This is a genomic window from Pontibacter sp. H249, assembly GCF_037892465.1.
In the GTDB taxonomy this organism is placed as follows: domain Bacteria; phylum Bacteroidota; class Bacteroidia; order Cytophagales; family Hymenobacteraceae; genus Pontibacter.
Window position 1 is genome coordinate 53,300 of record NZ_JBBKTR010000011.1, and the last position, 57,671, is coordinate 110,970.

Consider the following 57,671-nt stretch of genomic DNA (forward strand, 5'->3'; position numbering starts at 1 on the left):
TCTGTTATGAGACCTACCTTATTTATTTTCTGTTTACACTCTACCTCTAACCTGGCCGGCTTGGTATCCGAAGATAGTCTCCAGTCAGAGCGCCTATCGGTGTCATTTACTACATAAGTATAGCTGTCGGAGTTCGATTTTATACTTGGCAGTTCTTTTGCTTTTTGCGCATAGCAGGCTGATGCAACTGTAGCCAACATCAGCGTCAGTGCATACTTTTGTAAATTTTTCATAGTTTTATTCTGAATTTCAGGTCTTATTTAGCAGCTAGTTTTTGTCCTTTCAAATGCTTTAGAGCACGTTCCAGCACAGGGTCTTTTTTCTGGATATAGTCCTGCAGCGTCATTTTCACTTCTATGTCGGGCTTCACACCGTAGCCTACAAACTCACGGCCATCGGGGTAAGTATCTTTTTTGGTGCAGATGCGGGCACCGCCACCGCCAGGGAGGTCGAACATGAAAGGTTGGCCGGTGCTGCCATTCGTATTCTCGCCTATCTTAATCATGTGCTTCTGGTTGTCAGCGTAGATTAGGAAATCTTCGGCGGCAGAGGCTGTTTTATGACCGATAAGTATAGCGGTTGGTACAATTACCTTCTCACTCGGCTTTACCTTATTTTGGGCTGGGTTATAATCGAACTCATACATCAGCCTGTCCTGGTAAGCATTCAGCGATCTGGCTGCAAACTCACTCCCAACCGTATCTTTTGGCTCTGTAAATACACCCCAGGCTTTAAAGCTGGCTAGGTGCTGGCGGGTAGAGTTTTTAGAACCATACAGCAGCGTATCAGGGCTCAGGTAATTTAGTATTTCACGCCCTATAGTTGTAGAGCCGCCACCATTGTAACGCAGGTCAACTATGATTGCTTTGGCTTTGCGCAACTCCGGCAATTTCTGCATAAACATCTCATTTATCTTAGGATCATGAAAGGCATTCAGCGCCAGGTAAGCTGTTCCGTTCGGGTACCACTTCAGGTCCAGCAGTTCACGCTTCTCTAGTGCCGGGTATACTTCCTGCTCTGCGGTTTTAGCATGGGTCAGCGTCAGGCTCTTTACCTTACCTTTTGGTGTTCTATACTTGATGTCATACTTCTCTCCTACCAGGCCTCTCAGCATGTTCTCAATGGCCCAGTCCATCAGCACGTAATCCGTAGACGATGCAATGTAGGGCAGTACATGTTGTTTCAGATATTCAGAAGTTGGCTGTCCGTTTACTTCGATAATCTCGCTCCCTATCGGCAACTCATCTTTTGCGCTCAGGTTGGTTCTGGTGATAATAGCTTTGTTATCAATGTTGCTCAGAAAAATCTTATACTTACCAAACAAACTTTTATAAACCAGTGAGTCTATACTTTTGGGAAAGTAGATGTTCGTATGTCCATCATTTAGCGTAGCACAAAGCTTCTGTAACTCGCGGTAATATTCGTAGTCGTTTTTAGTATTCTGCACTTTCGTGATTGCATCACGATAATCGTTTTCCCATTTGGTGCGGTCCACTTTATCCAGGTACACAAAATTGTAGTTTACCTCCTGCCAGAATTTAGACAAGCCATATACTTTATCGGCAGGGCTAAGTGTGTTTGGCACCTGTGCCTTCGTTGCAAGTGCTACCAGGATCAGGAAAAGGGGAAGAAGCTTTTTCATAGTCTTATTTTATACTTTTAATTATTCGGTTCTAAGAGAAGTAACTGGATTAGAGACTGCCGTTTTAATAGCATGGAAGCTTAGCGTAATTATTGAGATGATTATGGTTGCTGCAAGCGCCAGGGCAAAAATCCACCAGCTCAGTTCTGTTCGGTAGGCATAGTCATCTAACCACCTATTCATGAGGTACCAACCTAGTGGCAGTGCAATTACATTAGCCAGAAGCACTAACTTTAAAAAGTCTTTGCTAAGCATAACCACAATGCCAGCCACCGATGCACCTAATACTTTCCGGATACCGATTTCCTTTTTGCGCTGCTCCGCTGTAAACAAAGCCAATCCGAACAGCCCCAGGCAGGAAATGAAGATAGCAATGCCGGCGAAATAGTTGGTAAGTTCTGCAATAACGGCTTCACTCTTATACATCTGTTCAAAGTCATCGTCCAGAAAATGATAATCGAACGGGAAAGCGGGATTGTGCTTCTGCAAAACAGCTTCCATAGAGGCTAAGGCTTCTTTCGTCTTGCCTTGCTCTGTTTTCACAAACAATCGGTTCACGTTTTCAGGATCCAGGCGGATAATAAGCGGCCTGATACCTCCACACATGTTCCTGGACTGGAAATCCTTCACTACACCAACAATGTTTCCTCTTGAGCCCCACATTTCTATCCATGCCCCTATAGATTCCTGAAGCTGCATTACTCTTACAGCCTCTTCGTTTACAAGGTAGTGTGCTGTATCAGTAGCAAAGCTTCTGGAAAAATCACGGCCTTCTTTTATCTTGATTCCTAATGTCTGGAGCAACCCGAACTCTACGTTCATCACATCTATAGACACTTCTTCTCCGGGCTCTTTGCCATCCCAGTTTACATCACTCGTGTTGTTTCCGATACGCAGCGGACTCTGGTTAGCCGCTGACACAGAAGCGATACCCGGCATAGAAGACAACTCCTGTTTTACAGTTTCATACCGCTCTGCCAGGGCTCCCTCTATTGGCACATAAACCACCTGCTCACGCTGTAACCCAATATCTTTGTTTCTGAGATAGTGTAATTGCAGGTATACTGCTAAGGTGCTCACAATAAGCAGCCCTGAAAGTATAAACTGAAACACTACTAACCCTTTGCGCAGATAGGCAGCTTTGTAATTTAGCTTTACAGCACCTTTTAGCACTACCGCCGGATCAAAGGATGACAGAAAGAAAGCCGGATAGCTACCTGAAACAATTCCTGTAAATAGCGCCACTCCCAGCAGCATAACAACCAGCGTCGGATCTGATAAATCGAACTGCACCGCTTTTTCTGTTAGATTGTTAAAAGCGGGAAGCAACAAGCCCGTTAAGTTCATCGCCACGAAAAGTGCCAGAAGAGCTATTAAAACTGACTCCAGCATAAACTGCCCAACCAGCATAGATTTGTCAGCACCGATGACTTTACGAACCCCGACTTCCTTTGCGCGTTTTACTGAGCGGGCCGTGGCCAAATTCATAAAGTTGATACAGGCGATAAGCAGGATAAATACAGCTACAACCGAGAACAGGCGCACATAAATAATCAGGCCACTTTCAGTCTTGCCTTTTCTGAAATCGGAGTAAAGGCGCTGATTGCTATAGGCATGCAGGAAAAGCTCATCTGTACTCTCGCTTTGTTTATATAGAAAGTGCTTTATCTTTCCATTAAGAGCATTCACATCAGCTCCTGCTTTAGCCTGCACAAAAGTTAAAATACCATTGCTACCCCAATTTTTTAACCACTGGTTTTTAAGTTCATATCTTTCAAAGGGCATCACAAAGTCAAACTGGAGCGATGAGTTTTTAGGTACTTTCTGCATGATGCCAGTTACCTTATAACTCTCACTGTTATTTAGCTTTATCACTTTCCCCAGCACATCCGTAGCTCCAAAGATTTTTAACGCAATGCTATCGCTTATAACAATTGATTTTGGATTCTGGAGTACCTGTGCCGCATCTCCGTAAGCCAGCGGAAATGTAAAAACTTTAAAAAACTCTGGATCAACGTACTGCCCCGTCACTTTTATACTTTTGTCTCCGTAACTAAACAACTCCTCTTCCGTGAAACTCACGCGAACAGCTTGCTCTACCTCAGGCAACTGCTCCTCAAGGGCAGAAGCCAACGGACCCGTCTGTGCAGCTATGGTCAGGTTATCGGCGCCCGGGTAAATTTCAGTTCTGTATACAATGTGCAGTTCATCTATATTCTCATGAAACCGGTCGTAACTCAGTTCATCCTGCACCCACAGCAGAATAAGTATGCTACAGGTCATGCCTAAGGCCAAGCCAAGAATATTAATCAGCGAGAAAAGCTTGTGCCGCATCAGGTTACGGTAAGCCATTTTGAGGTAGTTCTTTAACATAGCTTTAGAATTTTATCGGCTCAGGTAAAAGATCTTTGTTTTGAACAGTAGCAAGTATAGCCCTGCTCTCTGCCGTACAGCTAAGAAATTAAAGTGCCAGTTTTTAAAAAAGCTGATTTTAAGCCATTTAAGCAACAACCCGCATTTAAGACTGTACGCTTCCGATACACATTTTAAGAGGACACCTGTACGGTAGCGTTACAACTTTTTGAAGTCAAAAATAAGACAAATTGCACTAAGCTGATTTTAAGGTAGGCATCGCGATATGAAAGTACAACCTGGCAGAACACACAAGTATAAAACTCCGGATAAAATGCTTAAATTCGGTATCTGAATCAGAAATTCTTGCATAATGGCCACAGGAAAAATAGGTAGCGTTTTAGTAGTAGACGATGAGACGGACGTGCTCTTCGCCATGAAAATGCTGCTGAAAACAGAGGTAAAAGAAGTTGTTACCGAGAAGAATCCTGACAACCTGCTAAGTATACTTTCGAAGGAAAAATTTGATGTCATTTTCCTGGACATGAACTTCAAAAGCGCGCTAAACACCGGCAACGAAGGGCTTTTCTGGCTGCGGCAGATATTAGACAAAGATAAAGACGCCACGGTTATACTTATCACAGCCTATGGCGATGTGGAGTTGGCGGTAAAGTCTCTGAAACAAGGTGCTTTTGATTTTATAGTGAAGCCCTGGCACAACGACAAACTACTGGAAACACTGCACAACGCTCTAAAGGCCAAGGGGCAAAAGAAGACTGATAAATCTACTGCTAGCGCAGGCTACACAACTATACTCGGCGAATCAGAAGCGATACAGGACATACTCTACAAGATAGAAAAAATTGCCCCCACTGAGGCCAACGTGCTTATACTTGGCGAGAACGGGACAGGCAAAGAACTGGTAGCGCGCGCCCTGCACGAGAAATCTTTTAGAGCCAGTAAGCCATTTGTAAGTGTTGATGTAGCCGCCCTAACAGAATCGTTGTTTGAGAGCGAGTTATTCGGTTTTAAAAAAGGTGCTTTTACGGATGCAAAAGAAGACCGCAAAGGCAGGTTTGAAGCAGCCAATGGAGGAACTTTGTTTCTGGATGAGATCGGTAACATATCTCCTGCCATGCAGGCCAAGCTGCTCACAGTGCTGCAAAACAGGCAGGTAACGCCACTCGGCTCTAACACGCCTGTGCCTGTCGATATCAGGTTGATATCTGCTACCAACGAACCTATTTATGATTTGGCAGCCAAAAACCTGTTTCGGAAAGATCTGATCTATCGCATCAATACTGTAGAAATAACGCTGCCGCCATTGCGTGCCCGGGACAACGATGCGGAGCTGCTGGCAAGGCATTTTGCTGGAATCTATGCTACTAAAAACCACAAACCTGAACCCGAATTTGCTCCTGCCACCTTGCACAAATTAAAACAGCATAGCTGGCCAGGCAATGTGCGCGAGCTGCAACATGCTGTAGAGCGTGCCATTATACTTGCCGAGAGTAACGTATTGCAGCCTCAGGACTTCAGTTTCTCTGCTATGGAGATGGCACCTGCTGCTCCCTCTCCTGCCTTTGCCGCAGACACAAGCATGCCGCTGCACGAGTTAGAACGCGAAACCATACGCCGCGTGATTGATAAAAACAAAGGCAACATCTCCAAAGCTGCCAAAGAACTAGGCCTTACCCGTACTGCACTTTACCGCCGCCTGAACAAGTATGATATCTAAACGATTGGAGCTTGGGCTGTTAGTCCGGTTTATACTTTTGTTAGCCATGATGTTCGTCACGGTGCAATACCTGACACAGTATACCTGGCTACAGGTTACATCAGGTGTATTAATTATGATGGCGCAGGTATGGGAAATAGCACGTTACGTCACCCGCAGCAACAACGAACTGGCCAGGTTCCTGGAGGCCGTAAAACAACGCGACTTTTCACAGCGGTTTAACGAACAATCCAACACCTCGCTACAACAGTTGCACAAAGCCTTTAACCTGATCAACAACACATTTAAGCAGCTGCACATTGAGCGCGAAGCGCAGTTCCAGTATATGCAAACCATCTTACAGTTAGTGGATACCGGCATTATGGCGGTGGATCAGGAAACCGGCGAAGTAGAGTGGGTAAACGATGCTTTCAAACAAATGCTAGGTCTGCCTTATCTGAAAAATATAGACAACCTTGATAGGCGTTATCCTGCCCTGCACGACTCGCTGCAAAGTATAAAATCCAGTGAAAGTATACTTGTAAAGCTGAAGTTACCCACAGGGCAGTCGCAGGTGCTTATTTCTGCTACAGCCTTTACCATGCAGCACCGCGGCCTGTTGCTTGTTGCCCTAAAAAACGTGAGCGCCACTGTAGATGCCACTGAGACGGAGGCCTGGCAAAAGTTGCTCCGCGTCATGACGCACGAGATCATGAACTCGGTGGCTCCTATCGCTTCGCTGGCTGACTCGCTTGGCAAACACCTGCATTTGGAACGTGAACGTTATACTTCTGAACCTGATGCACCTGTAGATGTAGAACTACTGGAAGACACCGAAGAAGGCATTGGCATTATTAAAAAGCGCAGCGAAGGTTTGTTACGCTTCACACAGCTTTACCGTAACCTGAACAAATCGCAACAGCTTAACCTGACTACTATTTACGTGCAGGAGCTATTTAAAAGTATAGATGCCCTGATGCGGCCGCGCCTGGAGGAAGAAGGTATAGCCTATACCTGCAAAGTGTCTGCCCCGGACCTGACCATTACCGGCGACGTGAACCTGCTGGAACAGGTGCTGATCAATCTTATCACAAATGCCCAGCGTGCTGTACAAGAACAGGAAAACCCACAGATCATACTTGTAGCGAGGCAGCAGGACGGGAAAACAACCATCGAAGTACACGATAACGGCACCGGCATACCGGAAGAACTGCTTGAAAATATCTTTATCCCTTTCTTTACTTCATACAAAGAGGGCTCGGGCATTGGGCTCAGCCTATCAAAGCATATCATGCTCCTGCACAGGGGAACTATACAGGTAGAGAGCGAAGGAGGCGTGGGCAGTACGTTTAAGCTGGTGTTTAATTCCTAGTTGAAACCTATGGCTCTGACCAGCGTGCAGCTCAAAATATAGATGTCATCTAATATTATACCTACTAAAGGAGCAATAATTTGAAGGAATAGTTATTTTTGCGCTCATTCCGCCAAAATAACTATGAAAAAACATTACCGCTCCGAAAACAATTGCCTGAATTGCGAGGCTATCATACCAGATAAGTTCTGCCCAAGCTGCGGCCAGGAGAACCTCGATCTGCATGAAAATTTTATACACCTGGTACTACACAGCGTCGGCCACTACTTCCACCTGGAGTCGAAGTTTTTCAAAAGTATGGTTCCGCTTTTAACCAAACCGGGCTTGCTAACGAAGGAGTATTTTGCTGGCAAACGGGCCTCGCATCTCAACCCGATCAGCATGTATATCTTCATCAGCATCCTGTTCTTTTTTCTTTTTACGGCCAACACCAACATCAACGAGAAGGGCATACTAAAAGAGAATACTGCTGAAAAAACTACATCACCGCAGGCAAAAGCTCAAAATGCAGAAGCAGTTGCAGGAAAGGCAGCTAAAGACATAGGTAATTATATTAAGCCAGCTCTTACTAATGCACAGGTAGTGAACGACACCGCCAGCAACCGAAATTTAATAAAGGAAGCAGCGACAAAGGAGAAGGCATCTTTTGGTGAATTTAACATACCACTCCACTCATTCAACGAAAAATTCAGGAAGGTAAAGAATGACGAATTGCAGTTTGAACTTTTCAAGAACAAACTCATAAGTCACTTGCCGAAAATCATGTTTATCCTGCTGCCGTTGTTTGCCCTTATCCTGAAGTTGGTAAGTATCAGGTCGAAGAAGTTTTATACAGAGCACCTGATCTACTCGATACACGTGCATTCGTTTCTCTTTTTGTTCGGTTCTATACTTATCATACTAAAGTGGCTTTTGCCTTTCGTTTCCGGCTGGATTCAGTTTTTGGGCATTCTCGTAATGCTCTGGTACATTTACCGGTCTATGCGGAACATCTACAGGAGCACGCGCTGGCGTACTATTACTAAATGCTTACTGCTGGCATTTGCTTATACTTTCCTGCTGTTTCTAAGTGGTCTTACAGTAGTGGTTGCCACACTTTATACAATGTAATAGAATGCGCTTGCAAAGAATTAGGCTGCCAGGATTATAGGATTTGAAAGAGCAAACAAACAGAGTTCACAAATCTGGAGCCTGTAATGCCTTACTTCTGCCCAATTGTAATGTGTAAAGTATAGGCACTGATGAGATTAATTTTTCTAATCTGGAGAGGCTACCTATTCTAACATAAAGCGGGTAGATGTTATTTCGTTATCTGTGATAAGCCGGGCAATGTATCCGCCTGCCGCAAATTTGCCTTTCTTAAACTGGTAAACCTGCATTTCACCTGCCAGTCCGTTGCCTTCAGCGAGCACAGTAACTACTGTACCCTGCATGTTTAAGATCTCCAATTTATACTTTCCATTCTGTTTCAGCATAAAGCTAAGATCTGTTTTAGAGCTAAATACCTTCGGAGATGCTTTAAGTTGCAGCCTCTCGGCACCTGTTGAGTTGCTCATAGAAGATGATTGGTTTAAGGCATTATTCGGCTGCCAATTCCAGGTATCCTGTTCTGCGGAAACAAAGTGATGTTGTGTGTCAAAGGTTTTAGCTGCACGCCCTGCTCCTGAGTCACCGCTCAACTTTAAGTTATCACTCAGCTTTGGCTGCACCGCTGCTCCTACTGTACCTGTTGCGCTTGCCTTTTGCGTAAGTTCATAATTTGCCTGCCCGAAAACAAACTCAAGCCTGGAAAGGAAAGCAAGTAACAGCATAAGCTTTAGCAGGGGGCCAAGGTGTCTTTTCATAACATCTTTTTTTGTGAAGTATCTTTTGATTTCAGTACCTAAATATACTTTCACTAATAACCCGTGTACAGGAATAAAAACAGAGACAGGTAACTTCCTCTCCTAATCCTTAATACTCTTTAATCCTATTAATATTTTGCCAGCAACTTTTTATACTACAAACCTAAACAAGGAATGATACAATTACACTTTTCAATAAACTCCTAAAATTTAGTTTAAAGTAACATTTAGTCATATATTTATAAGCAGCAAAACCACATTAATCCTAAAACCAACAAGTACAACTGCTGCAATTCTGTGCAATTTTAATATCCACCATCCGTTCAGCTACATCTTATTATAATATAAAAGAAGCCTGGCTGCTGTGAATTCACAGCAGCCAGGCTTCTTAGTGGTAACTTAAAACCTATACTTACTTAATTAAAAGCATTGTGCCGGAGCGTGTAGAATTACCGTTTACTAGCCTGTAAATATACACACCACTTTCTCTGCCAGTTGCCTTAAAGTTATAGTTATAGGCAGTACCTTTTTCAGCAGCTCCTTCAAAAAGGGTTTCTACCTCGCGGCCTGTTACGTCATATACTTTAAGAACTGTATAGCCAGACTCTTTTGCTTTAAAGCTGATCGTAGCATTCTCAGAGAATGGGTTCGGGTAGCTTAACACCATGTCGTCGGTTTTGCTTACTTCTGATACCGCAAGTGCAGGATTTTCTGAAGAACTGTTAATAACAGCCATTGCCGGAGGCATGTCAAAGGCTTCAAATTGATCGTATCTGTAGTAGCTTAGGCCTTGGCTGGCACTATATCCAACACCTCTCTTAGCAAACGCTCTCCAGATAAGCTCCTTGTTGGCTCCGCCGTTGTTAAGCTCATCTGCTAAAAGTATGGCATTGCGGCCATCAACAAAACCAGGATAACATGGCTGCAGCTTTAAACCATCAATAACCAATTGCATGGCTATGTTATTGCCACCGTTTCCATTGTACAGATCTTCATCAAAGCCATACTTATCAATCAGGTTCCAGGTCATTTCCCAAAGTATGGTAGACCAAACAAAGCCAATACCATGAGGTGCAGAGAGCGAAGGGTTGTTTGTAGCACCATAGGTGTAGTTATTTATACTTAGGCTAGTTGAGTAGGGAGCTGGCCTGATGCCATTTCCGTCTATTGCCTCACCGGATGCGTATGTACCCATTCCTCTGATTTTCTCAGGCGTATCGCCTTTTTTCATCGTCATCATCAGGGCAAACCAATCGCTCCAGCCCTCACCCATTTGCTCTGTTGTGAGTACTTGGCCGCCAGCTAAAACCTGTGTTGGAAGGCAAGATGTAGTATTTGGTCCGCCTGTTAACCTGTTCGAGATACCATGACCGTATTCGTGCACAATAATACCATTGTCAAAATCTCCGTCAATTTCAGGTCCGGAACCATCATCTTTTAAAGCAACAGTTACTTCCTGGCCTGCATCCAGTGCAGCTCTAATACTGGCACCAGCCACATCCGTTGTCATCACAGAAGAGATCGTGATAAGATTTGGATTAGTAGCGCCAGCGCCCATAGCGGTCGGTGTGCCTGGTGCACTATTGATTACTACAACAGCTATGGCACCTGCATTCTGAGCGTTAAGCACTTTAACACCGAACTCGCAGTTTCCTCTGTACACTACAGCTATGTTACCTGCTATTGCAGCCGCATTAGGTATAGCACCACAAGCATAGAGCTCATCGGCTAACACTAATTTGCCTGTAACTGGAGTTGAGTTTAGTCTTGGGCCAAAGGTTGCCTGCACTGCCTGATAGCTGCCGGCAATAGAGGATGGAGAGGTTACTCTGAACAAATCCTGATCCGGGATGCCGCTCCAGAGGTACATCTGCATTCTTGGGCGTCTGCCATCTACAGGAGTTGCAAAATTGGCGTTGTTACGAACAGTAGAAATGTTTCTGCCATCCTGTGCCTCAGCCATTACATAGTCGTTGCCTATGCCGGGTCTGCCAAAGTTATTAGACTGGAAGTTTCCGCTTTCCTCATCAAAACCATAGTTGTACCAGACATCATGTATAATATTGTTCCAGTAAAAAAGGTTGGTAATCGCAGCGTCTCTGTAAGCCTCCGGCTGATTTGAGAAATCTAAAGGATATTTAAACACCCGTTGCGTTCCGCCATTCGGGCTGTAGCCGTACACTACATCTGCGCCGTTATCATTGTTACTGGCTATAAAACCTGTATTGTTAGGGTCTTCGTAAGCGTACACGTTATTACCTCTGGTAATGGTATAACTGCTATTACCTGCTGTATGCCAGCCAGCTGGTGAGGCAGTTCTGTCTGCCACTGCGGCTGCGTTCATGGGTTTGCGTTTGCCATGGCTTGGGCTCTCTACTGGCATGGGGTATACTTCGTACAGGCTTGGGGCTTTGCCATTATTTACAGGGCCAGCCATAGGCGCGTAAGGTGTCATGTCTAGTTCTTCTTCAAGAGCCATTGAGGCAGTGTGGCTATGTGTATCGTGCAGGTACTTGCCGCCGGGGCCATTGTTTTCAAACACACAGTGCACTACCATGTTGTCTTTTTCTAGAAACTCACCGGTCCTGGCATCTACTCTAATATTCCACCAGTTTTGCGCATCCAGCTCATAAATAGACACTTCCCAGGCAAGTCTTAAATTTCCCTCCCCCATTGGCTGGTAAACAAGCTTTGCAGGTATGGTTTCCAACGAAATTCCACCTTTCGAGAGCACCACCTCCCTGTTTTTATTATTCGTCTTCTCCAGCACAGTTAATGGCTCCGAAATAGAAACACCCAGATGCTGTGCCGCTGCCGCCACTGCCCCTTCTGCATCTAGCACAGGTTGAGTACTGTTTACTTTTTTTTCAATATCTTCATGGAAACGATTACCAACATTCACAACCTCTCCACTTTTAGAGACACTCATGTTTGTTATAGCACCATGAATCTCAATACCATTGTACTGCTGCTTGATGTAGTAGTGCTTTACACCACTTTTCTTGCTTTCAGACTCACTGCTTAACTCCAGGTCTGCTATATCCTTATCTTTTACCTTAAGCTTCTGCTTATTCTTGTTGATATGGTCTTTAGCTACCTGTGGAATCTGTTTTTTACCCTGAGGTCTGTTTCCTTGCGCATAGGCAAGAGTGGTTCCAAACAGCAAAGCTACTATAACAGCCAGCTGGATGTACATGCGTAATTGTTTGCCCATAATGAATTTGATTAAAGTTAGACAATAGAAATAATTCAATTAATTACGACTATACTTATAATATGTTTATAGAAATACCCTGTTCTTTTATATTGATTATCAATTATTAAACTCCTATCTTACAATCACCAAACAAACATCTATATGTTTTAATATTCAGATAATTAGCTTATAAGTAGCGTCGAGCTAAAACTCTAATAATAGTCCCTGCACGGTTATGGCGCTATACTTTAAAGGAGACATATAGAAATAAAAACCTATAAATTTAATCCAATTTTATACTTATAGAATTAGAGCTCTAAAGTAGGACAACAACATTCTTTAAAGTATTTCTGAATAGGCCTCTTAACTGGCTTTACATTTCGGTTTCTACCATAGCGTGCGAGCAGCCCCTAAAGCCAAAGCAGACACTTTTTGATTTACCTGCCCACCTTACGCCATAACATCCAATAAAAAGTCACTTTAAAGCTTATTTAATAGCCTCTGTTTGTTAAGGTAGCAGAGCAAACCATTTACATACATGTGGTGTTATAATAACAATCAAAAGTGGATAACTCTCTGGAAAACTACTGGATAAAAGCACTCCCAACTGATCTTCAGATTGATTATCTTTGTAGTAATGGAAAATTTCGTAGTATCAGCGCGTAAGTACCGCCCGAGCACGTTTGATAGCGTGGTGGGGCAACACCATATAACCAATACCCTTAAAAACGCCATCAGCAGCAAGCATTTGGCGCAGGCATTCCTTTTCTGCGGACCACGCGGTGTAGGCAAAACTACTTGTGCCCGTATTTTGGCAAAAACCATTAACTGCCAAAACATCACACCGGAGACAGAGGCCTGTAATGAGTGCGAATCGTGCCGAAGCTTTAACAGCAACAGCTCATTCAATATTCACGAACTCGATGCTGCCTCTAACAACTCTGTAGAAGACATTCGAAACCTGGTGGAGCAGGTGCGTTATGCACCACAAACCGGAAAGTATAAAATCTACATCATAGATGAGGTGCACATGCTCTCGAACCAGGCTTTCAACGCTTTTCTGAAGACGCTGGAAGAGCCGCCATCGTACGCTATTTTCATACTTGCCACCACAGAGCGCCACAAAATTATCCCTACCATACTTTCGCGTTGCCAGATTTTCGATTTTAACCGAATCCGGATTGAGGATATGGTGCGCCACCTGGGTAGTATTGCCACAAAAGAAAGTATACAGGCCGAGCAAGATGCACTGCACCTGATCTCGCAGAAAGCCGATGGTGCCCTGCGCGATGCACTTTCCATCTTCGACCAGATGGTGACGTTTTCGGGCAGCAATGTAACGTACAAGGCTACCGTAGAAAACCTGCATATACTCGATTATGATTACTACTTCCGATTAACAGACCACCTGCTGGAGCAAAACCTGCCGGGCTCGCTGTTGCTGTTCGACGAGATCCTGAAAAACGGGTTTGATGCACATAATTTCCTGATTGGTATTGCAGAGCACTTCCGTAGCTTACTGGTGTGCAAAGACCCACAGACGATACAGTTGCTGGAGGTATCAGATAACATTAAAGCAAAGTATGCAGAGCAGTCTGCTAAGTCTACTGTATCGTTTTTGCTATCGGGCCTGAACCTGGTAAGCACCTGCGATACCAACTATAAGAGCAGTAAAAACCAGCGCCTGCACGTGGAGCTATGCCTGATGAAGCTGGCGCACCTAAATGCGGCCCTGAGCTTTGCACAAAACGGGACAGACGTAAAAAAAGCTAAGGTAGCGGACCAGGCACCAGCCTCTACCGGAAATACAGGTGCCATACCTTCTGCTACTATGCAGCCTGCCCATACTTCGGGCACGGTACCATCGCAGCAGATGCAGCAGTCTACACCGGGCAGTGTACCATCGGAGCGAATGCAGCAACCGCATACGCCAAACCAAATACCGTCCGAGGGCTTGCAGCAGCCACCAAAACACCAGGACGTAACACCTGATGCGCATCTTAGTCCACCAAAGGCACAGGCCGCGCCGGAGCAGCCACGTTCTAAAGTACAGCTGCCGCCGCCTAAAAAACTGAGCAAACTGCCTAGTTTAAAAGATTTGAGCAATGCCCAGGCTGCCGTGGCAGATGTTGCTGTAGCCGTAGAAGAGGATGACTCGAACTATGGTGCTACTGTACCCATAGACGAAGCCAAGCTGAAGACAGTATGGCATGCTATACTTCGCCGTAAAAAGGCTGAGAATATGATGGAGTTTACGCTCCTGAATCGCCAGTACCACATTGGGCCGGAGAATGAAGTTATACTTCACCTAGAAAACCACGTGATGATGGACCAGTTCACGGCCATTCGCCCTGATATACTTCGAGAGCTAAAGGCACAGACCGGCAACCGAAGTATAAAACTAAGAGCAGAGGTGGTTGAGGTACAGGATGAGGGACGGAAGCTTTATACTTCACAGGACAAGTTTAACTATCTGGCCGAGAAATTTCCGGTTATTGTAGATTTAAAGCAACGATTTGGCTTAGATACTGATTTTTAAATCAGTAATACTTTATCTTCGTATAGTCACACCATCACTAACAACTTAACTATGACAATCAAGAAGGGATTATCTCTGTTTTTGGTTGCGTCTGCTTTTACGTTTACCCAATGTAAAAACGAAGCTTACCAGACACAATCAACAAACCAAACCACTGCACCTGCGGCTACAACCGAGAAAGAGTATACCTATGAAACGGTTCCTAATGATCCGTTGAATGCCCGCATTTATACTTTAGACAATGGCCTTAAAGTATACTTATCAGACTATGAGGAGGCGCCGCGTATCCAGACTTTTATAGCAGTGCGTGCCGGCTCTAAAAACGACCCTGCCGATGCCACTGGCCTGGCCCACTACCTGGAACACATGGTGTTTAAAGGCACTACGGAACTAGGCACCCAAAACTGGGAAAAAGAGAAAGTCGAGCTGGATAAGATCGAAACCCTTTACGAAAAGTATAGAGCTACCAAAGACGAAGCTGCACGCAAAAAGATTTATGCACAGATCGACTCTGTTTCTGGTGTAGCCGCTACGTATGCCGTTGCCAACGAGTATGACAAGATTCTGAGCGCCATCGGTGCAAAGGGCACAAACGCTTATACTTGGGTAGACCAGACAGTTTACACCAACGACATCCCGAGCAACCAGCTGGAGCGTTGGATAGAACTGGAAGCTGACCGCTTCGGCGACATGGTGCCACGTATTTTCCATACGGAGCTGGAGGCGGTATACGAAGAGAAAAACCGCACCCTGGACAGCGACGGCCGTAAAGTTGCCGAGGTAATAAACACAGCGCTTTTCCCGACACACCAGTATGGCACGCAGTCTACCATTGGTACCATCGAGCACCTGAAAAATCCTTCTATCACCGAAATTAAAAAGTACTATAACAAGTACTACATCCCGAACAACATGGCTATTGCCATGAGTGGCGACATTGATTTTGAACAGACCATCCGCCTGATAGATAAGTATTGGGGCAAAATGGAGAAGCAGCCAGAGCCAGCCTTTAATGTGGCGCAAGAGCAGCCAATTCAGCAGCCGATTGTAAAGGAGGTATTGGGTCCAGATGCTGAAAACGTGTCTATCGCCTATCGTACACCTGGCATTAACACCAAAGATGCCTTAGCAATTCAGATGATCAGTAACCTGCTTTACAATGGTCAGGCCGGCCTAATTGACCTGAACCTGAACCAACAGCAGAAAGTGCTGCAGGCATACGCCTATGACACCCCAATGAAAGATTACGGCACGTTCCGGATGACAGGCATGCCACGCCAGGGCCAGACACTGGACCAGGTGCGCGACTTGTTGCTGCAGCAGTTAGATATGATCAAAAAAGGGAACTTCGATGAGTCTTTGATACAAGCAGTGGTGAACAACGACAAGATCAACACCATGAAGGCGTATGAGGAGAACAGCAACCGTGCAGATGCTTTTGTAACATCTTTCATCTACCAAATGCCTTGGCAGAAATTTGTGAGCCGCCCTGCAGAGTTTGCAAGTATAACCAAACAGGATGTGGTTGATGTAGCCAATAAGTATTTCACAAACAACTACGTGCTGGTATACAAAAAGACAGGCAAAGACCCTAATGCACAAAAAGTAGAGAAACCTGCTATTACACCTGTAGCTGTAAATCGTGATGTGCAGTCTCAGTACTACAAAGAGTTTATGGCGAAAGAGGTACAGCCGCTACAGCCTGTGTTCATCGATTACCAAAAAGACATCACCGAAACTAAGCTGAAGCAGAGCATTCCGCTACTTTATACTAAGAATAAGGACAACGGCCTGTTCCAGCTATACTACATACTGGACATGGGCACCAACAACGACCCTAAACTGGGCATGGCGGTAAATTACCTGAGATACCTGGGCACCGACAAGTATACTGCCGAGCAACTACAGAAAGAGTTTTACCAACTAGGTACTTCTTTTGATGTATTCTCTTCCGGAGACCAGGTATATGTAAGTTTAACTGGCTTAGACGAGAATTTCGAAAAAGGCCTGAACCTGTTCGAAAGTGTGTTAGCCAACGCCAAGCCAGACCAGAAGGCACTTAACGATATGGTTTCGGGTATGCTGAAGGCCCGCGAGGATGCTAAAAAGAACAAAGGCGTGATTCTGCAGCAGGCCATGATGAACTACGCCAAGTATGGCCCTAAGAACCCGTTCAACACTGTGCTAAGCGAGAAAGAGCTGAAAGCTGTGAAACCGCAGGAGCTGGTAAATATTATCAAGAGCATCCCTACGTATGAGCATCGTGTGCTATACTACGGTCCACGTGAAACGGGTAATTTAGTAGCAGCCTTAAATACGGGTCATAATGTACCTGCCACACTTAAGCCGGTGCCAGCCGAGAAAGCATACAAAGAGATAGACTTTACGCAGCCAACTGTATACTGGGCAGACTACAACATGGTACAAGCCGAGATGATGTTCGTGAGCAAGTCTGTGCCTTATAGCAAAGACATCATACCTGTAGTGCGCTTGTACAACGAGTACATGGGTGGCATTGTGTTCCAGGATCTGCGTGAGTCTAAAGCCCTTGCCTACTCTACGTATTCTTTCTACAGCCCCGCCGCCAAGAAAGACCGTGCCAACTACCTGGTATCGTACATAGGTGCTCAGGCTGATAAATTATCTGAAGCGATGGCTGGCATGCAAGCTTTATTAACAGAGATGCCGCTGGCTGATGCAAACTTCCAGAACGCACAGGCTGCTTTACGCAACAGTATCTCTACAGAGCGTATCACCAAATCAGGAATACTGTTTGATTATGAGCGAGCCAAGAAGTTAGGCCTGAATTACGACATCCGTCAGGATGTATACCAAACCGCCAACTCCATGACTTTTGACCAGCTGAAGGAGTTCCAGCAGAAATTTGTGAAAGCGCAGCCACAGGCTATACTTGTGATTGGCGCTAAAGACAAGTTAAACTTTAAGGAGCTTGAGAAGTATGGCAAAGTAAAGCAACTGACACTGAAAGAACTGTTTGGATATTAATTTTCCATACATTTTCTTTTAGAAGATACCCTCTCCCAATAATAAGGAGAGGGTATTTTTTTGTTTATACTTTTCCTGTTGATGCAGTCCCACCTCTGTGATCACAAACGCTGCTAATTGCAGATTTAAACACGTTTTCCTAAGGTTATATATAGTCTTTTATCCTAACGCTTACATAGCCATAGCCTTATACTTTTATATTATAATTAGAAATAGTGGTACAATTTATCTTAAACCCTTATAGGCTCTGCTCACACTATTTTGGCCATAGCTCACAAAAAACATAAAACAATCCGGTAATCAGTAAGTTAAAGACTATAAGCTTCGGCTTTTGAGTATTCTTTAATCCCTAATAGTAAAGCCTATGATGAACAACTTATCCAAAATCAACATTTTTACATTAATGTTGATAATCAGTACTGTTGTCCTTACCAGCTGTAAGGACGATGATGACTCTCCATTACCTTTACCTGACACAAAGGTCTACGAACTGGAATCAGTAGCAGTTGAAACCATTGAAGGTACTGCTACATTTGTGAGAATAGACGACAGAACCACTTCTATTACTATTCTTTTAACTGGAACTCCTACAGGAGGCGTACATCCTGCACACATTCATGCTAACTCAGCTGCAGAAACTGGTCCTATTGTTATCTCTCTTAACTCAGTTGATGGTACAACAGGTACGAGTACCACCATTATCCAAAGAGACGATGCTGGCAACCCTGTTTCGTTTGAGGATTTGATGGAGTATGATGGCTACTTAAATGTGCATTTAAGTGAGGATCAGCTGGATGTAATTGTAGCACAGTCCGACATTGGCCAGAATGAACTGACAGGAGAATCGAAAGAGTATGAGCTCGCAGAGGCAGCTGCACCAGGCATAAGTGGCAGCATCTTGTTTGAAGAGAGAAAAAACGGCGAAGCTTTAGCTACCATTTCTCTAGCAAACACACCTGAGGGAGGCGTACATCCAGCACATATTCACATGAATTCTGTTGAAGAAGGCGGAGGTATTGTGTTAACATTTAATCCTGTTGATGGCAACACTGGCATGAGCAAGTCTAACGTGGCAGCACTCGACGATGAAACGCCTTTTGGTTATGAGGATGTGCTGAGTTACGATGGCCATGTGAATGTGCACCTGAGTCCGGAACAACTGGATGTTTTAGTAGCACAGGGAAATATTGGAGCTAATGCTGATTAAAGATAGAATTACGTACTTATTTATAAGCCCCTCCTGTTTTAGGAGGGGCTTTTTTTGCCTATACTTCCGGCATTGTTGGACTAGCAAATGTTCTCATTTATATAATCATTATAACTGGTGCTGGATACTTTCTTATATAAGTTTAGCACCTGATGCATTCCTACGATATGCAGTTCTGCGTCACAAGATCAATTACCGCAGATTATCTTTCAGAAATAATCTCGTATTGGATAGGTTTAAAAGTATAATTATTGGATTGCTCCGCAGAACATGCCGTTAGCGCCACAATCAAATCCATTTTTGCCTCCAACAATACATAATCGCCGGCCTTGCTTTGCGGCGGGTCCACGGAGAGTGTCCCATCCGGTGCAAACTGCACGTTCATAAAGATATTGAAGGCTGTAGGAACATCATCTGGGGCAATATCGAACTTGCTTAAATTGGTATACAGGTTTTCAAAACAACTAGGGTGGTAGTCAGGGTTGTTGTACATGATCTGGAAAGTTTCGGGGCTGCACGGTGCCAATAAAAAGTCGTTGCGGCCATTGGTATCCTCCAGTATCTCCATCATCTTTCGGCTGCGGTTGCTCCAGAGGTGGTGCCCTTTTGTTATCAGAATGGTCTCCTCAAAATCTAATGTTTTGCCAGAAGACAGCTTCTCACGCGTGTCGTCTGCATTAAACAAGACCATATCGCTTACCTGCTCTCCTTGTGGGTCTATTACTTTTAACCTGTCTCCCTTCCTGAGCTTAAAGGCGGCACCGGTTTGTTTTGCTATGGTGTTAATCATTTTCTTTTTTTGTCTGATGATTAAAACTGGCATGGAAGGGGCACTTCCAGCTTTCATCTACCTGGCGGCCGCTGTACTGAGGTGCCTCCAGCCCTTCTCCAAAATTGCTAAGCATCGGGTTGACAGACCCATCGTAGGCAACTTCGCGGTCCCGGATTACCTTTTGCATATTTTCGTACACATCCTTTTCGCGTAGCTGCTCAAACTGGCGGTGCAGGTTAAATGCCAGGGCCGTGTGCGCAAACCTCCTGGCCTTGCGACTGGCATTAGGATGCAGGCCTACCACAAAAAAAGCCGTTCCGTTGTAGCTGAAACTAAAATCGCTTTCTTCGGGATTGTTGCTTACAGCAGGGTCCCAAAGCTGATGGTGTTTTTCACTATCATGTAGTTTCTGGAGCTGCAGCCACAGCTTTTGCTCAAAATCCACTTCAGCTACTGCCTCATCGGAGAACACAGCAATCAAGGTCATGTATTCGCTTTCAGTAGACAAGGTTTCTGAAGTATAATTTTTGAGGTCTTCGCCTAACTGGCGTGTGGTTTCGTCGGCTCCAATGCTATCATATACGCCTAAACGGTACTGCCCGGAGTTTAAAGCGGCTTTAGCGCCTACACAAGGGTAATCGGTGTCGCTTATTTTATCAAGTATACTTGTATGAATCTCCTTTATGCGTTCATCCGGGCATTCCTCCAGTTGTTCAGGCAAGAAGTATGTTCTCTGATTTGTGTTATTTTTAGACATTTCTAGAATTAAAGTTATTATTCTCTGCTAATCATAAGTAGCAGAAACCGTAGACTCTGTGTTACGGCGAAATGGCCTTTGGGTATAGGTATTAGAGTGCTATAAAGCGGTTATCTGAGCAAATAATCAATAATGCCAGCTACAGCGTTTGACAGATTGGTGTTTATACTTTATCGGCTGCACAAAAAGCAAAGGCTACCAACATATGCATCAAACAGTTATAGAAAATGAGCTCCTTTGTCTGGTCAAATCTGGAGTTGGTCTAATAGTATAACCCTACGCTGCTGTAATTGCTATATTAGTATGGGTTCTACACAAATAGAATGCTTTTAGAAAGTATAATCACAAGATTTTTAAAATGGAAAACAGGATAAATAAAACAAAAGCGATACTACTTTTCTTATCAGGTATAATTTCTATTACTGCTATGCTCTTGCTTGGGTCAGAAAGCGAAGTCTATGGCTTTTTAGCTGGCTATGGTTATACAGCTTTGGTATTTGGATTAGCAGCTATAGTTTATACTTACTTTAAAAACCAAAAAGTAAAGCGACATAGATCAGCGTAGCAATAAATCAAAGCTGAGCTTTATCGCTTCGCCAGCACCTCGGCTACGGTAGTCCATTTAATCTCAGGATAGCGGTCGTTATCCAAGGGCTCCAGTTTTGGCAAGCCGGTAAACATATCGCGCATGTACTGCATGCCCTGCCAGGCCGGAAATACTTCTTTACTAGTAGGTGTAAGCGCTTTGGTGATCTTGATGATGGTATTTAGTAAACCTAGTCCTCCAACCCGAAACAACCCAAATTCTTCTCCTGTAGCCTTACTGGCAGCTTTCTGTAAACCACGAGTACTAAGTACATCGCCGGCAATACGCAGGTAACGAGGTGTGTTCGGATCAAGGGCGGCTGCAGCAGTATAGTCAGCGGTGTTCTGGATTGTTGTGAAGTCCATGAGTTGGTTTGGATTGCCATAGTACATCACCTTCTTAATCGGGAACAGAACGATAGGTGCTTGCCCAGTGAGCAGATCAGCAAACATACCATTAAGTATAGAAGTAGCCGCGATAGGTGTTTTGTCTAGACGTTCTTTAAATTCTTTCCTGAGATCAAGGTTACGGTTATTGCCGTAAGGTAACTTCGTAAAATCAATGGCAAAATCGGAAGGTATAAAACGGGGCACGCCGGCTGCTACTGCCGCATTTAGCAACAAAGTTTGGATACCAACTATCACATAATGCAGCCCAGATAAAGCCGACACCACACAGGTTGCGCCTTCGCATGCGTTAGCTAATTCAGCAGCGTTATGGAAATCTACTTCACAGATTGTGGCTCCCGACCTTTGCAAAGTATAAACTTTAGCTTGGTCACTGTCATCCCGAACCAGTGCCCGCACTATAGCTCCCTTCTCAAGCAGAGCCTTTGCAATTCGACCTCCTAAATCTCCTGTGGCCCCTGCCAGCACAATAGTTGGCTTTTGTAATGTTGAAGTAGTATTGTTTTCCATAGCTGCTTAGTTAGTCATAGTCTGTAACAGGGTTTAGCAGGAAAGGTTACTTCAAAGGCTGCTCATGCTACAAGTTTACCGGAAGTATAATTCAATACCAGAATTAGGTTATGAGTGCCGCTGAGATGCTAAACCAACCAGGCGGGCAATAACAATAGCTGGAAACAAGATCCCTACTGCTGCCAAGCTAGTAGCCACCATCTTAGCAGCAGTGCTCACAGGATAGAGGTCTCCAAAGCCTACAGTAGTCAACGATGTAAGACTAAAATAAATGAAGTGGATATAATCCTGATCTGTGCCTGTTAGCACTACATTGCCTCCTATGGAAACACCCGTAACAGCATGAATTACCTCCAGCGTTAGTGCTCCCATAAGTGCCAGCAGCAAGTAAACATTAACAGCTCCTATAATGCGATACACGTTTACACTTTGGTCACGAAACAGTAGTCGGAAGTTAATGTAAAGGAATACTGCAGTATTGGTAATTGCTATTATATTTTCAAGGACATAGTAAGAATAGGGATTATCACCGAAGCGAATAATACGCAATGTCAGGTGAATTCCAAATAGAATAGCGGAGAGCATCATCACCCCATAATTATTGGTTGCAAAAATTCCTGACAGGAACACGCTTAGCAACAGCACGTTGAATAACAATACACCATGCGGGCTGTTTTCCATAAAAATGGGAAGCACAAATACTACCGCAACCAGCATAATTAATAAAACAACGAAACTGACATCGCCTAACCAGTAAGACCGGAATTTCTTAATTAAAGGGAGCATAGTTTATACATTGTTTTAGTTATTCTAAAATTGGCAATCACTGATTCATTCACAAAATAAAACATATTAACTAAACCAACGCGTTACTTCCCCTAACGATTATAAACCAGTAGTAAACTTGATACATCAAAAAAGGCTGCCCGATCTCTCAGGCAGCCTCTTTTATTTATACTTTATACTTCAGCTTAGAAGTTATTCAGCGCAGCGTTTAGCGTTTCGCTCGGTCTCATCGCTTCATCAACTTTTGCGTTGTCCGGGTGGTAGTAACCGCCGATGTCAACTGGTTTGCCTTGGGCTGCGATCTGCTCGTCCACGATCTTCTGCTCGTTGTCTGTCAGTTCCTGTGCCAGCTTCGTGAAGCGGTCTTTCAGCTCTTGGTTTTTTGTCTGCTCGGCAAGTGCCTGTGCCCAGTACATGGCCAGGTAGAAATGGCTGCCACGGTTGTCGATACCGCCAACCTTACGGGCTGGCGACTTATCTTTCTCCAGGAACTCGGCGTTGGCTTTGTTCAGGGCTTCCGCCAATACTTCCGCTTTCTCATTCTTGGTTTTGTAAGCAAGGTCTTCTAAAGAGACAGCTAGCGCCAGGAACTCACCAAGCGAATCCCAGCGCAGGTAGTTCTCTTCTACGAACTGCTCTACGTGTTTCGGTGCAGATCCACCGGCACCTGTCTCGAACAGGCCACCGCCATCCAGCAACGGAACGATAGAAAGCATTTTAGCACTTGTGCCTAATTCGATAATCGGGAACAGGTCAGTTAAATAGTCACGTAGTACGTTACCAGTTACCGAGATGGTATCTTTACCCGCTTTGGCGCGCTCACAAGTATAACGCATCGCCTCTACCGGCGACATGATCTTGATCTCAAGTCCGTTGGTATCGTGGTCCTGCAGGTACTTTTCTACTTTCTTGATAAGGTTCGCATCGTGCGCACGCTGTGGATCTAACCAGAAAATAGCAGGTGTGTTCGTGATTCTAGCTCTTGTAACGGCCAGCTTCACCCAGTCCTGGATAGCTACGTCTTTGGTCTGGCAGGCTCTGAAGATATCGCCCTGCTCTACCTTTTGCTCCATCAGCGTATTGCCATTGGCATCTACAATGCGTACCGTACCGGCCTCAGCCATTTCGAAAGTCTTGTCGTGCGAGCCGTACTCTTCGGCTTTCTGCGCCATCAGACCGATGTTTGGCACCGTGCCCATGGTCGTCGGGTCGAAAGCGCCGTTCTCTTTGTTGAATTGGATCACCTCCTGATAAATACCCGCATAAGAGCGGTCCGGAATGATAGCAACCGTATCTTTTGGCTTACCATCTGGTCCCCACATCTGGCCAGACGTACGGATAGCCGCCGGCATAGACGCATCGATGATCACATCGCTTGGCACGTGCAGGTTGGTAATGCCTTTGTCAGAGTTTACCATCGCCAGCTCAGGACGCTTCTCCATTTCTGCTTTCAGATCAGCTTCTATCTCAGCACGCTTCTCTTCCGGCAGGCTCTGGATTTTTGCATACACATCGCCTAACCCGTTGTTAGCATCCACTCCGATTTCTTTAAAAGTAGCACCGTGCTTCTGGAACGTATCTTTGAAGAACACTTTCACAGCATGACCAAACATGATAGGGTCAGACACCTTCATCATAGTAGCCTTCAGGTGCAGCGACAGCAGGATATTCTCTTCTTTGGCTTCAGCAATCGCTTTTTCAAAAAAGGCATTCAGCTCAGCAACATGCATTACCGAAGAGTCCATCACTTCGCCCTCCTTTAGCGCCACTTTCTCTTTTAGCACCTTGGTTTCACCGTTGGCACCAACAAACTCGATGCGTACGTCTGTTGCTTTGTCAGCCACTACAGACTGCTCGCTGCCGTAAAAGTCACCGCTCTCCATGTGTGCCACACGTGTATTAGAGTCTGATGACCACTTGCCCATCGAGTGCGGATGGCTCTTTGCATACTGCTTCACGGCATCAGCCACACGGCGGTCAGAGTTACCTTCGCGCAGCACCGGGTTTACAGCACTACCCAAAATCTTCGCGTAACGGGCTTTAATATCTTTTTCCTCTTCCGTTTTAGGTTCGGCAGGATAGTTTGGAATGTTATACCCCTGCGACTGTAGCTCTTTAATAGCCGCTGTCAGCTGTGGAATGGACGCACTGATGTTTGGCAACTTAATGATGTTGGCTTCAGGAGTTTTAGCTAGTTCGCCTAAATAAGCAAGGTCGTCGGTCTGCTTCTGCTCTTCAGAAAGATTCTCCGGAAAAGCCGAGATAATACGGCCAGCCAGCGAGATGTCTCTTGTTTCTACTTCAATGTCGGCAGCCTTTGTGAAAGCCTGTACAATCGGCAGAAACGAACGTGTTGCCAGCGCAGGAGCCTCATCAGTAATCGTATAGATAATCTTTGAGTTTTTTGCCATTTTAAATGTTAGTTATTACTGAGCCTCCGCTTACCAGCAAAAGCCACAGGTTAAAAATGCTGTTATTAAGGTTAACGTAAAGTATAAAATTGGCTTACGGTTAATCTATTTTACCCGTCTGCATCAGGCAACAAATATAAGAGTCTTTTTGATATGGAGGGATTTGTGCGGCAGGTTTATACTTATGGGTTAATTCCGTTGTCCTTTGCATCAAGAAGTGCAGCAAAGTATAATCTTACTAGAAAATCAATATGCCTGAAGGTGTACTAACAGGTGTTGGCTCTAAAGCACAGTATAATCTGCAACTATTTTTCCATGAGTACGTGAAGCATAAGCTTGATAGCATTATAATGATACAAATTTATGGTACGCACTTTAACTGCATTATCTTCCGCTTTAATCTTGTGCCTAACGCTGCTTTTTGCTGTACCAGTAGTATCTGCTCCGCTACGTATTATGCCTTTAGGCAACTCCATTACGCAAGCCAATGCGGCACAATACAGTTACCGTTATCAACTCTGGAAAAAACTGATCGACGCTAATATTGATGCTGATTTTGTCGGATCTCACGCAGTAAACAATGACGGCAACCCTAACTGGCCCGATTATAAAAGTAAGACTTTTGATGCTGATAATGAAGGGCATTGGGGCTGGAGCACAGATCAGGTTTTATATGGCAATAATGAGCAACCCTCGAAAGGCAAACTAAGTCAATGGCTAACTGGCTATACTCCTGATATCGTGCTCATGCACCTGGGCACCAACGACATGTTCAGAGGGCACCCTTTAGACGGAACCCTGAATGAGCTTAGAGAGGTGGTTAAACAGATCAGAGACAAAAATCCGAAAGTAACCATACTTCTGGCCAAGCTTATACCAGCTTACCCACTGGTGGTAGGACCTGGGTCTGCGCAAAACGTAGAGCGCTTAAACGAGCAGCTACCTGCGCTCGCACAGGAATTAAATACTACAGAATCTAAGGTTATACTTGTAGACCAGTATACCGGTTTTAACGCTACCACTGGCGCCGATACTTTTGATGGGATACACCCTAATGCCAGCGGAGAGGAGAAAATGGCACAGCGGTGGTTTGATGCGATTATGACTGCAATGGAAACTTTACCTGTTGAGCTGCTTACATTTGAAGGTAAATTTGTTCAGGGCAAAGGCGTAGAACTTACCTGGAAAACGGCTTCGGAAGAGGATAATGCATACTTTGAGGTGCAACGCTCAGCTAAAGAAGGTGATTTTGCCACAATAGGCATCGAAGAGGGTGCAGGTACTTCACAAACCCAGTATACATACGAGTACCTAGACGCAACAGCACCGGCCGGCGACATTTACTACCGCCTTAAGCAAGTTGATAAAGACGGCAGCAGCAAATTTTCTAAAGTGATTCATGTGCAGACGCGCCCCTTAAGTTCTGACCTGAAGATTTACCCTAACCGCTCTAACGAAGGCACATTTATCCTGTGGCTGCAGTTCTCGCAACCGCACTCTAATGCAGAAGTGTTTATTTATACTATTGATGGCAAGACAGTAGAAAATTTCACTATAAAGAGCAACGCAAGTGGCTCATTTGAGGAAAAAATCGATACGCGACGCCTAAAGCCTAATCGTTTATATCTTGTGAAGGTATACGCCGGCAGGCAGCAATTTTACAGCAGGTTTATTATCGGCAGCTAATTACTATACGTTAGTTTGATTCATTTAACAGCCTGATCACTTCCTCGTCGGAGGTTTGGGTAAACTGCTCGTAAAACTGTCCTACAGCCTGAAAAAAAGGTGGCGTAAGCAAGCAAACCACTTCATCTACTAACTTCTCGAAACGCGGAATGGCTTCTGGCGGGGCTACTGGCACGGCTATAACAATTTTGCGCGGCTGCTCTGTTTTCACCAGCTCCACGGTAGCCTCCAGTGTTTTACCTGTTGCAATGCCATCGTCTACTATAATCACCACTTTATCTTTGAGCGGAATGTGCTGCTTATTTCCCATAAACAGTTCATACTTTTGTTTCAGGCTTTCCCGGATGCGTTGAACTTCACGCGCAATGTACTCGTCTGGCACCTCTGCCCTTTTATCAACAGCAACACTTTTAAGGCTTACCGAGCCAATAGCAAACTCAGGGTTGGCAGGGTGGCCGATTTTTTTGGTGAGTGTTACCTCCAGGGGCATATTTAGGCTTTTGGCAATAGGTGCAGCCACAGGCACGCCGCCGCGGGGTATAGCCAACACCACACCATCCTCTCCTTTATACTTCTGTAACCGCTGAGCCAGCATTTGTGCTGCACTCTCACGGTTGTGTATCACGTTCATAGTTTTATTTCACTTGTGGATGAGTGATTTAAGTCAGAGAGTGAAGTGCTAGAGAGTTAAAGATCAATAAAGCATTCATCCCAATATTCACTCATTCGCACATTCTTTCATTCGGAAACGTCACGGTTGATCCTGCTTAAGAGGATGCTGTTTGCTGGCTTGCAAGTATTTTCTGAACCAGTCTGTTGCCAACTGGGCCGCCATCTCTAACGCGCCAGGTTCCTCAAACAAGTGAGTGGCATCGGGTACAATCTCCAGGTCTTTCAGGCACTGCATTCTATCCTGCGCATCACGGTTCATACTTAGCACTGGCTCGTCCAGCCCCCCAACAATCAACAGAGTGGGAGTTTGCACATCGGGCAATACCGCATCGGCTAGGTCTGGGCGGCCGCCACGACTAACTACTGCTTTTACCATATCGCCTAAGGCAGCAGCGGCACCTAAGGCAGAGGCAGCGCCTGTACTTGCTCCAAAGTAACCAATATTGTAGTTTGTAAGGCGTTCATCTTTCAGCACCCAGTTTGTAGCATCTACCAGGCGTTGCGTGATAAGCGGTATATCGAAGCGATTATCGTAGTTCTGATCTTCCTCTGGGGTTAGCAAATCGAAGAGCAGGGTTCCAAAGCCTGAACGCTGCAGATGCTCGGCCACAAAGCGGTTTCGGGTACTTAAGCGGCTACTCCCGCTGCCGTGAGAGAATATAACAAGTCCTTTTGCGTTTTCAGGAACCACCAAATCACCGATAAGTGATATATTACCGACCGGTATATTTACCTGCTCATTTATAAGTAAGTCTGCCATAGCTTTTATGGTTTTTGATTGCCATTAGTACACATAATTCCCCTCTTTGGATTACGCCCATAACTTTTAGAAGTTCAATAAGCCAACACCTATACTTGCCAGTGTGCGTACTGCAGGTATAAACACGTCTCAAGCCCATGCAAAACTTCAGCTTTATACTTTTGCTCGTGCTACTAATATGCACTGCCTGCAGCACAGAGCAAGCCACCTCTACCACAGATGGCGCTCCCGAATCCGCTGCTCCCGACTCTACATTTACTAAGCCAGACACTTCGTCAACCACTGACTTTCATGCCGCTTTTGCCCGTTTTTTTGAAGACCTCCATAACGCAGACACAGCCGGACTAAACCAGTTTATACACCCAAAGTATGGCTTGTGGCTTATAGAACAACCTGGCGCTATGCCTAAAATGACACAGGTTTTCCAGATACAGAAGTTTGGCCGTGAGTATAAGAACAGGTCGTTTTTTACCATTGCTCCCGAAATAGAACAATGCAAGTTAGTAGAGGAAGCCTTTCCTTCTTTTGATTGCGCAGACATGGAAGGCGGTAAAACCGGCTACAGCAAAGACGGCTGCTTTATATGGAACGCTGATAAGTTTAAAAAGAGCGGCTACTGGGATTATGCTAACCTATCTGCCAATCAGATCAAAAGTATAAAAGACACGTTGCCCCTGGTCCAAAAATCGGTGCTGCACACCAAAACCTCATTCGAGTTTCACTTTGGCTATATAGAAGGACAGTGGCACCTGCTCTTTGCCCGCATTATCTATCCCTGCAGCGCTTAATTAATTGTGAATGTATGCATGAGCGGATGTGTGAATAAAGTTATAATCACACACCAATCACTTCTTTCATTCGTAATTCGTAATCCTTAACTCAAAATTCAAAAAGATGCCTTACTACCGACGCTTCGACTACCCTACCCCCGATCCTGCCATACTTGCCAGGCTTACCGAGCAGCAACGCGAGATGCAGGAACGCATCATACTTCAAAAACCCGACTTCAACCTAAAATTGATTGCAGGCTGCGACTCATCTTTTATCGGCGAGGACACTATACTTTCTGCCTTTGTGCTGCTCACTTATCCGGAGCTAGAGTTAGTAGAGAAAGTATACCATGTAGGAGCAGTAGAGTTGCCTTATATTCCGGGTTTTCTGGCCTTCCGCGAAGCGCCTAATCTGCTCAAGGCCTACGAAAAACTACAGCAAAAGCCAGACCTGATCATGGTAGACGGCCACGGCATCTCACACCCTCGCCGCCTGGGTATCGCCACGCACCTGGGCCTGCACCTGAACAAACCTACCATGGGTGTAGCCAAAAAAGTGCTGGTAGGCAAGTATACAGAACCGGCTGCCACCAAAGGCTCTATCTCTCCACTAGAGTATAAAGGAGATACCATTGCCAATGTTCTCCGTACCAAAGATAATGTAAAGCCTGTCTTTGTTTCTCCTGGTCACCTGATGGATCTAAATTCTGCGACTGAGATTGCTATGACTTGTGCTACAAAGTATAAATTGCCCGAGCCTACAAGATTAGCAGACCATTATGCGGCAGTATTTAAGGGAGAGGTCTGAATCAGGATATACAGGATTAAAAAGGATGGACAGGATATTTTCAGCATGAGAATTTTTAAAGAATTTATGGATTTAGAAGTACATGATGCAATTAGATGATATCACATTTAAGATTATTGGCTGTGCCATGAGAGTGCATAAAACAACAGGTAGCGGTTTTCAGGAAGTGGTTTATTAACGATGTCTGGCTATTGAACTGCAGCAAGCTGAGCTTAACTTTGAACGGGAGCAGGAGGGCAGATTTTATAGTTGAGAATAGCATTGTAGTAGAACTACAGCATTGGTCAACTTGGAAGACATCCACTTAGCGCAGGCTAAAGATTACACCGTTGCCTATAATTTCCCTGTCGGCCTCCTCATCAACTTTGGAGCCCTTAGCCTCTAATACAAAAAAGTATTTAACAATAATTACAAACCATCCTAAGTAATCCTGTTCATCCTTCCTCATCCTGCAAATTCTGATTCAGACAAAAAGTCCGTTTTTAATCAAGATTCCACTTCTCAACCTGTCATAATTACAGTAAAATCATCTTAAAACACCATTGGTTTACCCTTTGCTATACTCCTCGTAGAACTAAAACTAAGGGGAAAACGAGTAAAGGATATGAACTTTAATAACTATACCATCAAAGCCCAGGAGGCCATTCAAAAGGCTACCGAGATAGCAGGCGGCAACCAGCAGCAGGCTATTGAGACCGGGCATATATTAAAAGCAATACTAGAGACAGACGAAAACGTAAGCAATTTCCTGCTCCAGAAACTGAACATCAACGGAAACATCCTGCATAGCAAGCTCGATGAGATCGTGGCTGCTTATCCAAAAGTAAGCGGCGGCAGTCCATACCTGGCTAACGATGCGGCAGCTGCCTTACAAAAGGCTACATCATATTTAAAGGAGTTTGGTGATGAGTATGTAGCCATAGAGCACATGCTGCTAGGCCTACTAGCTGGTCGTGATAAAGTAGCCGGCCTGATGAAAGATGTTGGCTTTAATGAGAAAGACCTTAAAAAGGCTATCAAGGAACTACGTGGTGGCGCCAAGGTAACAGATCAAAACGCAGAGGCAAAGTATAACTCGCTGAAGCGTTATGCCCGCGACCTGAACGAGATGGCCCGCAACGGCAAGATTGACCCTGTGATTGGCCGTGACGAAGAGATACGCCGTGTGCTGCAAATCCTGAGCCGCCGTACTAAAAACAACCCGGTGCTACTAGGTGAGCCTGGTGTGGGTAAAACCGCTATCGTGGAAGGCTTGGCGCAACGTATTGTAAGCGGCGACGTGCCGGAGAACCTGAAAAACAAAACGCTGATGAGCCTGGATATGGGCCTTCTGGTGGCAGGTGCCAAGTATAAAGGTGAATTTGAGGAGCGTTTAAAAGCCGTAATAAAAGAAGTGGTGGATGCCGAAGGTGAGATCGTACTATTCATCGACGAGATCCATACATTGATCGGTGCCGGTGCAGGTGGCGACAGTGCCATGGATGCCGCTAACTTGCTCAAGCCAGCCCTGGCACGTGGCGAACTGCATGCCATTGGTGCAACTACTTTAAAAGAATACCAGAAGTATATCGAAAAAGACAAAGCACTGGAGCGCCGTTTCCAGGCTGTTATGGTGGATGAACCGAGTGTTCAGGATGCTATTTCTATACTTCGCGGTATTAAGGATAAGTATGAGGTACACCACGGGGTGCGTATTAAAGACGATGCGATCATTGCTGCCGTGGAGTTGTCGAACCGCTACATCACCGACCGCTTTTTACCGGATAAGGCTATTGACCTAATGGACGAAGCGGCTGCCAAACTTCGCATTGAGATTGACTCGTTGCCTGTAGAATTGGATGAGGTTCAGCGTCGCATCATGCAGCTGGAGATTGAGCGTGAGGCTATCCGCCGTGAAAACGATAAGGATAAGGAAACGGTGCTTTCGAAGGAGATTGCTGAGCTATCTACCAAACGCGACGATCTAAAAGCTAAATGGCAGAACGAGAAGCAGATTATCGAGGGCATCCAGAAAGAGAAAGAGAATATCGAAAACTACAAACTGGAGGCCGAACAGGCTGAGCGTGCCGGTGACTACGGCCGAGTGGCTGAATTGCGATATGGCAAGATTCAGGAAGCCGAAGCACACCTGAAAGAACTACAGGAGCAGGTGCACCAGATGCAAGGCGAGAATCCCATGTTACAAGAAGAAGTAACTTCTGAAGACATTGCCGAGATCGTAGCTAAATGGACAGGTATACCTGTAAGTAAAATGCTGCAAAGCGACCGCGAAAAGTTGCTGCACTTAGAGCAGGAGCTAGGCCGTAGAGTGGCTGGCCAAGAAGAAGCGATTGAAGCAATTTCGGACGCTGTGCGCCGAAGCCGCGCCGGTATGCAGGATCCGAAACGCCCTATCGGTTCGTTTATCTTCTTGGGCACAACCGGTGTGGGTAAAACAGAGCTTGCCAAAGCACTGGCCGACTACCTATTTAATGATGAAAACGCGATGGTGCGTATCGACATGAGTGAGTACCAGGAACGACATGCCGTAAGCCGCATGATCGGGGCGCCTCCAGGTTACATCGGTTACGATGAAGGCGGTCAGTTAACGGAGGCCGTACGACGCAAGCCATACTCTGTGGTGCTGCTCGACGAAATTGAAAAAGCGCATCCGGATGTGTTCAATATTCTGCTGCAGGTACTCGATGATGGCCGATTAACTGATAGCAAAGGTCGTGTTGTAAACTTCAAGAACACCATCATTATCATGACCTCTAATATCGGTTCGCATATTATCCAAAGTAACTTTGAGACGATGGACGAGTTTAACCACGACGAAGTGATTGAGCGCACGAAGGATGAAGTGTTTGAACTACTGAAAAAGTCGGTAAGGCCGGAATTCCTGAACCGTATTGATGAGCTAGTGATGTTCCGTCCATTGAGTCGTGAGGATATCCGCAAAATCGTACAGATTCAGTTCCGCCATATTCAGGACCGCTTGGAAGAAACAGGTATACGCTTGATAGCTACCGACGAGGTACTGGATTACCTGGGCGAGCAAGGTTACGATCCACAGTTTGGTGCAAGGCCATTAAAGCGTGTGCTGCAGCGCCAGGTGCTAAACGAGCTATCGAAAGATATTCTGGCTGGCAACATCAGCAAAGATTCTGTAGTAGAGGCTGTACTGGAAAGCGGCAAGATCCGGTTCAATAACATTGATGTAGAGATTCCGACTGCGAAATAAGTTAGATTACGTTTAAAGTTTAGCGAAAAAGCGGCATTCTGAATAGGGTGTCGCTTTTATTTTTGGCACATAATGCGTCAGGGGCACACTTAAACCTACGTTTAGTAATTGTACTTTTTATAACTTAAAAATTGACACAACAGCCTTTTGAACACAACCCAGTCGATTAAACTAAATTGTATTTTAAAAATAAGTATATCACTATAAAAGAATAAATAGCACATGTCACACATCTTTAATTGTACTAAAATAATAAACCCATCCAAATACCTGCCGTATACATAAGCTGTATTTTAAATTTTGAAAAGCTATGAAAAAGATATTTTTTTATTGCACAGCTGGTTGTTTAGCAGTAGCTACTGCATGTAGTACCGCAGATACGGGCACAAATGCCGATGCATCTACCTATGAAACTTCTGAAACTGTTACCGCAGCAGGTAGCACCGACGATGCAACAATGGATACAGAAACTACCGGTACTACCGAAACAGGAACTACTGGTACAACAGGCACTGAAACCAACACTACAGGAACTACAGAGATGGGTAGCATGGGTACAACTGGCACAGCCACAGATATGAATACTGATATGGCCGGTGAAATGGCTGCCCTAACCAACCTAGATGATGCAACTTTCCTGATGACTGCAGCAAGCAGCAATATGATGGAGATCGAACTAGGTAAAATGGTAGCACAAAAAGCCACTAACCCTGAAGTAAAACAGTTTGCCCAGATGATGGTAGATCACCATACTAAGGCAACCCAAGAGTTAAAGTCTGTAGCATCTCAGATGGGTGTTACACTGCCAACTACTATGATGCCGATGCACCAGTCTATGATTGATAAAGTCTCTGACAAATCAGGTGCAGAACTTGAGGAGAAGTATATGGATACCATGGAAACAGCTCATAAAATGGACATCGCTATGTTCGAGGCCAAATCCCAAAATGCAAACGAAACTAACGTAAAGAGCTTTGCATCTAAAACGCTGCCTACGCTAAAGCAGCACAAAGAAAAAGCAGATAGCATTGAGGACAAAGTTGATTAAGAATTCATATTGAGTAAGTAGAGCAAAAGCGCTGACAGGTATTGTTCCAGTCGGCGCTTTTCTTTTATGTGCAGTTCTGCTCTCCCTCCAACACCCACTGCATTGCCAGCTCCTTCTCTTCCAGGTCGTAATAACGCACCCCATACTTCTTTACCGGGCTTATCAGCTTAGCCGCCAATTCCTGCCACCACTTCTCTCCTACCATGGCCACCCGGCCGTAGTCTAGCCCGTGCACCACATCAAACAGCGCATTCTCGATGGCAGCCACAGGATGCACCCACTTCACGTCCACCATCTCATAGTATAAGTGTGCCTCTTCGTACTGCTGCATCAGCTCGCGGAGCAGGTTGCGGTATGTGTCGAAATCAGCTATGGTTAATTCGCCGCTTATGCGCACAGCCAGTTTGTTTTCTTTTGACTTCGGGAGTATTTCAACCATACTTACTCGATAAATTATATACTTTATACTTTGCTTCTGTACAAAGCGGTTTCATAAAGGGAGGGGATAGTGTTAGTAAATCAAATTATACTTTAGCAATTGCCGTGATATACATATTTTGCGAAGTCTATACTTTTACAACCTTAACTATGCATAAGAAACACCTCCTACTGCTGCTCTTCACCTTAGTCATACTTTCTGCACAGGCCAAAGTTGATACACTTGTAATCCAGAGCCCTTCGATGCAGAAAACATTAAAGGCTGGCGTGGTAACTCCGAAGAGTTATAAAAAGAAAAAGAACGGTCCTTACCCTGTTTTATACTTACTGCATGGCTATGGCGGCAATTTCAGCAACTGGCTTAAGGTGCCGCCTCAGAAAAATCTGCTGCAAAGTATGGCCGACAAGTATCAGGTTATCATTGTTACGCCAGATGGTGGTAAAAGCAGCTGGTACTACAACAGCCCTGTAGATAAAAGCAGCCAGTATGAGACTTTCGTTACCCGGGAGTTGCTGCAACTGGTAGACAGCAAGTATAAAACCATCAAAGAAAAGCAAGGACGCTTTATTTCCGGCTTAAGCATGGGAGGCCACGGAGCCTTATACTTAGCGGCACGTAACCCGCAGCTGTACCTGGCTGCTGCAAGTATGAGCGGCTCTGTTAATGTTGCTGCCATCGATCGTAAAAACCTGCTGGAAAGTATAGAGGCTGTAATTGGCCCCAAGGCAGAGAACCAGCAGCTTTATGAGCAGCATTCCATTGTACATATGGTTCCGCAACTAAAGCAAAGCAACCTGCAGTTTATGATCGACTGTGGCATTGACGACTTCCTGATTGAAGATAACCGTGAGCTGCACCGCCGCCTGGTAGCCGAAAAAGTACCGCATGATTATATCGAACGCCCCGGTGCACACTCTTGGATATATTGGAGCAATGCACTGGAGTATCATCTTTTATTTTTTCAGAAGGCAAGAGCTGCTGTTTTGTAACATTCATAAAATATCCTAAGCACCATCTCAAAAGCAAAGAATAAACTTTTTTGAATAAACTACATATTTAGCAGCTTTCTACTCTTGCCCATGCATAGTAATTGTTGCATTACAGTGTTCAAACAGCTAACTTGGCATATTGTATCTAACTTATTTATCTAACCATTAGCTGTGTCTACTGTTTTTTCCACGTATTTGGAGTTAGGCTTTCATCATATCTTTAACCTGCAGGCCTACGACCACATGCTGTTCCTGCTGGCGCTGTGTGCTATTTATACTTTAAACGACTGGCGTAAAGTGTTGGCACTTGTTACCAGCTTCACCATCGGCCACTCAATCACACTGGCGCTCTCTACGTTCAACATCATTAAATTTGATACTGCACTTATTGAGTTCCTGATTCCGGTAACTATACTTTTTACCTGCTTTACAAACTTCTTTAAGCTGAAAGGCGCGGCCACAAAGCAGCGCACCATACTTTCGTTTCATAACCTGCTGGCAGTGGTTTTTGGCTTAATACACGGCATGGGTTTCTCAAATTACCTAAAGTCGTTGCTTGGCCGTGGCTCTGATACCTGGATGCAGTTGCTGGCCTTTAACCTTGGTATTGAGCTAGGGCAGCTGGTAATTGTAGCCATACTACTTGCCGTGGCTTTTATACTAATGAATATCTTCAATGCCAAGAAACGCGACTGGATTATGGTGCTTTCGAGTGCCGCAGCAGGTATTTCGCTGATCCTGATCATGGAAGCAAACATATTTTAGAACACACATATAACTATACTTTAACACCCAAGCATAAACCTCTGATGAAAAACCTACTGACAGGCTTAGCGTTGTTTGGCTTACTTGCCGGACCTGCCCTTGCGCAGGCGCAGAGCAACACCGACAATTCTAAGTTTAAGCAGCTGCAGCAGGAGTTGCCAACTCCTAACACCTACCGCACCGCATCTGGTGCACCGGGCCACGAGTACTGGCAGCAACGCGCAGATTATACTATAAAAGTAGAACTAGACGATAAAAATCAGTCTATTAATGGCTCTGAGACCATTACCTATACCAACAACTCGCCTGATGTGCTTACCTACCTGTGGGTGCAACTGGACCAGAATATCTTCGAGCCAAACTCTATGACCAACCTGACCCAAACCGGTCAGTTGAATGACCGCATGTCTACGCAGGCAGTGGAGTACCTCACACGCGAAAAGTTTGACGGTGGCTTTAAAATTGAGCAGGTAAAGGACCGTAACGGCAAAGGCCTGAAGTATACCATTAATAACACCATGATGCGTATAGACCTGCCGCAGCCGCTTAAGCCAAAGCAGAGCTTTACGTTAAGTATTGATTGGCGTAACAACATTAACGACCAGAAAGCGCTAGGCGGCCGCTCTGGCTACGAGTTTTTTCCAGAGGATGGAAATTACCTGTACGAGATGGCGCAGTGGTTCCCGAGAATGGCTGTGTATGACGACGTGAACGGTTGGCAGCACAAGCAGTTCCTGGGCAGCGGTGAGTTCGCCTTACCTTTTGGTGACTACAAAGTGAGCATTACCGTACCAGCCGACCACGTGGTGGCTGCTACCGGTGAGTTGCAGAATGCAAGCCAGGTACTTACTGCTACACAGCAAAAACGCTGGGCCGATGCCGCTAAAAGCAATAAGCCTGTTGTAATTGTAACGCAGGAGGAGGCTACTCAGGCAGAAAAAGCAAAGGCAAACAACAAGAAAACTTGGGTATATGCCGCAAAAGATGTGCGTGATTTTGCCTGGGCCAGCTCCCGTAAGTTTATCTGGGATGCTATGAAGGTGAAAGTGGCTGGCAAAAATGTACTGGCTATGTCGTACTACCCAAAAGAGGCTAACCCGCTTTGGGGACAATACTCTACAGAAGCCGTTGCACATACATTAGAAGTATATTCTAAGCACACAATAGATTACCCTTACCCGGTTGCTATCTCGGTACATGGCCCTGTGGGCGGCATGGAGTACCCGATGCTATCGTTCAACGGTTATCGCCCGGAGCCGGACGGCACTTACTCTGACAGAATAAAGTATGGTTTGATTTCTGTGATTATACATGAGGTTGGCCATAACTTTTTCCCGATGATCATTAACTCCGATGAGCGCCAATGGACTTGGATGGACGAAGGCTTGAATACCTTTATGCAGTATATCACAGAGCAGGAATGGGAAAGAAACTACCCATCGCGCCGTGGCGAGCCAGCAAACATTGTAGAGTACATGAAGAGCGCCAAAAACACGCAGGTGCCTATCATGACGAACTCTGAATCGGTATTGCAGTTTGGCAACAATGCTTATGGCAAGCCGGCTACTGCACTTAATGTTCTCCGTGAAACCGTGATGGGACGTGAGCTTTTCGATTATGCTTTTAAAGAGTACTCTAAGCGCTGGGCCTTTAAACATCCAATGCCTGCCGACTTCTTCCGTACCATGGAAGATGCCTCCGGCGTTGACCTAGACTGGTTCTGGAGAGGCTGGTTTTATACTACCGATCACACTGACATCTCCATCGAGAATATAAAGTGGTTTACCATCGATTCTCAGAACCCAGAATTTGTGAATGCACAGCAGCGTGAGCAGCAGAACAAAGCACCACAAACCCTATCGCAGCAACGTAACCTGAAGGATATCCCGAAAACAAGACTGGATGCAAGACCGGAGCTTAAAGACTTCTACAACAGCTACGATCCATTGGCTACTACAGCTGCCGACCAGCAGCGCTTCCAGGCTTTCCTGAAGAACCTGACACCGGCAGAGAAGAAAGCACTAGATTCTGGCCTCAACTTCTACGAGGTTAGCTTTAAGAACATTGGCGGTTTGGTTATGCCATTGATCGTGCGCATGGAGTTTGAAGACGGATCTGAAGAGATCGTTAATATTCCTGCCGAGATCTGGCGCTACAACAACGAGGACATCACAAAAGTGTTTGTGACAGAAAAACCGGTGGTAAACTTTGAACTGGATCCATACCTGCAAACTGCCGATACTGAGTTATCGAACAACTATTTCCCACGCCGCCTTGCTCCGTCTCGCTTCGATATTTACAAGCAACAGCAGCGCGAGCAGCAAAACCCAATGCAACGCGAACGCTCGACGAGCCGAAACGGCAGCAGCAGCAACGGCCAATAACTTCTATCTCACCTTAAACAGGAAAACCCTCAGATGCTTCATCTGAGGGTTTTTGTTTATGTGATTTATACTTTTTCGTTCCAGCTAAACCACTCTTCCACTTGTGTCCTTTTAGAATGACAGTAAGGAAAGAAGTTTAAGAAAGCTAAAGAAAAGGCTATTGCAAAAATCCATATATATCAACCTCTCCTACTGTTCTTTACAACATTAAAGTATACCATATTAATCCCCACCATACTTGTTTATAAAGCTTTGCGATACCCTATCGCCTCTACGCACAAACGGACGAATGATGAGGCGGGTACTATTCTCATAGGTAAAGAACTTATAAACCCAGTTACTTAACACCACCAGTTTGTTTCTGAAACCAATGAGATACATAATGTGCACAAAAAGCCAGATAACCCAGGCAAAGAAGCCGCCTAAGTGCATGTTGTTTGGCAGGTCTGCTACTGCGCGATTACGCCCAATAATAGCCAGGGAGCCCTTATCAAAATATTTAAATGGCTCTAGTGGTTGTTTCTCTATAATGCGCTTCAGGTTTTTAGCCAATAGTTTACCCTGTTGTATGGCAGGCTGCGCTACCCCCGGATGCCCCTTTGGGTACTCTGGTGTTTTCATCATGGCCACATCACCAATAGCGAAAACGTCATTATAACCCTTAACCTGATTAAACTCATTTACAAGGTATCTGCCACGCTCCACGCTTTCCTCAGGCAAGCCTGGTATTACAGCTCCAGATACACCGGCAGCCCATATCAGCGTGTTGGTCTTAATTTGCTCGCCGCCTTTTAGCGTAACGGTTTCACCATCGTAGCCTTCTACCAATGTGTTTAGCCTCACTATGATGTCCATTTCCTGCAGGTACTTAAATGTTTTCTCGCTGGCCTCAGCCGACATAGGCGGCAGCACTCTGTCCATGCCCTCAACCAGGAAGATATTCATCTTATTGAAGTCTACGCCAGGATAATCAGTTGGCAGGATGTGTTTACGCATTTCGGCAAGTGCTCCGGCAGTTTCCACACCAGTAGGTCCACCTCCTACAATCACAAAGTTTAGCAGGCTTTGTTGCGTTTCAGGATCAACGGTCATACTTGCCTGTTCAAAGCACTGTAGCAGCTGGCTACGCAGGTTTAGTGCCTGTGGTATCTGTTTCAGCGGAAAGCCATACTTTTTAATTTGTTCGTTGCCAAAGTAGTTGATCTTGGTACCAGTGGCAATTACCAAATAGTCATAAGCTAAATCACCAACAATGGTCTCTATGGTTTTAGCCTCCGAATTTATACCTGTTACCTTTACCAGCCTGAAATGGAAGTCATTGTAATCGTCGCTGCCAAACATTTTGCGTAGCGGCTCTGCAATAGAGTCGGGCTCCAGGCCGGCAGTGGCTACCTGGTACAGAAGCGGCCAGAAGCCATGGTAATTCTGCCTGTCCAGCATGACCACCTGGAAGTGTTTTTCAGAAAGTTTTCGGGCGAGGTTAATTCCTCCAAATCCTCCACCAATTATTACCACCCGGGCCTTGGTGGTATCAGGTATATTAAGCGATAGCTTATCAGGTTTAAGCATAGTTTATTTTGTTATAAGTCTTGTGTTACAGCAATATTTAAGTTGCTGTCTTAGCATACAAAAACACAGTACGCCTCTATCGCAAAATAACGCAGAGAGAATTAGTAAGTTACTTTTATACTTGCTGTAAGGCCTTTGCAGGCATATATTAAGTATAAACCTAAGAAAAAGAGTACAAAGCAGTTCTTAAGAATTAAGGCTGCACACTATACATGCCATATTAAACAGCAGGCTATACTTTAGAAGATGGCTTTATTTACTATTGCCTTTAAAGAGGGCATCGATAAGTGCCGGTATGGCAAAAGGGCTGATAGTTGGATACATTACCCGGTTCTGCTGTTGCTGCATCTGTTGCTGCTGCCAAAACCTAAAGTTAGCTCCTCCATCCATTGGTGTGGTTTTAAACAATTCTTCCAGGCGTTCGGGGTCAAGGTTACGCATAGCCATGGCACGGCCCTCGTCGGGTAATTTTACGTTTGCCACAGCCTCTCTAAAGTCACGCTCTGTTGGCCACGGAAATACATCTACTGTCGGGAGCTCTGTAGGATCTTCCTGCATCTGCATAATAATAGAGTAACTGTCGCTGCTGTAGGTTTTAGGGATGATCAGGTATTGCTTTTTATAGCCCAGTGCATTAAAGAGTACGCTATCGCCGGCTACTACTGGCACCGAGAAAAAGCCAAACTCGTTAGATTGCGTGCCGCGGCTTGTACCCGGCACATAGATGCTCACACCTGCCACACCGTATAAACTATCGCCAACAGCCACGAAACCGGAAAGCTGCACAACACGCTGCTTTGTTTGTGCCGTTGCTTGCTGCGGAATTGCCAGGAAAAATATAAACAGGACTACAACTGCCCCTGCTGCTTTCTTCAGAAAATCTATATGCACTGTATTATGATGTAGTCCGGGTATCATTTCTTACAATTATATGATTTATTATTTTATAATAGCAGCTTTTACCTAAATTTGTTTCCGTTCCTACTTCCACTATGAGGCTCAAACACTTTAGCTTATCTTTTGGCGAACAAATACTTAAGGCTTTGGCAGACGAGTCGCGTATCCGCATCCTCAATCTGATCCTACGCAACAAAGAGATGTGCACATCAGACCTGGAGCAGGTGCTAGACTTTACTCAAACCAAAACATCCCGACACTTGGCTTACCTACGCAATGCTAGCCTGGTAGCGCCTCGCAAAATAGACCAATGGGTGTTTTATACTATAAAAGATGAAGCAGCTGATTTTGCCAGCCAGATCTTTAACTATCTGGAGCGTGACGCTACTCTGCAAAAAGACCAGGAAACTTACCAGATACTGTACTCTAACCGCGAACTGGCCATAAATAAACTACAAGTTCGCCGCTGGATTGCACCTTAACTAAAAGACCGATGCTATAACTGTTAAACCTTTGTTTTATTATAAGGTTTAATGCATAGCAATATGGTATCCTAAAATAAAGCAGCAACATCCTCCTGAAAGGCTCGTTAGCTAAGTAATATTTTCTCCTTATGAACACTTACAAGCATATACTTTTTGACCTTGACCATACCCTTTGGGACTTTGAAAAGAATTCTGAAGAAACCATTTATATTTTATATGATGAATTTGAATTAGCCACTTTTGGCAAGTTCGATCATTCCTCCTTTTACAAAAAGTATAAGTTCGTGAACACCATGATGTGGGATCTTTACAATAAAGGCAAGATTAACCAACAGGAGTTACGCGAGTATCGCTTTAAGAAAACGCTAATGGGCCTCGGCTTGGAGGAACACGAAGTACCAGCTGGAATTTCAGAAGCTTACACAGACCTTTGCCCAACTAAGAAAGCTGTATTTCCTTATACATATGATGTACTGCAGTACCTGCAACCAAAGTATGAATTACACATTATCACCAATGGCTTTAAAGAGGTACAGCATGTAAAGATGGCTTCGTCGGAGCTGCATGGTTATTTTAAAGAGATTGTTACCTCAGAGTGTTGCGGCTACAAAAAACCAGACCGCCGCATGTTTGAGCACTTGCTAGACCGACTGGAGGTAAAACCAAAAGACTGCCTGATGATCGGGGATAATTTTGAGTGTGACATTGAAGGCGCTATGACTTGCGGCATAGATCAGGTATACTTCAACCCGGAAGGTGTCAGGAGCAAAAAACGCCCGAAGCCGACTTTCGAAATTATGTGCCTGAGTGAGTTAAAGGCAATACTATAATATATAAGTGAAGGAGGCTGCCTTACTTGGGCAGCCTCCTTCACTTATAGGCGTTCAGCTTGTTATACTCTTTTTATACAGTTGCAAAAACTCGCCCTGCAGCACCTTTATCTGAGCTTTATCGCTGATACTTACAATACTGAAAAGTGCATTATACTTTTTGTTCAAGCGCTCCGAAACAACTTTAGCATTAGCCCAGTCCGTTTGCGTCCAGTTGCTGTGCTTTGCCTGTACATTTTGCATAAATGTTAAGTAAGCGTGATAGATATTAGATGAGGTAAGGGCTCTGATTTCATTATATGGCCCAAGTAGTTGCTTCTGCATGCGTTTTATACTGTTCTCATCCTGAACCGTAGTAGTTTCAGACACTTTAGCAACAGCATAAGTATAAACTGCCTCCCTGGCAGTATGGCTATAACTCCATATTGCGGCCAGCACAATTGCTATCAAATACCCAACTCTGTTCATGGCACTTACCTTATCAAGTATTTACGCATACAGCAGTAACAGAGACACATACAAGAGCACAAAAAGTAACCAGCTGCCTTACATGCCAAAAAATCAAATAATAAGCTTTACCTTTGTATAGATGCTCTACTAGATCATCTATACCTGAATTTATCTTTAAATCTGTAACTATAAAACAAATGGCAACCGGATTTTTTAAAGTACCTACTCCTGTAAACGAACCTGTAAAGTCGTATGCGCCGGGCTCACCGGAGCGCGAAGAACTACAGCGCACTTATAAAGAGCTTAAGTCGAAGCAGATTGATGTGCCTATGTACATCGGCGGCGACAAAGTATACACTGACAACAAGAAGCCGATGCTTCAGCCACACGACCACCAGCACATTCTGGGTCACTTTAACGAAGGCGACGCGTCACACGTGGAACAGGCTATTAACGCTGCTCTAGCTGCGCGTGAAGCTTGGGCAAACATGAGCTGGGAGCACCGTGCCTCTATCTTTTTAAAGGCAGCTGAGTTATTGGCCGGCCCATGGAGAGCACGCTTAAACGCTGCAACTATGCTAGGCCAGTCTAAGAACGCTTATCAGGCTGAAATCGATTCTGCTTGCGAGCTGATCGATTTCCTGCGCTTTAATGTGCAGTATGCGACAGATATCTACCATATGCAGCCGGAGTCTTCTCCAGGTATTTGGAACCGCATGGAGCATCGCCCTCTGGAAGGTTTCGTGTTTGCGCTTACGCCGTTTAACTTTACAGCCATTGCCGGTAACCTGCCTTCTTGTGTGGCTATGATGGGTAACGTGGTGGTTTGGAAACCTGCCAACACACAAATTTACGCTGCCCAAATGATTATGGAACTGTTCCGTGAGGCTGGATTACCTGATGGTGTTATCAACTTAGTTTATGTAGATGGGCCAACAGCTGGTGATGCAATCTTTAACCACTCTGACTTTGCCGGTATTCATTTCACAGGTAGCACGGGCGTTTTCCAGAACATTTGGAAAACTATCGGAACGAACATCCATAAGTATAAATCATATCCACGCATAGTAGGCGAGACTGGCGGTAAAGACTTTATACTTGCTCATAAGTCTGCTGATGCTAAAGCGCTTGCTGTAGCTATTTCGCGCGGTGCATTCGAGTACCAGGGCCAGAAATGCTCTGCAGCCTCTCGCGCCTATATCCCAAGCAACCTTTGGGAAGAGGTGAAAGGCTATGTACAGGAAGACCTGAAGTCATTCAAAATGGGTGCTCCGGAGGATTTCGGCAACTTTGTAAACGCAGTAATCGATGAAAAATCTTTTGATAAGATTGCCAAGTATATCGACAATGCTAAAAACAGCAATGAAGTAGAGATTATAGCAGGCGGTAACTACGACAAATCAAAAGGATACTTTATAGAGCCAACTGTATTGCTGTCGCACAACCCGCAGTACATTACCATGTGCGAAGAGATATTTGGCCCGGTTATTACCATCTATGTATATGATGAGAATAACTTTGAGGACACAGTAGAGCTTGTGAATGCTACTTCTCCTTACGCGCTTACAGGTGCTATCTTCAGCCAGGACCGTTACATGGTAGAGTATGCAACCAAGAAACTGGATCAGGCTGCAGGTAACTTCTACATCAACGATAAACCGACAGGCGCTGTAGTAGGCCAGCAGCCATTTGGTGGTGCACGTGCCTCCGGCACAAACGATAAAGCCGGTTCAATGCTAAACTTACTGCGTTGGGTGTCTGCACGCTCTATAAAAGAAACTTTCGTGCCGCCGGTGGATTACCGTTACCCGTTCCTGGGCGAAAATAAATAGTTACATTCTCTATAGAAAAGTATAAAACCCCTGCTTTAGCCAAAGCAGGGGTTTTATTTTTACTAAAATCACCAAAAAGGAGTATTTACCGGCAGCTTCTTTTTATCGTTCTTTACAAATAATTTCAGACTACAAATTAAGACAAACTTAAAAGCAACCTCATTTATCTGTACATTGCTCTGCGCATACCATGCCCCAACATGGCACATAGGCCGAAATTGTACGCACCGCGACACTTTATTATAAACCCAACCCTTTACCCGAAAGCCATACTTGTTTAAAGTATGGCTTTTTTTATTAGAAGCTAAGGCAATGCCGGAAGCTGCAGAAAAACCTGTTGCATCAACACAAAAATGCAAACTTACCCTCTTTTTACACTATAGTTATCCTTTTGATTAATGGCTATTTATACCTAATTTTGCTCCCAAATTTCAAGAAACGATTACAGAGTTATGGAACCAACTGTAAATCAGTACCTACCATCAGATTACCTGCCGATAATAATACAGTTTGCAGCTGCACTCGGCTTTGTGATTTTTGCACTGGTACTAACGCATATACTTGGCCCTAAAAGAACCAGTGAGGTAAAAGGAGCTGCTTGGGAAAGTGGTATCGAGTCTGTGGGTGATGCCCGTACGCCAATCTCCTATAAATATTTTATCACGGCGATCCTGTTCGTACTGTTCGACGTGGAGATCATCTTTATGTACCCTTGGGCAGTTAACTTCCGGGAGTATGGCATGCAGTTCTTTATCCCGATGCTGATTTTCCTGACGGTGTTATTAGCAGGCTTCTTCTACGAGATAAAGAAAGGCATACTTAAGTAATCTGAATATTAAACTTTTGAGGATTGACCGTTGTTCTAATAGCCGGGTTTAACCTATACTTAAGAGCAACAAAATAATCTCGACATGAGCGATACAAACAATAAAGATATAATCATGGCGGAAGCCCCGGATGGTATTTCTGGAGCAGGTTTCTTTGCTACTTCCCTGGAGAAAGTTATCGGCCTTGCCCGTAAGCACTCGCTTTGGCCATTGCCTTTTGCTACATCGTGCTGCGGTATCGAGTACATGGCTACCATGGGCTCTAACTATGATATTTCCCGCTTCGGTTCTGAGCGCCCAAGCTTCTCGCCACGTCAGGCTGATATTTTAATGGTAATGGGTACCATTGCCAAGAAGATGGGACCTGTTGTGAAGCAGGTGTACGAGCAGATGGCGGAGCCACGCTGGGTAATTGCCGTAGGTGCATGCGCATCTTCTGGTGGTATCTTTGATACTTACTCTGTGTTGCAGGGTATTGACCGCGTGGTACCGGTAGATGTTTATGTACCTGGATGCCCTCCGCGTCCTGAGCAGATCCTGGATGGCCTGATGCGCGTGCAGGAATTGGCAGAAAGCGAATCGCTTCGCCGCCGCGACTCTCCGGAATATCAGGCACTCTTAGCCTCTTACAACATTAAATAAGCAGCATGGAGCTTACGAACGAAAACGTACTCGGCAAGATCATCAGCGAGTTTGGGGAAGAAAACATCTGGGATGCAATGAACCCGGATGGTATCATGACCATCACTACAAACCGCAACACAATACATAACCTGGTAAAATACCTGCGCGATGACAAGGAACTGCAGATTAGTTTCCTGACAACAATGTGCGGTATTCATTTTCCAGGACAAGGCGATAAGGAAATGTGCATGATGTACCAATTACACAGCCTGCGCCACAATTACCGCATCCGCATTAAGGTGTTTATGCCTGCTTCGGACCCAGTGATGCCAACTATGACAGACCTTTACGCTACTGCCAACTGGATGGAGCGTGAGGCTTTTGACTTTTATGGCTTCATCTTTACCGGCCACCCGAACCTGACCCGCATCCTTAACATTGAGGAGATGGAGTACCACCCAATGCTGAAGCAATACCCGCTGGAAGACCAGACAAGGGAAGATAAGATTAACACATATTTCGGACGTTAATCCGGTTTTTATAGTTACCCATACTATAACTGACAGAAAAAGGAGACCATAATGGCTACTGAATATAAAACCGCCGAACTTACAGAGGTTGAGCAGTTCCGTAAAGACCACGGGCTACCAATCAAAGAAGAACGGCCGCTTACAACACTGAACCTCGGGCCTACTCACCCGGCAACACACGGTATTTTCCAGAACATCCTTCAGATGGACGGAGAGATTATTATGGATGCTGTGCCTACTATCGGCTACATTCACCGTGCATTTGAGAAAATAGCAGAACGCAGACCATTTTACCAGATCACGCCGCTGACTGACCGCATGAACTACTGCTCATCCCCTATTAACAACATGGGGTATCACATGACGGTAGAAAAACTGCTGGGAATTGAGATTCCGAAGCGTGCGCAGTACATCCGTGTGATCATGATGGAACTGGCCCGTATTTCGGATCACCTTATCTGTAACTCTATCTTGGGTGTTGACTCTGGTGCCTTTACAGGCTTCCTGTACGTGATGCAGGAGCGTGAGCACATATATGATATTTACGAGGAAGTATGCGGTGCTCGTTTAACAACGAACATGGGCCGTATCGGCGGTATGGAGCGCGACCTTTCGCCAAAGGCACTGCACCTGATTGACGAGTTTCTGAAGCGCTTCCCGAAAGTATGGGCAGAGTTTGAGAAAATGCTTACCCGTAACCGTATCTTCATCGACAGAACAACGGATGTTGGTGCGATTTCTGCGGAGCGTGCCCTAAGCTACGGCTTTACCGGCCCTAACCTGCGTGCAGCTGGTGTAGACTACGACGTGCGCGTGATGAACCCATACTCATCTTACGAAGACTTTGAGTTTGAAATTCCGGTAGGCTCTAAAGGCGATACATACGACCGCTTCCTGGTGCGTAACGAGGAAGTATGGCAAAGCTTAAAGATCATTGAGCAGGCGTACAAAAACCTGCCTGAAGGATCTTACCACGCGGATGCGCCGCATTACTATCTGCCTCCAAAGCAGGAAGTATACCGCAACATGGAAGCACTTATCTATCACTTTAAAATTGTGATGGGTGAGATCGATGCTCCGGTTGGCGAAGTATATCACAGCGTAGAGGGCGGCAACGGTGAGTTAGGTTTCTACCTGATCTCAGACGGTGGCCGCACACCATACAGACTGCACTTCCGCAGACCATGCTTTATTTACTACCAGGCTTATACAGAGATGATCAAAGGCGGCCAGCTGGCTGACGCGATCCTGACACTAAGTAGCTTGAACGTGATCGCTGGCGAGCTGGACGCTTAATTAGAATTATCAATTACCATTTAACATTGGCCGCTGGCCAGTGACAATACAAAAATGGCAGAGACTATAAACGAAGTAAAGTTTTCTGATGCGGCCATGGCCGAAATTCAGCGCTACATCAGCCACTACCCGGAAGGACGCCAAAAGTCTGCCCTGCTGCCTATCCTGCACATTGCGCAGGCCGAGTTCGGCGGATGGGTTAGCCCTGAGGCAATGGACAAAGTTGCTGAAATCCTGAACATCAAGCCGATCGAAGTATACGAGGTGGCTACTTTCTATACTATGTTCAACCTGAAGCCGGTTGGTAAGCACGTATTGGAAGTATGCCGTACAGGCCCTTGCTGCCTGCGTGGTGCTGATCAGATGATCGACATGATCAAGCAGAAGCTGAACATTGAAGAAGGCGAGACAACTGCAGACGGTATGTTTACCCTGAAGCCGGTCGAATGCCTTGCGTCATGCGGTTCGGGCCCGATGCTGCAGGTGCGCGAGTTATACTACGAGAACATAGACAGCGAAGAAAAGCTAGACCAGTTCCTGGAGATGATGCGCAACAAAGAGCACGAAACGCCAACATGGGCTAAGTAATCTCTTAGACTTTGTGACAAAAGATTGCTTGGCAAAAGACTTTATACTTAGGTTATCTCTTTTGTCCTTTGTCAAAAATTCCTTTGTCATTAACTAATAAAGTATAATCAGGCAGAAGCCAGTAAAGCAACTGCCAAGCTATATATCCTGCTAAAATGGGAATTAAAATATTAACCGAACATATTAACGTACCAGGCATCGAGACGCTGGAGGTATACCGTAAGCATGGCGGCTACAAGTCTGTAGAGAAAGCCCTGAAAACGATGTCTCCGGAAGAGGTGGTGGAAGAAGTGAAAACATCAGGCCTGCGTGGTCGTGGTGGTGCCGGATTCCCTACTGGTATGAAGTGGAGCTTTTTGGCTAAACCAGAAGGCGTTCCGCGTTACCTGGTGTGCAACGCCGACGAATCAGAGCCGGGCACTTTCAAGGACCGTTGGTTCATGGAGAAAAACCCGCACGCACTGGTAGAAGGCATGATCACATCCAGCTACGCGCTGGGTGCTAATACATCTTACATCTACATCCGTGGCGAGTTGTTGTTCGTGCTTCGCATCTTGGAGAAAGCTATTGCTGAGGCGTATGCTGCCGGTTTGCTGGGTAAAAACATACTTGGCTCAGGTTACGACCTGGACCTGCACGTTGCTCCGGGCGGTGGTGCTTATATCTGCGGTGAAGAAACTGCTCTGCTGGAGTCTCTGGAAGGTAAGCGTGGCAACCCACGTAACAAACCTCCATTCCCGGCGGTTAAGGGTCTTTTCCAGTCTCCTACGGTGGTAAATAATGTGGAGACCATTGCTTCTGTGCCCTGGATCGTGAACAATACAGGTGCAGAATATGCCAAGATTGGTGTAGGCCGAAGCACAGGTACAAAACTGATCTCTGCCAGCGGTAACATCAATAATCCTGGTGTATTTGAAATAGACCTGGGTGTTCCTGTTGAGGAATTTATTTACTCTGATCAATACTGCGGTGGTATCTGGAAAGGAAAGCAACTGAAGGCTGTTGTGCCTGGAGGTTCATCTGTTCCGATTCTTCCTGCAAACCTTATACTTAAAACAGCAGCCGGCGAAGATCGCCTGATGACTTACGAATCTTTGTCAGACGGTGGTTTTGTGAGCGGCTCTATGCTGGGTTCCGGTGCCTTTATCGTGTTCGATGAAGACCAGTGCATCGTGCGTAACACGTGGAACTATGCCCGCTTCTATCACCACGAGTCATGTGGCCAGTGTAGCCCATGTCGTGAAGGTACAGGCTGGATGGAGCGCGTGCTTCACCGCATCGAGTACGGTCACGGGCATCAGCAGGACATCGACCTGTTGGTAAGCGTTGCGAAGCAGATCGAGGGTAACACCATTTGCCCATTGGGCGATGCAGCCGCATGGCCAGTAGCAAGTGCCGTGCGCCATTTCCGTGATGAGTTTGAGTGGCACATCAAGCATCCAAAAGAAGCAACAGCTCCGGGTGCGGTTTACAGAGGCCAGTTAGACACAGTTACAGTTTAAAATTAACCACCGCTATACTTTAGCGGATCAAATACAGCACAACTTACACTTGTGCACCAATTAGAGGAAGATTACAAATGGTTAAAATAACTTTCGACGGCATCGAAGTAGAGGTAGAAGAAGGAACTACCATTCTGCAGGCCGCCAGGAAAATTGGTGGCGATGTAGTGCCGCCTGCCATGTGCTTTTATACGCCACTTAAGGGTAGTGGTGGTAAGTGCCGTGTGTGCCTTGTAAAAGTGGCACAGGGTTCTGCCAGAGACCCACGCCCAATGCCAAAGCTTGTAGCTTCGTGTATTACACACGTACAGGACGGCATGGTGGTAGAAAATACGACCAACGAAGATGTACTTAACGCCAGAAAAGGTATCGTAGAGATGCTGCTGATCAACCACCCGCTGGATTGCCCTGTGTGCGACCAAGCTGGTGAGTGCGACCTGCAGAACTTGTCTTACGAGCATGGCGTTAGCGCAACCCGTTACGAGGAAGAGCGTCGTACTTTCAATAAAGTAGACCTTGGCCCATACATCCAACTGCATATGACGCGCTGCATCCTCTGCTACCGTTGCGTGTACACAGCGGATCAGATCGCAGATAATCGCGTGCACGGCGTATTGGGACGAGGCGACGCTGCTGAAATCGGTACTTACATTGAGAACGTGATTGACAACGAGTTTTCTGGTAACGTGATCGATGTGTGCCCTGTAGGTGCGCTTACTGACAAAACATGGCGCTTCAAGAACCGTGTTTGGTTTACAAAGCCAATGGATGCACATCGCGACTGCCCTACCTGCTCTGGAAAAGTAACCTTGTGGACTCGTGGCGAGGAGGTTCTTCGCGTAACGGCACGCAAAGACCAATATGCAGAAGTAGAGGAGTTTATCTGCAATACCTGCCGCTTTGATAAGAAAGAGGTAAAAGACTGGACAATAGAAGGCCCGCGTCACATAGACAGAGGCTCTGTTATATCGGCTAACCATTATGAGTTGCCGGTAGTTAACGTCCCGATTGTACCAAACTTACCAGTATCCACTAAGAAAAACCTTCCACAGGAATAAGAAATGGAGTCTGTAGACCTATTATACAAAGCCATCTATATTATCGCTATTTTCGGCATCACCCTGTTGATAGCGACTTATTCAACATATTTCGAGCGTAAAATAGCTGCCTTTATTCAGGATCGTGTTGGTCCGAACCGCGCGGGCCCGTTGGGTTTGCTGCAGCCATTGGCAGATGCCGGCAAGCTATTCTTCAAGGAAGACTTTATCCCGGCAAAAGCTAGTAAAGCCTTATTTATACTTGGTCCGGGTGTGGCTATGATTGTGGCTCTGATGTCGAGTGCCGTGATACCTTTTGGCGACCGACTAATTATTGGCGGTCATGAACTAATGCTACAGGCTATCGAAGTGAACATAGGTGTACTTTACATCTTTGGCGTTGTATCATTGGGTGTATACGGACTGATGATAGGTGGATGGGCTTCTAATAACAAGTTCTCCCTACTAGGTGCAATTCGTGCTGCGTCTCAAAACATCAGTTACGAACTGGCAATGGGTCTTTCTTTGATCGCTGTACTGATGATGACAGGCTCGCTATCATTGCGTGAAATTGCAGAGCAGCAAGCTGGCTTTAATTGGAACATCTGGTATCAGCCGCTGGGCTTCCTGATTTTCTTAATTTGTGCCTTTGCCGAGACGAACCGTACTCCATTCGACTTACCGGAGTCTGAGGCCGAGTTGATTGGTGGCTACCACACAGAGTATGGCTCCATGAAACTAGGTATGTACCTGTTTGCGGAATACATCAACATCTTTGTAGCATCAGCTGTAATGGCCACTTTATACTTTGGCGCTTACAACTTCCCGTTCATGGAAGACCTGCGTTCAGCCATCAGCGATCCGGTATTGGCCAATAATGTGGTAACGGTAGTAGGTCTGGCAGTTATGTTTGCAAAAATCTTCCTGTTCATTTTCTTCTTTATGTGGGTTCGTTGGACGCTGCCACGTTTCCGTTACGACCAACTGATGAAGCTGGGATGGAACATTCTGATTCCGCTAGCCATACTGAATATCCTGTTAACAGGAGGCGGTATTCTGCTGAAAGACTATTTATTTTAAATTATAGTACCGAAATTTGAATGCTGCCTGTAACATACCTGTTAAGGTATAAACAAATAAGACAGCACTCATAACTAGAATAGAGATGGAACCACTATCAAATAGAAGCAAGAAAGTGCAGAAAAGGGAGATGTCCTTTACAGAAAGGGCCTATCTTCCTGCTATTGCGCAAGGGCTTGGTATCACATTAAAACACTTCTTCAGGAAAAAGGCAACGGTACAGTATCCGGAGCAAACACGTGAAAGAAGCGACGTATGGCGTGGCCTTCACGTGCTTAAGCGCGACGAAAACGGCGCTGAGCGTTGTACTGCCTGTGGTTTATGTGCAGTGGCATGCCCTGCCGAGGCTATCACCATGACAGCTGGTGAGCGTAAGGCTGGCGAAGAGCATCTGTACCGTGAAGAAAAGTATGCAGTAACCTATGAGGTAAACATGCTGCGTTGCATCTTCTGCGGACTTTGCGAAGAAGCTTGCCCGAAAGCAGCCATTTTCCTGCAAGACGATAAACTTGCGCCTGCACGTTTTGAGCGCGACGAATTTATTTACGGCAAAGACCGTTTGGTTGAGCCTCTGAAAACCACTGAAACGAAATAGCTATAATGGAGAGCCTTTTCTATTTCCTGACTTCGCTTACGCTGCTTTGCGCATTGATGGTAGTAATATCAAAAAACCCGGTACACAGCGTACTTTTCCTGATCATTACGTTCTTTACTATCTCAGGTCACTATGTACTCCTGAATGCACAGTTTCTGGCAGTGGTAAATATAATTGTTTACGCAGGTGCCATCATGGTACTTTTCCTGTTCGTGCTCATGTTCCTGAGCCTTGGCAAAAGCGGCGACAGTGGCATAAAAACATCTCTGATTAGCAAAGTAGCCGGTACTGTAGCCGGAGGTATGTTATTTGTTGTATTAATTGCCGCACTGAAAGATGCCTCTTTAGTAGGTTATAATCCTGAGACATATAACTCACAGGCAGGAATGGTTGAAAATCTGGGAATAGTGTTATTCACAGAGTATCTGTTACCTTTTGAACTGACTTCTGTCCTGTTCTTGGTAGCCATGATCGGCGCAGTGATGATAGGTAAGAAAGAAAGCGGCGAACAGCATTTCTAATAAGAAGTTTCGATTTTTAAGTATAGAAAGCGTGTTGCAGCAATGTAACACGCTTTTTTTTAAAGGATATGCAGGATTAGAGGATGAACAAGATTTCCTGCAGGACCAACTCAAAAATGTTGATCAATCAAATCATCTTAACTAATGGTCCTGATGCACAACCAGCTCTACCTCCAGCAAATCAGAACCTCCCTGATCATCATCAGTTACAACTACTGCTTTATACTTTTTCCCTTGGTCTACTGCTGTCACAACAAGTGACTCCGCTTTACCTTTAAAAACTGAACCGTCGCTATTTTTTAACTGCACCGTGGGCACCTGCAATGGGTTAGCTGGATCAGAGGCGTAAGGAAAAGCTAATAAGTCAATTGCGCCTACAAAACTGCCCAATACTTCACCATCATCGATGGCGTTAGAAGTATCTTCTACAGAGGCTGTAATAAATAGTTTATCCTCTAAAGTATAAGCACCGGAAAAACCGGCAAAACTCTGACCTATAGCTGGCAAAGTAAAATAATATACTGCTACTGCTGGCAAATCCCCACCTCTGATCAGAAAGTCCTTAAAACTGTTCGCATCTACCCTAAAAAGTATATTTGTACCAGTAAATGGCCGGTGCAACAAATAGGCATAAGTTTTATCCATGGCCAGGCCTTCAATGTTCAGTTCTCCTTCCTCTTTTGACCCAAGAATACGTTTTAAAAAAGTATAAAACCGGGTAAAGTCAACTTCCTGCACCTGCATCTTATCCGAAAGATTAACAAGATATCCTTTATTGCGAGCTGTACTTGCACCAGAACCCAACAGCAGCAATATGTTATCACGCCCATAGGTAAAGTGAGCCATACTTTCCAGATCTGGTTTATCAGACTTAGGTATGCGACCATTCTTGAAGCCGGAGGAATCGAACAATGTATACTGCTTCACAGGCTTATACTGTGCATCCAGCTGGTACAGGTACGGCGAGTCATCTCCCAAAACGTAGTAGTTCCCCTCCACATACTCCATACCCGATGCAGATGGGATCTGCTTCAAGGGTTGATTTTTGACAATAGCCGCCTCTAGTTTCATACTTTTCATACGAGAAAGTGCTGGTGGTTCTACATTGGCAGTAACAGGCTCAGCAGATTTGCAGCTCACGAATAGCGCTAGCCCAATAAATATATAAAACAGGTGTTTGTACATCATATGCAGCAACGGTCAGGATTTAGAATAGCTACGCAATCATGAGGCAAAAGTATGACAAACTTAAAATAGCATTGTGTAAAGAATTGTTTTTCAAAATTATAACAGCATTTTTATTCGTCAAAAATTAGATTATAACGTTACTGCTTTTCACCAAAGAACTATGGAAATAAGTTATGGATTTTACAAAAATGGGGGTAACTTTGCGACTCAATTTTGGACAGTAATTTAACAGTAATACGTTCAGTCCCATACAAGATGAACCAAATACCTGAGGTAATCAGAACCATTCCGTTAGAGTATTATTTGTTCTTTAGCGCCGCCCTTTTTACTATTGGTGTGATAGGAGTACTCACCCGCCGCAACGCGATCGTCATATTTATGTGCATTGAATTAATGCTGAATGCTGTTAACCTGCTTTTAACGGCGGTAGCATCTTACAGAGGCGACTCCAGCGCACAGGTTTTCGTGTTCTTTATTATGGCAGTGGCAGCAGCAGAAGTTTGCGTTGGCCTAGCCATTATCGTGATGACGTACCGCAACATCCGCTCTACAGATGTGCAACTGCTGAATTACCTGAAGTGGTAACAGCCTCTAAATAACTCTGAATTAGCTTAAACACATACACAGATGCAAGAAATTGTAATGCCGCTTAACAACCAGGGAATGGCACTACTTTGTCTGCTGGTTCCGATATTGCCCCTGCTGGGCTTTATTCTGAACGGCCTGGGCAACCGCAAACTGGCAAAAGGCTTGGTAAGTATGATCGGCTGTGGCACCGTACTGGCGTCGTTCCTGATTTCGATCTACCTTTTCCTTGATTTTACCGCTAATGGCAGCCGCGCCTATATGGTGGATTACTACAACTGGATATCAGCAGGCAATATGCAAATTGGTTTCTCATTTATGATTGACCAACTGACGCTGCTGATGATGCTGATGGTTACAGGTATCGGTTTCTTTATCCACTTGTACTCTGCCGGCTACATGAGCCACGACGAGAACTTCGGTAAGTTCTTCTCCTTCATTAACCTGTTCATGTTCTCGATGTTACTGCTTGTAATGGGCTCTAACTACGTGATGATGTTCGTGGGCTGGGAAGGCGTTGGTCTTTGCTCTTACCTGCTGATCGGTTTCTGGAACAAGAACACTAACTATAATAATGCTGCTAAAAAAGCCTTCGTGATGAACCGTATCGGTGACTTGGGCTTCCTGCTTGGCATCTTCCTGATCTTTATCACATTCGGCTCGGTTAGCTATCCGCAGGTTTTCGCGGAGGCTGCCCGTTACACAGGTGGTATCGATTCTAACATCATGATCGCCATTACCCTGCTGCTTTTTGTTGGTGCCATGGGTAAGAGTGCGCAGCTTCCGTTGTTTACCTGGTTACCGGATGCGATGGCGGGTCCTACTCCTGTTTCGGCCCTAATTCACGCGGCAACCATGGTTACGGCTGGTATCTACATGGTGCTTCGTTCGAATGTACTATATGTACTGGCTCCAACTTCACTGGAAATTATCGCTATTATTGGTGTGGCTACGGCTGTATTGGCTGCCACTATCGGCCTGGCGCAGAACGATATTAAAAAGGTACTGGCATACTCTACTGTTTCGCAGTTGGGTTACATGTTCCTGGCTCTTGGTGTGATGGCGTTTTCATCGTCTATCTTCCACGTACTAACACACGCATTCTTCAAGGCACTTCTGTTCTTAGGTGCCGGTTCTGTTATCCACGCCATGAGCAACGAGCAGGACATCCGTAACATGGGTGGTTTGCGCAAGTACCTACCAATTACCTTTATTACTTTCCTGATCGGTACGCTTGCCATTGCAGGTATACCTCCGTTTGCCGGTTTCTTCTCTAAAGATGAGTTATTAGCGCATGTATGGGAGCACAGTAAAGTATTGTGGGGCTTAGGTATGCTGGCCTCGTTCATGACCTCTTTCTACATGTTCCGTCTGGTGTTCCTAACTTTCTTCGGAACATTCAGAGGCACAGAATCACAGAGAAGTCACCTGCACGAGTCGCCAATGTCGATGACATTGCCGCTGATTGTGCTGGCTATACTTTCAACGATCGGCGGTTTCCTTGGAATTCCGGCTGTATTTGGCGAGAACATGCATGTGCTGCAGAATTACCTGGCTCCTATTTATGGTTATGCCCAGGTAGCTAACGCAGCTGCCGTTGCACCGCTTCATATAGACCACGCTACAGAATGGATGCTGATGGGTATTTCAGTGGCTGTGGCAGTAGTTGCCGCCATCATTGCCTATGTCATGTATGTGAGTAAGAAAACTGTTCCTGTGGCTGAAGGCTCTAAGCTTTCTCCGCTTCATAACCTGATCTACAACAAATATTACATCGACGAACTGTACGATACGATTATTGTGCGTCCGGTGATGTGGATGTCATCTGCTTTACACCGCTTCCTGGATGTGATTGTGGTAGACGGTATCGTGAATGGTTTTGGCAAGTTGGTGATGCAGAGTGGCCGTTCGTTGCGCTACGCACAAAGCGGTGCTATCGGGTTTTATATTATGGTAATGGTGTTCAGCATCGTTCTGATTCTATTTTTAAACTTCTTTATCGGATAAGGTTCTAAGAAGATGATTACAGCTATATTACTTTTCTGGCCTGCCTTAGCTGCACTGTTGGTGTTGCTAATAAAAGGACAAGGTGCCAAGAAAGTGGCTTTTGGAGCAGCGCTTGTTGAATTTGCGCTGTCACTTTTTGCTCTCTCTGGATTTAACGCTGAAAACGGCGGTACACAACTGGCTCTTAACTTCCCATGGATAGAGAGTGCAGGCATCAGTTTCAGCATCGGCATGGATGGCATCAGTCTCCTGATGGTGCTGCTTACGACGTTCCTGGTACCATTGATCGTGCTTTCGTCTTTCAAACACGACTATAAAAATCCGAACGTTTTTTACGCCCTTATACTTTTCATGCAAACGGGCCTTATCGGTGTGTTTGTGGCCATGGATGCGTTCCTGTTCTACTTTATGTGGGAGGTTGCCCTGATTCCGATATACTTTATCGCGGCTGTTTGGGGCGGTGAAAACAGGATTAAGGTTACATTCAAATTCTTTGTATACACCATCTTCGGTTCGCTTTTCATGCTGGCTGCTTTTGTATACTTATACCTGCAAACACCGGGCACGCATACTGCTGATG

The 57,671-nt window shown here is 45.2% G+C and carries 48 protein-coding genes and 1 pseudogene (2 of these 49 running past the window's edge); 32 read left to right on the plus strand and 17 right to left on the minus strand.

The genetic code is table 11. The annotated features are described in order from the left end of the window. The 3 genes in view from WG943_RS14030 to WG943_RS14040 are tightly spaced (at most 23 nt apart) and all read right to left on the minus strand, a layout consistent with a single transcriptional unit that may run on beyond the window. Positions 1-233, minus strand: partial view of a DUF4932 domain-containing protein gene (locus WG943_RS14030; protein WP_340409937.1) — the start only. It extends 1,183 nt beyond the left edge of the window; 233 of the gene's 1,416 nt are visible here — the first part of the coding sequence; the start codon lies at positions 231-233; its stop codon lies off the left edge, out of view. Between the two features lie 23 nt (positions 234-256). Then, a complete protein-coding gene (locus WG943_RS14035; protein WP_340409939.1) occupies positions 257-1,642 on the minus strand; it encodes a S41 family peptidase in 1,386 nt (461 codons plus the stop codon). A 21-nt stretch (positions 1,643-1,663) separates the two neighbouring features. Then, complete coding sequence (locus tag WG943_RS14040; protein ID WP_340409942.1) at positions 1,664-4,015, minus strand: ABC transporter permease; 2,352 nt, start codon at positions 4,013-4,015, stop codon at positions 1,664-1,666. 352 nt (positions 4,016-4,367) lie between these two features. Between WG943_RS14040 and WG943_RS14045 the strand changes: the two genes are divergently transcribed. The 3 genes from WG943_RS14045 to WG943_RS14055 all read left to right on the plus strand — a co-directional run bounded on the left by WG943_RS14045 (position 4,368) and on the right by WG943_RS14055 (position 8,193). After that, positions 4,368-5,732, plus strand: coding sequence for a sigma-54-dependent transcriptional regulator (locus WG943_RS14045; RefSeq protein WP_340409944.1), 1,365 nt, complete (start codon positions 4,368-4,370; stop codon positions 5,730-5,732). After that, positions 5,722-7,083: a sensor histidine kinase gene (locus WG943_RS14050; RefSeq protein ID WP_340409946.1), complete on the plus strand. Its 1,362-nt coding sequence runs from the start codon at positions 5,722-5,724 to the stop codon at positions 7,081-7,083. The genes WG943_RS14045 and WG943_RS14050 overlap by 11 nt, the downstream gene beginning before the upstream one ends. Before the next feature lie 123 nt (positions 7,084-7,206). Then, positions 7,207-8,193, plus strand: a complete 987-nt coding sequence (locus WG943_RS14055) for a DUF3667 domain-containing protein (RefSeq protein ID WP_340409948.1) — start codon at positions 7,207-7,209, stop codon at positions 8,191-8,193. Between the two features lie 164 nt (positions 8,194-8,357). Here WG943_RS14055 and WG943_RS14060 read toward each other — a convergent pair whose 3' ends face one another. Both WG943_RS14060 and WG943_RS14065 read right to left on the minus strand, forming a co-directional pair. Beyond that, the gene (locus tag WG943_RS14060; RefSeq protein ID WP_340409950.1) at positions 8,358-8,927 is read right to left on the minus strand and encodes a hypothetical protein; all 570 of its coding nucleotides are present in this window, start codon (positions 8,925-8,927) and stop codon (positions 8,358-8,360) included. Between the two features lie 412 nt (positions 8,928-9,339). After that, positions 9,340-12,141 (minus strand): T9SS-dependent M36 family metallopeptidase, encoded by a 2,802-nt coding sequence (locus WG943_RS14065; RefSeq protein WP_340409952.1) that lies wholly within the window; start codon positions 12,139-12,141, stop codon positions 9,340-9,342. 619 nt (positions 12,142-12,760) lie between these two features. Here WG943_RS14065 and WG943_RS14070 point away from each other — a divergent pair. The 3 genes from WG943_RS14070 (at position 12,761) to WG943_RS14080 (ending at position 18,875) form a co-directional block, all read left to right on the plus strand. After that, positions 12,761-14,662: a DNA polymerase III subunit gamma/tau gene (locus tag WG943_RS14070; RefSeq protein ID WP_340409954.1), complete on the plus strand. Its 1,902-nt coding sequence runs from the start codon at positions 12,761-12,763 to the stop codon at positions 14,660-14,662. A gap of 51 nt (positions 14,663-14,713) precedes the next feature. Beyond that, entirely contained in the window at positions 14,714-17,668 is a 2,955-nt protein-coding gene (locus WG943_RS14075; RefSeq protein ID WP_340409956.1) for a M16 family metallopeptidase, read from the plus strand. Positions 17,669-18,032: 364 nt separating this feature from the next. After that, complete coding sequence (locus tag WG943_RS14080; RefSeq protein ID WP_340409958.1) at positions 18,033-18,875, plus strand: CHRD domain-containing protein; 843 nt, start codon at positions 18,033-18,035, stop codon at positions 18,873-18,875. A gap of 202 nt (positions 18,876-19,077) precedes the next feature. Here the strand turns inward: WG943_RS14080 and WG943_RS14085 are convergent, their stop codons facing one another. After that, positions 19,078-19,665 (minus strand): urea carboxylase-associated family protein, encoded by a 588-nt coding sequence (locus WG943_RS14085; RefSeq protein WP_340409960.1) that lies wholly within the window; start codon positions 19,663-19,665, stop codon positions 19,078-19,080. Further along, positions 19,658-20,404: a guanitoxin biosynthesis heme-dependent pre-guanitoxin N-hydroxylase GntA gene (gntA, locus tag WG943_RS14090; RefSeq protein ID WP_340409962.1), complete on the minus strand. Its 747-nt coding sequence runs from the start codon at positions 20,402-20,404 to the stop codon at positions 19,658-19,660. The genes WG943_RS14085 and gntA overlap by 8 nt, the downstream gene beginning before the upstream one ends. 358 nt (positions 20,405-20,762) lie before the next feature. Between gntA and WG943_RS14095 the strand changes: the two genes are divergently transcribed. Further along, complete coding sequence (locus WG943_RS14095; RefSeq protein ID WP_340409964.1) at positions 20,763-20,969, plus strand: hypothetical protein; 207 nt, start codon at positions 20,763-20,765, stop codon at positions 20,967-20,969. A 20-nt stretch (positions 20,970-20,989) separates the two neighbouring features. Here WG943_RS14095 and WG943_RS14100 read toward each other — a convergent pair whose 3' ends face one another. The 3 genes from WG943_RS14100 to WG943_RS14110 form a co-directional block, all read right to left on the minus strand. After that, positions 20,990-21,907, minus strand: coding sequence for an NmrA family NAD(P)-binding protein (locus WG943_RS14100; protein WP_340409966.1), 918 nt, complete (start codon positions 21,905-21,907; stop codon positions 20,990-20,992). A gap of 108 nt (positions 21,908-22,015) precedes the next feature. Beyond that, positions 22,016-22,693 (minus strand): potassium channel family protein, encoded by a 678-nt coding sequence (locus tag WG943_RS14105; RefSeq protein WP_340409968.1) that lies wholly within the window; start codon positions 22,691-22,693, stop codon positions 22,016-22,018. A gap of 185 nt (positions 22,694-22,878) precedes the next feature. Further along, positions 22,879-25,104, minus strand: coding sequence for an NADP-dependent isocitrate dehydrogenase (locus tag WG943_RS14110; RefSeq protein WP_340409970.1), 2,226 nt, complete (start codon positions 25,102-25,104; stop codon positions 22,879-22,881). A 363-nt stretch (positions 25,105-25,467) separates the two neighbouring features. Between WG943_RS14110 and WG943_RS14115 the strand changes: the two genes are divergently transcribed. Next, a complete protein-coding gene (locus tag WG943_RS14115) occupies positions 25,468-26,790 on the plus strand; it encodes a GDSL-type esterase/lipase family protein (RefSeq protein WP_340409972.1) in 1,323 nt (440 codons plus the stop codon). A 10-nt stretch (positions 26,791-26,800) separates the two neighbouring features. Here the strand turns inward: WG943_RS14115 and WG943_RS14120 are convergent, their stop codons facing one another. Together WG943_RS14120 and WG943_RS14125 are read right to left on the minus strand one after the other, a co-directional pair. Further along, positions 26,801-27,421, minus strand: a complete 621-nt coding sequence (locus tag WG943_RS14120) for a phosphoribosyltransferase (RefSeq protein ID WP_340409975.1) — start codon at positions 27,419-27,421, stop codon at positions 26,801-26,803. Positions 27,422-27,541: 120 nt separating this feature from the next. Beyond that, complete coding sequence (locus WG943_RS14125) at positions 27,542-28,222, minus strand: dienelactone hydrolase family protein (protein WP_340409977.1); 681 nt, start codon at positions 28,220-28,222, stop codon at positions 27,542-27,544. Between the two features lie 137 nt (positions 28,223-28,359). On the opposite strand from WG943_RS14125, the gene WG943_RS14130 reads away from it, so the two are divergent. The 5 genes and pseudogenes from WG943_RS14130 to WG943_RS14150 all read left to right on the plus strand — a co-directional run bounded on the left by WG943_RS14130 (position 28,360) and on the right by WG943_RS14150 (position 34,071). Then, on the plus strand, positions 28,360-29,010 hold the full coding sequence (locus WG943_RS14130) for a hypothetical protein (RefSeq protein ID WP_340409979.1): 651 nt from the start codon (positions 28,360-28,362) through the stop codon (positions 29,008-29,010). A gap of 106 nt (positions 29,011-29,116) precedes the next feature. Next, complete coding sequence (gene nfi / locus WG943_RS14135; RefSeq protein WP_340409981.1) at positions 29,117-29,800, plus strand: deoxyribonuclease V; 684 nt, start codon at positions 29,117-29,119, stop codon at positions 29,798-29,800. 127 nt (positions 29,801-29,927) lie between these two features. Then, positions 29,928-30,185, plus strand: a pseudogene (locus WG943_RS14140) (GxxExxY protein). A gap of 219 nt (positions 30,186-30,404) precedes the next feature. Beyond that, positions 30,405-33,023, plus strand: coding sequence for an ATP-dependent chaperone ClpB (clpB, locus tag WG943_RS14145; protein ID WP_340409983.1), 2,619 nt, complete (start codon positions 30,405-30,407; stop codon positions 33,021-33,023). Between the two features lie 310 nt (positions 33,024-33,333). Then, entirely contained in the window at positions 33,334-34,071 is a 738-nt protein-coding gene (locus tag WG943_RS14150; RefSeq protein WP_340409984.1) for a DUF4142 domain-containing protein, read from the plus strand. A 64-nt stretch (positions 34,072-34,135) separates the two neighbouring features. Here the strand turns inward: WG943_RS14150 and WG943_RS14155 are convergent, their stop codons facing one another. Beyond that, the gene (locus WG943_RS14155) at positions 34,136-34,510 is read right to left on the minus strand and encodes a SpoIIAA family protein (RefSeq protein ID WP_340409986.1); all 375 of its coding nucleotides are present in this window, start codon (positions 34,508-34,510) and stop codon (positions 34,136-34,138) included. Positions 34,511-34,659: 149 nt separating this feature from the next. Here WG943_RS14155 and WG943_RS14160 point away from each other — a divergent pair, with 149 nt between their 5' ends. The 3 genes from WG943_RS14160 to WG943_RS14170 all read left to right on the plus strand — a co-directional run bounded on the left by WG943_RS14160 (position 34,660) and on the right by WG943_RS14170 (position 38,648). Further along, complete coding sequence (locus WG943_RS14160) at positions 34,660-35,499, plus strand: alpha/beta hydrolase (RefSeq protein WP_340409988.1); 840 nt, start codon at positions 34,660-34,662, stop codon at positions 35,497-35,499. A gap of 171 nt (positions 35,500-35,670) precedes the next feature. Continuing rightward, positions 35,671-36,264 (plus strand): HupE/UreJ family protein, encoded by a 594-nt coding sequence (locus WG943_RS14165; RefSeq protein ID WP_340409990.1) that lies wholly within the window; start codon positions 35,671-35,673, stop codon positions 36,262-36,264. 44 nt (positions 36,265-36,308) lie between these two features. Further along, positions 36,309-38,648, plus strand: a complete 2,340-nt coding sequence (locus tag WG943_RS14170) for a M1 family metallopeptidase (RefSeq protein WP_340409992.1) — start codon at positions 36,309-36,311, stop codon at positions 38,646-38,648. Positions 38,649-38,870: 222 nt separating this feature from the next. Here WG943_RS14170 and WG943_RS14175 read toward each other — a convergent pair whose 3' ends face one another. Continuing rightward, the gene (locus tag WG943_RS14175; RefSeq protein ID WP_340409994.1) at positions 38,871-40,217 is read right to left on the minus strand and encodes an NAD(P)/FAD-dependent oxidoreductase; all 1,347 of its coding nucleotides are present in this window, start codon (positions 40,215-40,217) and stop codon (positions 38,871-38,873) included. A 252-nt stretch (positions 40,218-40,469) separates the two neighbouring features. Next, on the minus strand, positions 40,470-41,135 hold the full coding sequence (locus tag WG943_RS14180; RefSeq protein ID WP_340409996.1) for a carboxypeptidase-like regulatory domain-containing protein: 666 nt from the start codon (positions 41,133-41,135) through the stop codon (positions 40,470-40,472). Positions 41,136-41,209: 74 nt separating this feature from the next. On the opposite strand from WG943_RS14180, the gene WG943_RS14185 reads away from it, so the two are divergent. After that, positions 41,210-41,596 carry an ArsR/SmtB family transcription factor gene (locus WG943_RS14185; protein WP_340409998.1) on the plus strand — a complete coding sequence of 129 codons (387 nt, stop codon included), beginning with the start codon at positions 41,210-41,212 and terminating at the stop codon, positions 41,594-41,596. 131 nt (positions 41,597-41,727) lie between these two features. Further along, positions 41,728-42,429, plus strand: coding sequence for a YjjG family noncanonical pyrimidine nucleotidase (locus WG943_RS14190; protein WP_340410000.1), 702 nt, complete (start codon positions 41,728-41,730; stop codon positions 42,427-42,429). A gap of 54 nt (positions 42,430-42,483) precedes the next feature. Here WG943_RS14190 and WG943_RS14195 read toward each other — a convergent pair whose 3' ends face one another. Beyond that, positions 42,484-42,897, minus strand: a complete 414-nt coding sequence (locus WG943_RS14195) for a hypothetical protein (RefSeq protein ID WP_340410001.1) — start codon at positions 42,895-42,897, stop codon at positions 42,484-42,486. A gap of 179 nt (positions 42,898-43,076) precedes the next feature. Here WG943_RS14195 and pruA point away from each other — a divergent pair, with 179 nt between their 5' ends. The 11 genes from pruA to WG943_RS14250 all read left to right on the plus strand — a co-directional run bounded on the left by pruA (position 43,077) and on the right by WG943_RS14250 (position 53,311). Further along, the gene (pruA, locus tag WG943_RS14200; protein ID WP_340410002.1) at positions 43,077-44,711 is read left to right on the plus strand and encodes an L-glutamate gamma-semialdehyde dehydrogenase; all 1,635 of its coding nucleotides are present in this window, start codon (positions 43,077-43,079) and stop codon (positions 44,709-44,711) included. Positions 44,712-45,163: 452 nt separating this feature from the next. Beyond that, positions 45,164-45,538: an NADH-quinone oxidoreductase subunit A gene (locus tag WG943_RS14205; RefSeq protein ID WP_340410004.1), complete on the plus strand. Its 375-nt coding sequence runs from the start codon at positions 45,164-45,166 to the stop codon at positions 45,536-45,538. An 84-nt stretch (positions 45,539-45,622) separates the two neighbouring features. Continuing rightward, on the plus strand, positions 45,623-46,180 hold the full coding sequence (locus WG943_RS14210) for an NADH-quinone oxidoreductase subunit B (RefSeq protein WP_340410006.1): 558 nt from the start codon (positions 45,623-45,625) through the stop codon (positions 46,178-46,180). A gap of 5 nt (positions 46,181-46,185) precedes the next feature. Then, positions 46,186-46,692: an NADH-quinone oxidoreductase subunit C gene (locus tag WG943_RS14215; protein ID WP_340410008.1), complete on the plus strand. Its 507-nt coding sequence runs from the start codon at positions 46,186-46,188 to the stop codon at positions 46,690-46,692. A 51-nt stretch (positions 46,693-46,743) separates the two neighbouring features. Continuing rightward, positions 46,744-47,988, plus strand: coding sequence for an NADH dehydrogenase (quinone) subunit D (gene nuoD, locus WG943_RS14220; RefSeq protein ID WP_340410010.1), 1,245 nt, complete (start codon positions 46,744-46,746; stop codon positions 47,986-47,988). Between the two features lie 54 nt (positions 47,989-48,042). Continuing rightward, the gene (locus WG943_RS14225; RefSeq protein ID WP_299819849.1) at positions 48,043-48,576 is read left to right on the plus strand and encodes an NADH-quinone oxidoreductase subunit NuoE family protein; all 534 of its coding nucleotides are present in this window, start codon (positions 48,043-48,045) and stop codon (positions 48,574-48,576) included. Positions 48,577-48,731: 155 nt separating this feature from the next. After that, positions 48,732-50,078, plus strand: coding sequence for an NADH-quinone oxidoreductase subunit NuoF (gene nuoF / locus WG943_RS14230; RefSeq protein WP_340410012.1), 1,347 nt, complete (start codon positions 48,732-48,734; stop codon positions 50,076-50,078). Between the two features lie 77 nt (positions 50,079-50,155). Then, positions 50,156-51,136, plus strand: a complete 981-nt coding sequence (locus tag WG943_RS14235; protein ID WP_340410013.1) for a 2Fe-2S iron-sulfur cluster-binding protein — start codon at positions 50,156-50,158, stop codon at positions 51,134-51,136. 3 nt (positions 51,137-51,139) lie between these two features. Beyond that, on the plus strand, positions 51,140-52,195 hold the full coding sequence (nuoH, locus tag WG943_RS14240) for an NADH-quinone oxidoreductase subunit NuoH (protein ID WP_340410015.1): 1,056 nt from the start codon (positions 51,140-51,142) through the stop codon (positions 52,193-52,195). An 85-nt stretch (positions 52,196-52,280) separates the two neighbouring features. After that, complete coding sequence (locus tag WG943_RS14245; protein WP_340410016.1) at positions 52,281-52,790, plus strand: NuoI/complex I 23 kDa subunit family protein; 510 nt, start codon at positions 52,281-52,283, stop codon at positions 52,788-52,790. A 5-nt stretch (positions 52,791-52,795) separates the two neighbouring features. Continuing rightward, positions 52,796-53,311 (plus strand): NADH-quinone oxidoreductase subunit J family protein, encoded by a 516-nt coding sequence (locus WG943_RS14250; protein ID WP_340410017.1) that lies wholly within the window; start codon positions 52,796-52,798, stop codon positions 53,309-53,311. 141 nt (positions 53,312-53,452) lie between these two features. Here WG943_RS14250 and WG943_RS14255 read toward each other — a convergent pair whose 3' ends face one another. After that, positions 53,453-54,499 carry a DUF6929 family protein gene (locus tag WG943_RS14255; protein WP_340410018.1) on the minus strand — a complete coding sequence of 349 codons (1,047 nt, stop codon included), beginning with the start codon at positions 54,497-54,499 and terminating at the stop codon, positions 53,453-53,455. A gap of 255 nt (positions 54,500-54,754) precedes the next feature. Between WG943_RS14255 and nuoK the strand changes: the two genes are divergently transcribed. The 3 genes in view from nuoK to WG943_RS14270 are tightly spaced (at most 42 nt apart) and all read left to right on the plus strand, a layout consistent with a single transcriptional unit that may run on beyond the window. Next, positions 54,755-55,084 (plus strand): NADH-quinone oxidoreductase subunit NuoK, encoded by a 330-nt coding sequence (gene nuoK / locus WG943_RS14260; protein WP_340410020.1) that lies wholly within the window; start codon positions 54,755-54,757, stop codon positions 55,082-55,084. 42 nt (positions 55,085-55,126) lie between these two features. After that, entirely contained in the window at positions 55,127-57,091 is a 1,965-nt protein-coding gene (nuoL, locus tag WG943_RS14265; RefSeq protein WP_340410021.1) for an NADH-quinone oxidoreductase subunit L, read from the plus strand. Between the two features lie 12 nt (positions 57,092-57,103). Beyond that, positions 57,104-57,671, plus strand: the 5' end (the start) of a protein-coding gene (locus WG943_RS14270) for a complex I subunit 4 family protein (RefSeq protein WP_340410023.1). The gene runs 884 nt beyond the window's last position; only the first 568 of its 1,452 coding nucleotides appear in the window; its start codon is at positions 57,104-57,106; the stop codon falls past the right edge of the window.

Bases quoted from the DNA above. Each gene is read 5' to 3' on its own strand.
- clpB (WP_340409983.1), top strand. From the start codon at position 30,405: ATGAACTTTAATAACTATACCATCAAAGCCCAGGAGGCCATTCAAAAG.
- WG943_RS14085 (WP_340409960.1), bottom strand. From the start codon at position 19,665: ATGATTAACACCATAGCAAAACAAACCGGTGCCGCCTTTAAGCTCAGG.
- WG943_RS14065 (WP_340409952.1), bottom strand. From the start codon at position 12,141: ATGGGCAAACAATTACGCATGTACATCCAGCTGGCTGTTATAGTAGCT.
- WG943_RS14185 (WP_340409998.1), top strand. From the start codon at position 41,210: ATGAGGCTCAAACACTTTAGCTTATCTTTTGGCGAACAAATACTTAAG.
- WG943_RS14130 (WP_340409979.1), top strand. From the start codon at position 28,360: ATGCAAAACTTCAGCTTTATACTTTTGCTCGTGCTACTAATATGCACT.
- WG943_RS14180 (WP_340409996.1), bottom strand. From the start codon at position 41,135: ATGATACCCGGACTACATCATAATACAGTGCATATAGATTTTCTGAAG.
- WG943_RS14150 (WP_340409984.1), top strand. From the start codon at position 33,334: ATGAAAAAGATATTTTTTTATTGCACAGCTGGTTGTTTAGCAGTAGCT.
- WG943_RS14035 (WP_340409939.1), bottom strand. From the start codon at position 1,642: ATGAAAAAGCTTCTTCCCCTTTTCCTGATCCTGGTAGCACTTGCAACG.
- WG943_RS14160 (WP_340409988.1), top strand. From the start codon at position 34,660: ATGCATAAGAAACACCTCCTACTGCTGCTCTTCACCTTAGTCATACTT.
- WG943_RS14120 (WP_340409975.1), bottom strand. From the start codon at position 27,421: ATGAACGTGATACACAACCGTGAGAGTGCAGCACAAATGCTGGCTCAG.
- WG943_RS14075 (WP_340409956.1), top strand. From the start codon at position 14,714: ATGACAATCAAGAAGGGATTATCTCTGTTTTTGGTTGCGTCTGCTTTT.
- WG943_RS14095 (WP_340409964.1), top strand. From the start codon at position 20,763: ATGGAAAACAGGATAAATAAAACAAAAGCGATACTACTTTTCTTATCA.
- WG943_RS14195 (WP_340410001.1), bottom strand. From the start codon at position 42,897: ATGAACAGAGTTGGGTATTTGATAGCAATTGTGCTGGCCGCAATATGG.
- WG943_RS14245 (WP_340410016.1), top strand. From the start codon at position 52,281: ATGGAACCACTATCAAATAGAAGCAAGAAAGTGCAGAAAAGGGAGATG.
- nuoH (WP_340410015.1), top strand. From the start codon at position 51,140: ATGGAGTCTGTAGACCTATTATACAAAGCCATCTATATTATCGCTATT.
- WG943_RS14125 (WP_340409977.1), bottom strand. From the start codon at position 28,222: ATGGCAGACTTACTTATAAATGAGCAGGTAAATATACCGGTCGGTAAT.
- WG943_RS14080 (WP_340409958.1), top strand. From the start codon at position 18,033: ATGATGAACAACTTATCCAAAATCAACATTTTTACATTAATGTTGATA.
- WG943_RS14060 (WP_340409950.1), bottom strand. From the start codon at position 8,927: ATGAAAAGACACCTTGGCCCCCTGCTAAAGCTTATGCTGTTACTTGCT.
- WG943_RS14255 (WP_340410018.1), bottom strand. From the start codon at position 54,499: ATGATGTACAAACACCTGTTTTATATATTTATTGGGCTAGCGCTATTC.
- WG943_RS14175 (WP_340409994.1), bottom strand. From the start codon at position 40,217: ATGCTTAAACCTGATAAGCTATCGCTTAATATACCTGATACCACCAAG.
- WG943_RS14045 (WP_340409944.1), top strand. From the start codon at position 4,368: ATGGCCACAGGAAAAATAGGTAGCGTTTTAGTAGTAGACGATGAGACG.
- nuoK (WP_340410020.1), top strand. From the start codon at position 54,755: ATGAACCAAATACCTGAGGTAATCAGAACCATTCCGTTAGAGTATTAT.
- nuoL (WP_340410021.1), top strand. From the start codon at position 55,127: ATGCAAGAAATTGTAATGCCGCTTAACAACCAGGGAATGGCACTACTT.
- WG943_RS14170 (WP_340409992.1), top strand. From the start codon at position 36,309: ATGAAAAACCTACTGACAGGCTTAGCGTTGTTTGGCTTACTTGCCGGA.
- nuoF (WP_340410012.1), top strand. From the start codon at position 48,732: ATGGGAATTAAAATATTAACCGAACATATTAACGTACCAGGCATCGAG.
- nuoD (WP_340410010.1), top strand. From the start codon at position 46,744: ATGGCTACTGAATATAAAACCGCCGAACTTACAGAGGTTGAGCAGTTC.
- WG943_RS14210 (WP_340410006.1), top strand. From the start codon at position 45,623: ATGAGCGATACAAACAATAAAGATATAATCATGGCGGAAGCCCCGGAT.
- nfi (WP_340409981.1), top strand. From the start codon at position 29,117: ATGCCTTACTACCGACGCTTCGACTACCCTACCCCCGATCCTGCCATA.
- WG943_RS14190 (WP_340410000.1), top strand. From the start codon at position 41,728: ATGAACACTTACAAGCATATACTTTTTGACCTTGACCATACCCTTTGG.
- WG943_RS14110 (WP_340409970.1), bottom strand. From the start codon at position 25,104: ATGGCAAAAAACTCAAAGATTATCTATACGATTACTGATGAGGCTCCT.
- WG943_RS14055 (WP_340409948.1), top strand. From the start codon at position 7,207: ATGAAAAAACATTACCGCTCCGAAAACAATTGCCTGAATTGCGAGGCT.
- WG943_RS14225 (WP_299819849.1), top strand. From the start codon at position 48,043: ATGGCAGAGACTATAAACGAAGTAAAGTTTTCTGATGCGGCCATGGCC.
- WG943_RS14250 (WP_340410017.1), top strand. From the start codon at position 52,796: ATGGAGAGCCTTTTCTATTTCCTGACTTCGCTTACGCTGCTTTGCGCA.
- WG943_RS14205 (WP_340410004.1), top strand. From the start codon at position 45,164: ATGGAACCAACTGTAAATCAGTACCTACCATCAGATTACCTGCCGATA.
- WG943_RS14050 (WP_340409946.1), top strand. From the start codon at position 5,722: ATGATATCTAAACGATTGGAGCTTGGGCTGTTAGTCCGGTTTATACTT.
- WG943_RS14115 (WP_340409972.1), top strand. From the start codon at position 25,468: ATGGTACGCACTTTAACTGCATTATCTTCCGCTTTAATCTTGTGCCTA.
- WG943_RS14155 (WP_340409986.1), bottom strand. From the start codon at position 34,510: ATGGTTGAAATACTCCCGAAGTCAAAAGAAAACAAACTGGCTGTGCGC.
- WG943_RS14215 (WP_340410008.1), top strand. From the start codon at position 46,186: ATGGAGCTTACGAACGAAAACGTACTCGGCAAGATCATCAGCGAGTTT.
- gntA (WP_340409962.1), bottom strand. From the start codon at position 20,404: ATGTCTAAAAATAACACAAATCAGAGAACATACTTCTTGCCTGAACAA.
- WG943_RS14100 (WP_340409966.1), bottom strand. From the start codon at position 21,907: ATGGAAAACAATACTACTTCAACATTACAAAAGCCAACTATTGTGCTG.
- WG943_RS14235 (WP_340410013.1), top strand. From the start codon at position 50,156: ATGGTTAAAATAACTTTCGACGGCATCGAAGTAGAGGTAGAAGAAGGA.
- WG943_RS14070 (WP_340409954.1), top strand. From the start codon at position 12,761: ATGGAAAATTTCGTAGTATCAGCGCGTAAGTACCGCCCGAGCACGTTT.
- pruA (WP_340410002.1), top strand. From the start codon at position 43,077: ATGGCAACCGGATTTTTTAAAGTACCTACTCCTGTAAACGAACCTGTA.
- WG943_RS14105 (WP_340409968.1), bottom strand. From the start codon at position 22,693: ATGCTCCCTTTAATTAAGAAATTCCGGTCTTACTGGTTAGGCGATGTC.
- WG943_RS14040 (WP_340409942.1), bottom strand. From the start codon at position 4,015: ATGTTAAAGAACTACCTCAAAATGGCTTACCGTAACCTGATGCGGCAC.